A 50,085-nucleotide genomic window follows, 5' to 3' on the forward strand; every position below is an offset into this window, starting at 1 on the left:
TGGCCGCGCCAATCGCGTACCTGCTAGGCGCCATGCGATTCTTCGGGCATCAGGTGCGCCTGTGGTTGCCGCTGGCGGTGTTTTGCCTGGTGTATGGGTTATTGCAGTGGCTGGTGCAATGGCAATTCGGATCGGAAGCGCGCTACGCCATGCTGGCGGCGGCAGCGACGCTTCTCTTCTTCGCCATGACCGTCACGGTGCTCTGCGGCACGCGCACGTTCGCCAAAGACTTGCGGGCAGAAATGATCTTCTTCGCCTGCCTGATCGGCGGAATCTGTGTGCTGAACGCGTTGAAGTTCCTGAAGATCACGGAGGACGGCCTGGACGCGCTGCATATGGACAGCCGGTTCCAGATGATTTTCTACATCTACATGTCGACGCTTGCCACCATCGTGCCGCCTTCCATTGTCTGGCTGGTGTTGCGCCGGCTGACCGATAGTCTGCGCAATATGGCGGCGCGGGATCCGATGACGGATTTGCTGAATCGCCGGGGGCTGACGGAAGCGCTAACTCAATACTTCAACCGCCGGAACGCGGCGCCGGCGTATTTGCTGGTCTTGGACGTCGATCATTTCAACCGGATCAACGACAGCCGTGGTCATCAGGCGGGCGATGAGGTGATCTGCCACGTGGCGGGGCTGATTCGTGCTGGTGTGCGCCGTGGCGATTTGACCGGCCGGGTCGGAGGAGAGGAGTTTGTCGCTGTGCTGCTTGAATCGGGAGTGGCAGACGTCATGGTCCTGGCGGAGCGGCTGCGCGCCAGTATTGAGAACCAGCCGATCCACGTCACCGGCGGGGACGAGCCGCTGCGCTGCACGGTCACGATTGGCGTTTCGTCGCAGTTTTATGGCGCGGATGGGTTGGAAGAGGCGCTTCGGGAGGCGGATGTGGCGCTTTATCGAGGAAAGGCTGGGGGGCGGAATCGGGTGGAGCTGGGCGCTGATGATGGCGAAAGCGTGATAGCCAGGATCGCGTAAGCTGAGGCGAGGTTGTGAAGGCTGAAACGGCGGCTTTCGGCCAAAATCAGTCGTTCAATTTCGTGGCAAACTTTGCGATCAAATCGCTTGCCTAGGAAACATCGACCTTGCCGAACGCCCTCCGATATCTATTGCCGCCGGCCTTGCGTCGGACAGTGTCGGCGCTGGTCTTTCTGGCCACCGCCGGGTGCGGGACAAGTTACGGCGATACAACGGCCAAGGCACCGCTACGCAAGCTGAAGCCCGCTCCGACGCAGGCCTATGAGATACGGCTCACACTTGCCAATGCGTCCGATCTCTCAAGTGCAGCCGACGGCAAATCGCCGTTTACGGTGGTCGAAGGTACCGCGCAATTTGACGCCAGCAACGGCGCGCGCTGTGGGAAATCCAACGCTGTGTCGGGCCACGTGCCGACTTTGACCAGCCACGAACCATTCCGCCTTTCCCGTATATCCGCCACCGAGTACGCGGGCACTGTGTACGCCGACATGCTGCTCAATGAAGACTATTACGGGCGGGGGGTATGCCATTGGGCATTGACCGAGGCCCGCGTCGCCTTGCGAGCACGGGCGGACATTGCCGATACGCGATTTGTAGCCGGGCTGCCTGCGAAAGAAGTGCTCGCGGGCGGCACGAAGGTGCGCTATTTCTGGAAAGGGTATTACCCGCGATTCGAGGACGGGCAACATGCTGAGTATGGAAGGGACCAGTTGGATGCCGTTCCGGCGGATAAGCTCAGCGAGTTCTTCACCGTGACGCTGACGGCTAGGAAGATCGCCGGCGACGTTCAACGCAAGTGAATACAGGAAGCTTTTCATCTTGTCGTCACGACCAGGGGGGTGCACCTCTGGACAGATGAACATGCTGATGGACGATCGGAACAAAACCTACTTTTCCCGTCATTAACGGAATCCTGGGGATTTTCTAAGCGGACTAGGAGCACTGGCAAAACTGAGCGACTTCGGCATTCTCCGCGCGATGCTCAGCCAGCCGGTACAAGCCTTCTCGAACCGCCATAAAGCGCCATCTTCCCAACCCAGCAACCCAGCATCAGCAGCGCTGCATACACCACGAGCACCACCACCGCCACCACGTTGGAATCCGCGGCGCGTATCAACTGGTCCCATGTCATTGCCCGAATCGCCAGCAAGCCCAGGCCGACCCCCAGCACTTGCGCCAGCCAGAAGGCCAGCGTGCCGAGGGCGACCGCACGCCCTTGACGTGCTGCGCCGATCGGGCGTGGCAGGATTTTCAGGCATACATACGTGCACAGCGCCAGAAGCAGGGCGGGCAGGAACAGGAAGCCCAGCGCGTATTGCAGCCAGCCGACGGTGAGCGATTGCGCGTTCAGGTAGGTGCCCATGGCAATGCATACACTCAATTGCCAGCCCAAGATCATCGACCCAGCGCTCCACGCCGCATGGCGCTGTTCATACGTGGGACCACCGGCTTGATCTGCAGGCCGCGTGGTCCGCGTGGCGATGCGCACTGCGAGGTACGCGCCCACCACTTCCAAGGCGACGGCCAAGGCACTGAGCAACAGGCTCATTGTCAGAAATTTGTTGGCGGCGCTGGCGTGCTGCACGGCATACAGCACCAGCACGCTTTGCAGATAAATCATCAGGGCCGACACGGCCAGCGAGAACACCAACGTCAAGATGATGGCGATGCCGAAAAGTTTGCCCGGCGCGTCTACTCCATGCGTGTCGTGCTGCCGCAGCCAACGATGCGTGGTGCTCCATATCGTCAAGCCAACAAAAATGGACGAAGCCGCGATGTTGGCCAGGAACGGCACGAGGTATTGCGGCAGGATGAACGTTTCGCGCAGTTGCGCGGATTCGGGAAGTCCGACCAGTGTGTAGCCTTGCACCAACGCGGCGTAGGCGACGCGCACGAAGACGACTGTCAGTGCCAGGCGCCAAGCGAGAGAGTAGGGAGAGCGGGCGGTTGCGGTCATCATCGTTGTGTGGAAGTGTCGAGAGATAACAGCGGCGGAAAATAATTAGGGATCGAACATATCACGGGCCTGCAGGGCGACATGCGAGGACGATGGCGTGTATTGCGTTGCTAACTATTACTGGGAATTGCTAAGGGAAAACCCATAGGTTTGTGAACGATTCATCCAGCATTTCGCTGTGCTGCAAGTCGCGCCGGGCCGGCCAATTCGGCAGCACGATCGGCCAACCGTAAATTGCCTGACACGAAATTTCACGTTATCCACTTTCTATTACGGGTTTGCCGCGCTCGGCAATATGCGCGCGTGAATGGCGGTGATACAAAGCGAGCCACGATGCGCATGCCGGTGGGCCCGCCGCCGAGCGCGTGAATTTCCCCTCGCTGAATACGGAGTCTTGAACGTGCAATTCCACGCTAAGAGCATGAGCCAGTTAGCGCTCGGTATCGGTTCGGCGCTAGTCTGCGCAGCGATGCCGGTTTCGGCCGGGGCGGCTGAAGCCAGCGCCAGTTTGAAATGGTCCACGGATCCCAGCACGCAATGCCGCTTCGTTGCGCCGGAATCTCTGGGCGATGGACCCAAGTACTGGACGGGTTTTTGCTCCAGCGTCACTGGCGTGGCAACCGGCGTCGGCACAATTGTGGCTCGCACGGCAAATCAGGCTGGCCCCGCCTTTTATGGCGAGTTGCGCGCTGGCGTCCCGATTATCGGCGTTGTCAGTGACGGGGCCGGCTACCGCGCAGGCCTGTTTGACGGCAAGGAGATCGGCACCTCCAAGGAAGCTGAGCGAGTGGATATCGACGACAGCTTCAAGGTCGCCGAGCGTGCCGCGAAGCAGGTCAGCGCGTATTATGCGCAGCAAAAGAACACGGCATCCGCGAAGCATTATCAAGGCGTCGCCAAACAGTTTGCGAGCCAGTTGGAACGGGATTGAGTGAACGCCATGAACAGACCCACCAAAACTTTCAAGCTTGCACCGGCTGAACTCAAACCCCTGGCTACCGGCAAGGGCGGATGTATTGCCACCGACAGGATCACGGTGCAAGGCAGGCCAGTGGGCTACATGGTGCGTGAGGAACCGATGTTCCCCGAAGACAGCGGCTGGGCTTTTCAGGCCGGGGACGAGACGCAGGCTTACATGGATGATCCGTCGAATCACGGCGTTTTCGACGTGAACACCATCGCAAACCTCTCCCCCGACATCATCCCGCTCCTCGATACGCCACCGCCTGCGGCGTTTGCCCGGACGGCGGCGGGTGAACTGGTGCAGGTGCCGTATGAGGCGCCTTTGGAATAGGCGGGTCCTCGCCGCGCCAGTCGGCATCGTGATCGTCAGATCTGCAACGCCCCAAACGCGACCGCGCCCGCATGCCGTTAACTGGCATGCGGGCGCGGGTCACTGGCGGCGCGCTAGCCTCAATGCATCTGCCCGTACTTCCCGGCATTGAAGTCCTGGATCGCCTGCACGATTTCCGCTTGCGAGTTCATCACGAAGGGCCCGTAGCCAACGACCGGCTCATCGATCGGCTCACCGCTCAGGATCAGGAACACGGCGTCGTTATTCGCTTCGACCGTGATGTCCTCTCCCTCTTGCGAGAACAGCGCCAACTGCGCGTCCCGCGCGACAGCTTCGCCGTTGACCAGGACCGTACCGCGCAGCATGACGAGCATGCTGTTGCGGCCCGCCGGAATCGGGAAGGTCGCCGTCTTACCCGCCGCCAGCTTCACATCCCAGACATCCATCGGCGTGAAAGTCCGCGCTGGACCCGTCTGGCCACCGTAGCCGCCCGCGATCACGCGCAGCGAACCCGCGTCATCCGGCAACGCCACGACCGGGATGTCCGCATTGAGAATGCCCTGATAACCGGCCGGCGCCTTCTTGTCCTTGGCGGGCAGGTTGACCCAGAGCTGCACCATCTCCAGTTTTCCGCCCGTACGGGTGAAGGCGTGGGAATGGAATTCCTCGTGCAGAATGCCGGACGCCGCCGTCATCCACTGGACGTCGCCGGGGCCGATGACGCCGCCGTTGCCGGTGGAGTCGCGGTGTTCGACTTCGCCGCTGTAGACGATGGTCACGGTTTCGAAGCCGCGATGCGGGTGCTGGCCGACGCCGCGGGGCTGGCTGGCCGGGCCGAATTCGGCGGGGCCGGCGTAGTCCAGCAGCAGGAACGGGCTGGTGTCGCGGCCCTTGTCGTTGTACGAGAACATGGAGCGCACCGGAAATCCGTCGCCCACCCAGTGGGGACGGGGGCTGGCGTGCACGCCGAGGATCTTCTTCATGGTGAGGTTTCCTGTTGCGCGGCCCCTTCGGGGCCGTTCGTCATAGGCAAGAAGATAAGGGCGGAACGCGGATATCGGTAGTGCCCGTGGCTGATAAGCACTGTTCCATGCGGCGAACGATCAACTCGGGGCGGGAGGGCACGCCCGCGCCGGGCGGGTATCCTTCCGGGCATGGACAAGATCAGGGACGAAACCGCGGCGGCGCGGTGCGAGACGGTGGTGACGGGATTTGCCCCGGTCGTGGGGGAGGGTGCGCGCGTGCTGGTGCTGGGCTCCATGCCCGGCGTGGCCTCGCTGCGGCAGGTGCAGTACTACGCACATCCGCGCAACGCGTTCTGGCCCCTGGCAGCGCGGATCTTCGGGTTTGATCCGGGCCTGGCCTACGACGAGCGCTTGCGTGCGTTGCAGGCTAACGGCGTGGCGCTGTGGGATGTGTTGCAGGCCTGCGAACGGCCGGGCAGTCTGGATGCCGACATCCGGGGCGATACGCTGGTGCCGAACGATTTTCAGGGATTCCTGAACCTTCATCCGTCCATCGGGCGCATCTGCTTCAACGGTGCGAAGGCCGCGGCAATGTTCCGGCGGCATGTGCTGCCGACGTTGCAGGCGCCCGGGCTCGACATTTACGAGCTGCCCTCGACGAGTCCCGCCCACGCGGCGGCCAGTTTCGACCAGAAACTGACGGCGTGGGCGCCCGCTTTGAAGTTTTCGACGCGCTGAAACTGCAGCCCGTGGGCAGATTGCATGGCATCTGTTCCCCACCACCCCTCACGCCAAACGCGATTGCGCCGTTCCACCGCCGCCTTGACTCCGTCCCCCAATTGACAGATATCAAGGCTCTATATAACTACAGGTGATAAGTTAATTTCCGTAACACTTAAACGTTTCGGAGTTTAACGATGCACACCCCCCACAGCCCCCCGGAAACGCCGCTCCCGGGCAAACGCGGTTTCCTGAAAGGGCTCCTAGGCCTGGGCGCCGCCGCCACGGTCATTCCCATCCACGCCGACGCCGCGCCGGGTCTCAATGGCCAGCCGCCGCGCCGGCCCGGCATGGCCGGCAAGCGCTACGGCATGGTCGTCGACATGCGCAAATGCATCGGCTGCCAGTCCTGTACTGTGAGCTGTTCGCTGGAGAACGTGCCGCCCATCGGACAGTTCCGCACCACCGTCCTGCAGTACGAGGTAACCCCCGACACCGGCGGTCCCTGTTCGATGGTGATGCTGCCGCGCTTGTGCAACCACTGCGACAAGCCGCCCTGTGTGCCGGTCTGTCCGGTGCAGGCCACATTCCAGCGCGAGGACGGCATCGTGCTGGTCGATAACGCGCGCTGCGTGGGTTGCGGCTATTGCGTGCAGGCCTGTCCCTATGACGCCCGCTTCATCAATCACGAGACCCAGACTGCGGACAAATGCACGTTCTGCGAGCACCGGCTGGAAGCCGGACTGCTGCCGGCCTGCGTGGAAAGCTGCGTTGGCGGCGCGCGCGTGATCGGCGACATGAACGATCCGGACAGCGCGATATCCCGGCTGCTGGCCGAACACAAGGCCGACCTCAAGGTGCTCAAGCCCGAGATGAAGACCGATCCCCACGTCTTTTACATCGGCCTGCCCGATGCGTTCGTGCATCAGGTCGACGGCCAGGCCGGCGTGCGCCTGGCGGGCGGTCACTGACACGGAAGGGGAGACTCTCATGCGAATTTCTGAATTGCTCACGCCGGTATACGACGCTGCCTGGTTGCCCTGGGCCGTGCAGTATTTCTTTCTGATTGGCATCAGCGCGACCACCGCGCTGACCGCCGCCTTTGCGACGTTCGGGCGGGCGGATTCCGCCCCGCGCCGCTTGCTGCCGGCGGCGGTGACGGTGCTGCTGGTCAGCGCCATCGCCGCGCCGGTGTCGTTGCTGGCCGACCTGCATCAGCCCGGCCGTTTCTGGCACTTCTATGCGCACATCACGCCGTGGTCGTGGATGTGGCTGGGGGCGTTGCTGCTGCCGGTCTTCGTGACGCTGGCGCTGCTGTTCTGCGCGGCGTGGTGGTGGGGGCGGATCGGGTGGCTGCGGGTGGTGGCGGCGGCCCTGGCGCTGTCGGCGCTGTCCATCCTGGTCTACACCGGGGCCGAGGTAATGGTGCTGCGTTCGCGGCCGTTGTGGCACACCGTGTTCCTGCCGGTGAACTTTGCGCTGACCGCCTGGCTGGGCGCGTTGGGTGCAATGTTCCTGGTGGGCCGCTGGCTGCCCGGCGGATTGCGCGCGTTGCCGGTGGAGATGTTGCGCCGGCTGAGCGTGACCGCCGTCGTGATGATGGCGCTGGGCGCGGGGGCGTGGGTGCTGCTGGGCCTGCTGGGACTGGATCCGTCCTTCGAGGCGGCGCTGCGGCTGTTCGCAGGCTTTCCGATCTGGCGCCTGAGCCTGGCGGGCGCCGTGATCACGGCCTTCTGCATCGTCGGGCTGTTGCAACGGCCGGCGCGCACGCTGGCGGCGCCGCTGCCGTCGGCCGCGTTGGCGCTGACGATGCTGGGCGCGGCGTGGATCTTCCGCTGGGTGGTTTTCATGAGCGTGCAGGGGGTGCCCAAGTACGGCGCAGGACTCTACCTGTACGAGATGCCGTGGGGCAGCGACGGGCTGCTCGGCATGGTGGGCGTGCTGGGGCTGTGCGTGGCGCTGATCACCGCCGTCACCTGGGCCCTGGACATCTTCCCCGCGCGCGCACGCGCCGCGGCCGCCTGAGCGCGCCAAGACGATAAGCACATGGATAAGAAAGCAATGGACAAGCAACACGAAGATGACAAGCGCCGCGACGCTGACGATGGCCCGGACCAGCCGCGCGACGAGGCACGGCGCAAGCTGATGATGCGCGGCGGCATGGTGGCCGGCGGTATGGCAGCGTTTGCGGCGGGCTATGGCGACACGGTCGTCAAGGCGGTGAAGGGCCTGGCGCAGGGCACCGCGGGCGTGCCGACGACGCACGCCGTGCGCGGCAATTCGCTGACGCCGGAGTTTCGCATCGATCCGCTGACCGGTGCGCTGAGCGCCCAGCCGGACCAGATCGTCAGCCCGTCGAGCTGCCTGGGCTGCTGGACGCAATGCGGTGTGCGGCTGCGCGTGGACACGGCCGAGAACCGCATCCTGCGCGTGGCCGGCAACCCGTACCACCCGCTGGCCACGACGCGGCCCGCCGCGATGGACACGCCCGTGCGCGATGTCTATGCGCAACTGGGCGGCGATAGCGGGCTGGAAGGGCGCGCCACGTCGTGTGCGCGCGGTTCGGCCATGCTGGAGCAGATGGACAGCCCGTACCGGGTATTGCAGCCGATGAAGCGCGCCGGCAAGCGCGGCGACGGCAAATGGCAGACGATCAGCTTCGAGCAACTGGTGCAGGAAGTCTGTGAAGGCGGCGACCTGTTCGGCGAAGGCCACGTGGACGGCCTGCGCGCGATCTTCGACCGCGAGACGCCGCTGGACCCGGACAATCCGGAGTACGGCGCGAAGGTCAACCAGTTCCTCTTTACCGACGCGTCCAACGAAGGGCGCACGCCGCTGATCCAGCGCTTTGCCGGGCAGTCGTTTGGCACGGTCAACTTCAGCAATCACGGCTCGTACTGCGGCCAGAGCTTCCGGGTGGGCGCGGGCGCGGCGCTGGGCGACCTGAAAGGCATGCCGCATGGCAAGCCGGATTGGGACAACGCGCGCTTCGGGCTGTTCATCGGTGCGGCGCCGGCGCAGGCCGGCAATCCGTTTCAGCGCCAGGCCCGCCAATTGGCCGAGGCGCGGGTGCGGCCCGGGGAAGCCGCGTTCACCTACGTGGTGGTGTCGCCCGTGCTGCCGGCCTCGTCCAGCCTGTCGGCGGGATCGGGCAATGAATGGGTGCCGGTCAATCCGGCCAGCGACCTTGCGCTGGCGATGGGCCTGATCCGCTGGATTCTGGACAACGAACGTTTCGACGCGCGCATGCTGTCGCAACCCGGTCCGAACGCCATGAAGGCGGCGGGCGAGGCGGCGTGGACCAACGCGACGCATCTGGTGGTGGCCGAACCGGACCATCCTCGCCTGGGCGCGTTTCTGCGTGGCGCCGACATGGGCTGGGCGCGCCCGGCCGATGCGGACGAGAAATGGGAGGACGTGTATGTCGTGCGTCTGGCCGACGGCACGCTGGCGCCGCACACGACGGCGTCAGCGGCGGAACTGTTTGTGGACGACACCGTCGCCGCGCCCGGCATGGCAGGTAGCCCGGACGCGCTGCGGGTGCGGACCTCGCTGTCCCTGCTGCGCGAGGAGTCGCGCCGCAAGACCTTGGACGAGTACGCCGCCCTTTGCGGGGTGCCGGCGGCCAAGATCGCGTCGCTGGCCGAACGCTTCACCAGCCACGGCAAGCGCGCCGTGGCCGATGCGCACGGCGGCACGATGAGCGGGTCGGGCTTCTACACTGCCTACGCCATCGCCATGCTGAACACGCTGGTAGGCAACCTGAACGTCGAGGGCGGACTGGTGCTGGATGCCGGGCCATTTCCGCCTTACGGCATGGGGCCGCGCTACAACATCGCCGGCTTTGCCAACAAGGCCTCGCCCAAAGGCGTGTCGCTGTCGCGAAACCGCTTTCCGTACGAGAAGTCCAGCGAGTTCAAGCGCAAGAAGGCCGCGGGCCAGCCGGCGTATCCGGCGGCGGCGCCCTGGTATCCGGCTACCGGCGGACTCAGTTCGGAGATGCTGGCGTCGGCGCTGGCAGGCTATCCGTATCGCGCCAAGGTCTGGTTCAACCACATGAGCAACCCGGTGTACGGTATTGCCGGGTTCCGCCACGTGGCGCTGGAAAAACTGAAGGATCCGCGCATCCTGCCGCTGGCGGTGTCGATCAACCCGTTCATCAACGAGACCAACGCGCTGGCCGACTACATCGTGCCGGACACCGTCACGTACGAAAGCTGGGGCGTGTCCGCGCCGTGGGCCGACGTGGTGGCCAAGGCCTCGACCGTGCGCTGGCCTGCGGTGCAGCCGCGCGTGTCGCGTACCGCCACGAACGAGCCGGTGTGCCTGGAGACCTTCCTGATCGCGTGCGCCAAGCGCCTGGGCATGCCGGGGTTTGGCGAGGGCGCCATCTCGGACAAGGACGGCGGCAAGTACGCGCTGGACACGGCCGAGGATTTCTTCCTGCGCGGCATGGCCAACATCGCGTTTGCGGCGGGACGTCCGGTGCCGGAGGCCAGCGACGACGACATGGCGCTGACCGGCGTCGACCGCTACCGCGACCTGTTGCAGACCAAGCTCAAGCCGGGCGAATGGCGGCAGGTTGCGATGCTGATGAGCCGGGGCGGGCGCTTCGATCGGATGGACGACGCGTGGACGCAAGCCGGCGAACAGCCGCGCCGCACGCGCGTGGCCTACGCCAAGCCGCTGCACGTCTGGAGCGAGGAATTGGCGGGGTTCCGCCACGCGATGACGGGCGAGCGCTACAGCGGCTGTCCCACCTGGTATCCGACGCGCCTGGCAGACGGGCGCGATATGCGGGATGAATACCCGCGCGAGGACTGGCCCTTCCTGCTGAGCTCGTTCAAGTCCAACCTGATGAGCTCGCTGTCGATCGGCGTGAACCGTCTGCGGCAGGTGCATCCGCACAACCCCGTGTCGATCAGCCGGCAGGACGGCGAACGGCTGGGCATCCGCAACGGCGATACGGTCCGCATCGTGACGCCGGGCGGGTCGGTGACGGGGCTGGCCCTGCTGCGCGATGGGGTTCAGCCGGGGGCGGTGGGCATCGAGCATGGTTACGGGCATACCGAGCTGGGCGCGCGCGCGCATGTCGTCGACGGCAAGCCGATGCCGCACGATCCGGCGCTGGCGGCCGGGGTCAATCTGAACGATCTGGGCTTTGGGGACGCGACGCGCGGCCAGCACGCCAATGTCTGGATCGATTGGGTATCGGGCGCGGCGGTGCGGCAGGGTTTGCCGGCGCGGATCGAGCGGGTTTGAACGGGTGTGAGCCGAAAGCACTGACGGCGGAAGCGGTCAGCGCACGACGGTGTCAGCCACCAGTTCCAGCCCGTCGGCGCGCGGCTCCACGTCCGTCAGCACGCCGCTCAGGTCGCCGGCCTGGGCGGCAGCATTGCCCGAGCGGCTGACGCGGATCTCCACGCGCACCTTGCCGGCTTTGGACAGCGTGGCATCCGGCGACATGGACGTGCTGTCGTCCAGCACGAACGCCCGCGGCAGGTCCGCAACCTGCATCTTCAGGATGGCGACCGGCATGCGGGATCCCTCCATGGGGCGCGCCAGGATGAAGACGGTGTCGTTCGGCGCGACCTGGCCGCGCAGCGTGTCGGCGATGCGGGCCTGACCGGTGATGCGGGCGGGCGCGGAGGGCGTGGCGGCCGGAGCGGCGGGCGTTGCGGAAGCAGCCGGCGTCGACCCTGCCACCGCAGGCGATGCGGACGAGTTATCCGACGCAGCCGCCACCGACGCTCCCCCAGCCCCACCCGTCGCCATGGCGCGCGCCTGCGCGATATTCGTCTGGATCTGCCGTGCCGCCTCCGATTCTGCCGGCAGCAGCTTTTGCAACCGTTCCCAGTGCGTCAGCGCCTCGGCGGCGTCGCCGCGGCGCAGCGCCATCATGCCGGCCAGCGCCAACGCCTTGGGCTGATCCGGCTCGGCCTGCAGCGCCTGCGCGACGGCCGCGATGGAATCCTCGTCGGGCTGGCCCTGCCGCGCCGACAGCAGCGCGTCGGCCAGATCGGCCAGCACCACGGGCTGGCCGGGCACCAGCCGCAGCACCTCCCGATACGCGGCAATGGCGTCGTTGTAGCGGCCCAGCGTTTCGTAGGAACGACCCAGCATGTACCAGCCATCGGCATCATCGGGCGAGGCGCGCAGGCGCTGGGCCAGCGCGTTGATCGCCAGCGCCATGTCGTTGTCCGCCTCCTGCGCATGGGGTTCAGGCGTTTGCGCCATGGCGATCGTGGCCGCCGCGCGCGGATTGCCCAACTGCCCGTACAACAGCACGGCGGCCACCGGGACGGCCACCGTCAGCACGCACGCCGCGGCAATGCCGGCGCGCTGTCCGCCCAGCCGCGCGCGGGGATCACGGCGCATCGCCAGGTCCTGCAGCAGATCGCGTTGCAGCTCTTCGTCGGCGCGGGCGTGCGCTTGCGGGCTGAGCGCGCCATTAGCCAGATCGCGCCGCAGTTGCTCCCGCTGCGTCAGGTAGAAGGCGCGCACGCTGGCGTCCGATGCGGTCTCCGCGGCAGGCGTGCGGCGCAGCAGCGGCGGCACGAGGCAAAGCAGGGTGGCCAGCAGCAGGGCCAGGACGATGAGCCAGAGCGTGGTCATGAGCCGGAATCCAGGAAGCGGGCGGCGCGGACGCGTTCGTCCGCGGTCAGCGGTGCGCGCGTGCCGGCGCGCCGTTTCAGCGTGCGCACCAGCACCAGGAAGCCCACGGCCAGCAGCGCGAAGGGGCCCACCCACAGCAGCCAGGTAATCGGCTTGAAGGGCGGGTCGTAGCGCACGAAGTCGCCGTAGCGGTCTTCGAAGAAGCGCATGATTTCCGTGTCGGTCTTGCCTTCGGCAAGTTGGCCGCGGATGAGCTTGCGCATGTCCAGGGCGAGGGGCGCGTTGGATTCGGCCAGGGTCTGGTTCTGGCAGACGAGGCAGCGCAGGCCGTGCGCGAGCTTGTCGGCGCGCTGTTCCTGTTCGGGTGACAGCACGGGTGAGGGAGCCGGCGCTGCGCGAAGGGTCGCCGGGGTCAGGAATGTGACCAGCAGGCCGGTCACCAGGACGGCCAGCATGGCGACCGTTAGCAGCTTTCGGGGCAGCCGATGCCACGGCGGCAACGGACGGCGTTGCACACGCCGGGCCCTCATTGCAGCGCCTCGATGACCGGCTGCAAGCGGGTACGCCATAGCTCCGGCGTGATCAGCCCCAAATGCTTGTACCGGATGCGGCCGTCGCCGTCGATCACGAACGTCTCGGGCACGCCATACACGCCGTATTCGATGCCGACGCGCCCGTCGACGTCGCTGGCCGACGCCAGGTAGGGATTGCCATTGCGCGCCAGCCACTGCCGCGCCTCGTCGGGTTTGTCCTTGTAGTTCAGCCCATACAGCGCGATGCCATGGCGCTGCGCGGCCTCGCGCAGTACGGGCAGCTCGTCCTTGCACGGCCCGCACCAAGACGCCCACACATTCAGCAGCCAGACCTTGCCCCGCTGCGATTCCACGTCCAGTGTCTTGCCGGGTTCCAGCAGATCCGGCAGGCCGATGGCGGGCGCGGGCTTGTCGATCATGGCCGACGGCACTGCGCGCGGATCGCGCGACAGTCCCTTCGCCAGGAACACGGCCATGGCCAGGAATACGGCAAGCGGCAGCAGATAGCGCAGCATCAATAGCCCTCCCGCGCCGCGCCCGCGGTCTCGGGTAGGGCGGCGTGCGCGTCCTTGCGCGCCTGCGCCTCGCGCGCGCGGCGGTAACGTCCGTCGCCCGCGGCCAGCAGCCCGCCCAGCGCCATCAGGATGCAGCCGGTCCAGATCCACGTCATGAAGGGCTTGACCTGGATGCGCACTGTCCAGGCGTTATCGGCCACGGGTTCGCCCAACGCCACAAACAGGTCGCGGGTAAAGCCGCTGTCGATGTCAGCCTGGCTGAGCGCCATGTCCTGCACGGTGTAGTGGCGCTTTTCCGGATACAGCGTCACCACGGGTTTGCCATCCCGCACCACTTGGAAAACGGCGCGCTGCGCGGTGTAGTTGGGGCCGGTGGCCGGCCCGATGCCGGCAAACGTGAACTGGTAGCCGCCGGCTTCCTGCGTGGCGCCCACGTCGACGCGAAGCTCGCGTTTGACCTCGTAGCCGTTGGCCAGCGTGACGCCCGCGATGAAGACGCCGATACCCGCATGCGCCAGCAGCATGCCGTACCACGAGCGCGGCTGGCGGGTCAGCCGCCGCAGCAACTCGCCGTCGCCATCGGTCAGGCGCTGCCAGGCATGCGCCCCGGCGCTGGCGACCGACCAGGCGGCCAGCCACAGGCCCAGCACGATCATCGGGGAACCAAAGCGCGAAGCGCCGGGCATCGCCAGCGGCACAAGCACCGCCGTCAGCACGCTGACCGCAAAGGCCACGCGCAGGCGCTTGCCCAGGTCGGGAAGCTCTGCCTGCTTCCAGCGGGCGACCGGCCCTACGCCCATCAGGAAAATCGCAGGCGTCATCAGCGGCACGAACACGGCTTCGAAGTAGGGCGGGCCGATGGAGATCTTGCCCCACTCCAGCACGTCCAGCACCACCGGATACAACGTGCCCAGCAGCACGGAACCCGCCGCGACCGTCAGCACGACGTTGTTGGACAGCAGCAGCGATTCGCGCGACAGCAGCGAAAAGCCGCCGCCCAGCCCGACCGTGGGCGCGCGCCAGGCGTACAGGGCGAGCGAACCACCCACTATCACCGTCATGAAGGCAAGGATGTACAAGCCGCGCCCGGGATCCACGGCGAAGGCGTGGACCGAGGTCAGCACGCCCGAGCGGACCAGGAATGTGCCCAGGATGCTGAGCGAAAAGGTGCAGATGGCCAGCAGCACCGTCCAGCTGCGGAAGGCGCCGCGCCGCTCGGTGACGATCAGCGAATGAATCAGCGCGGTGCCTGCCAGCCACGGCATGAAGGAGGCGTTCTCGACCGGATCCCAGAACCACCAGCCGCCCCAGCCCAGCACGTAGTACGCCCATGCGCTGCCCAGCAGGATGCCGATGGTCAGGAACGTCCACGCGGCCAGCGTCCACGGCCGCACCCAGCGCGCCCACATCGCGTCCAGCTCGCCCGACAGCAACGCCGCGATGGCAAAGGCGAACGCCACCGAAAAGCCGACGTAACCCATGTACAGCATGGGCGGATGCACGATCATGCCTGGGTCCTGCAACAGCGGGTTCAGGTCGCGGCCGGCCATCGCGGCCGGAATCAGGCGCTCAAAGGGATTGGACAGGAACAGCATGAACAGCAGCAGGCCGACGCTGATCCAGCCCATCACCGCCAGCACGCGGCCCACGAAAGCCAAAGGCAGCCGCTTGCTGCACAGCGCCACCGCCAGCGTCCACGCCGTCAGCAGGAGCTGCCACAGCAGCAGCGACCCTTCATGCCCGCCCCAGACGGCCGCGAAACGGTAGCCGGCCGGCAGGTCGGCGTGGGAATTCGCGGCCACGTACAGGACCGAAAAGTCGTTGTGCACGAAGGCCCACGCCAGGCAGGCGAAGGCGAGCGTCGTCAGACCGAATTGCCCGATGGCCGCAGGCCGCGCCACGCGCAGTCCCGCCTGCCAGCCAGTGGCTGCGCCGATGAGCGGCAGGACGCCCTGCGCCAGCGCCATCAGCAGCGCAAGGATGAGGGCGAAGAGGCCGATTTCCGGGATCATTGCGCTTCTGCCTGCAGGGTGGCGGGGGCTCGTTGCTCCGCCTTCTTGATCGCGTCGGCGGCTTCGGGCGGCATGTAGTTTTCGTCGTGCTTGGCCAACACTTCGGTGGCGCGGAACACGCCGTCCGCGCCCATCTTGCCGGCCACCACCACGCCCTTGCCCTCGCGGAACAGGTCCGGCAGCAAGCCCTGATAGGTGACGGGCACGGCGTGGGCGGTGTCGGTCACGGCAAAGCGCAGCGTCAGGCCGTCGGCCTCCCGTTGCAGCGAGCCTTGTTCGACCAGGCCCCCGACGCGATAGCTGCCGCTGGCGGGCGCCTCGTGCGCGATGACCTGCGTCGGGCTGAAGAAGAACACCAGATTCGATTGCAGGGCGTTGAGCACCAGCGCGGTGGCCAGGCCCAGCAGGGCAAGGCCGCCCACGATGGCGAACGCGCGGCGTTTGCGCGGGCTCATCGGCGCGTCCTTCCTGCGTGACGCGCGGAACTGGCAACATCCTCCTGCCGCTGGCCGCTTCGACGCGCGCGCCGCCACAGCGCCAGCACTTCCCACGCCATCACCGCGAACGTGACGCCGTAGGCGCCCAGGATGTACGGTCCATGGCCTTGTAGCGAAAAGAGGGTGTCCCAGCTCATGGCGCCTCCGTCCGGGCGCCGCTTGCCGATGCGCCCGGCTGTCCGCCGTCCATCTGTCCGGCGATCTTCTGAATGGCGCCCGGCTCGCGCGTTGCAATGATCCCGCGCACGCGCGCCAGCGCGACCGCTGCGCTGTACAGCCAGAACGCCGCCACCATCAGCAGCATCGCGGTCACCATGATGCGCGCCATGCTCGGGGCGGTTGTCAGATTGATCGACGCGCCCTGATGAAGCGTGCTCCACCACTGCACCGAGAAATAGATGATCGGCACATTGACCACGCCCGCCAGCAGCAGGATCGCGCCGCCCCGGTCCGCGCGCTGCGTATCGTCGGTGGCGGCCTGCAGCGCCATGAAGCCCAGGTACAGGAACAGCAGGATCAGCTCGGACGTGAGCCGCGCGTCCCAGACCCACCACGTGCCCCACGTCGGCTTGCCCCACAGCGCGCCCGTCCACAGCGTCAGGAACGTGAAGATTGCGCCGGTGGGCGCCAGCGCGCGCATCATCATGAACGACAGGCGGGTGTTGAAGATGAGCCCCAGCGCCGCATAGCCCGCCATCACCAGGTACAGGAACATCGACATCCAGGCCGCGGCCACGTGGATGAACAGGATGCGATAGACCTCGCCCTGCTGGCTGTCGACAGGCGCGACCACCAGCCCGGTATACAGCCCGGCCGCCGCCAGCAGCGCGGCGCCCACGGCAAAAAACGGAATCATGCGCCCGGCCAGCGGGTAGAACAGCGCCGGCGACGCGTAGCGCATCCAGCTGGATCGCGCGGGGGCGGCGCGAGGGGAGTCGAAGGTGGAGGGATTGTGCATGGATACCTCAGTCCAGCGCCACGCGCAGCGCCGCCGACGCGCTCCAGGGGCAAAGCAGGATCGCCAGGCACAGGCCGGCGCCCAGCAGCGAAAGCTGCGGCCCCGCGCCCAGGCCGGCATGCGTGGCCGACACGGCGCCCGCGCCGAAGATCAGCACCGGCACGTACAGCGGCAGCACCACCAGCGGCAGCAGTGCGCCGCCGCGCAGGCCCAGCGTCAGCGCCGCGCCCAGGCCGCCCACCAACGCCAGCGTCGGCGTGCCCAGCAGCAGGGACAGCACCAGGATGCCGATGGCGTGCGGCGACAGGCCAAACTGCAGCGCCAGCACCGGGCTGGCAAGAATCAGCGGCACGCAGGTGCTGAACCAGTGCGCGCCCAGCTTCACGCCCACCAGCAGCGGCAGCGGATGCGGCGACACCAGCAGTTGCTCCAGCGCGCCGTTGTCGTAGTCCTGCGCGAAGGGACGATGCAGGCTCAGCAAAATGCCAAGCAGGGCGCAAACCCACAAGACCCCCGGCCCGATCGCCAGCAGCAGCACGGGATCGGGACCCACCGCCAGCGGAAACAGCGAACCCGTGACGATGAAGAACAGCGTCGCGCCCAGCGTGTCCGCCGGTCGACGCCAGGCCAGCCGGACTTCACGCAATGCCAACTGAGACAGCGTTGCCAGCATCCGCGTAGTCATCCATGTTCAGGGTTTGTGTGTGATGGGCAGGCGTGCCGGGCGCGCGGTGCGAGGCGACGACAGCGGCGCCGCCCGCGGCCAGATGCGCGCGAAGCGCCTGCGCCAGGTGTTCCAGGCTGGCCGCGTCCAGGCCCGCGTCGGGCTCGTCCAGCAGCCACAGCGGCTTGGCGCCCAGCACCAGGGCGGCCAGCGCCAGCCGGCGGCCCTGGCCCTGCGACAGGCGCGCGGCGGGCGTGTGCAGGCAGGCGCCCAGGCGCCAGTCGTCAAGGCAGGCGGCGATCGCGTCGTCGCGCCGCGGCGTGCCGGCCACGTGCAGGCTGCACCGCAGGTTCTCCAGCGCGGTCAGGTCGCCCGACAGGCCGTTGCCATGCCCCAGATACGCCGTGCGCGCAAAGTGCGCCGACGGATCACGGCGGATGTCGCCAGCCGGGTCGAAGATGCCGCCGTCCAAAGGACGCAGCAGGCCGGCCAGCATGCGCAAGAGGCTGGTCTTGCCGCTGCCGTTGGCGCCTTGCACGTTCAATAGCTGCCCAGCGTGCAGATCAAAATCCAGCGCGCCGGGGCCGCCGCGCCGGCTGACCAGTCCGCGCGCGCTCAGCACCGGCAGCGGCGCGTCAGCGGGCCGCATTGGCCACCTCGTTGGACGCCCTGGCCGGCGGCGTCGCTTCGGAGGTCTGGCCAGGCGGAATGTGCGGCAGCGTATGGGCGATGCCCTTGTGGCAGTCGATGCAGGTCTTGGACCGGTCCGCGAGATAGGTCGAGTGCATGTTCTGCGCCCGCACGCTCTGGCGGGTGAAGTCCATGTATTCGTAGTTGTGGCAGTTGCGGCATTCCAGCGAGTCGTTCGCCTTGAAGCGCGCCCATTCGTGCTGCGCCAGTTCCAGCCGCTTGTCGACGAACTTCTCGCGCGTGTCGATGGTGCCGAAGATCTTGCCCCAGACCTCCTTGGACGCCTGCATCTTGCGGGCGATCTTGTCGGTCCAGTTGTGCGGAACGTGGCAGTCCGAGCACAGCGCCCGCACGCCGGAACGATTGGTGAAGTGGATCGTGCCCTTCAGCTCCGAGTACACGTTGTCGCGCATTTCATGGCAGCCGGTGCAGAACTTCTCGGTGTTCGTCAGTTCCATGGCGGTGTTGAACGCGCCCCAGAACAGGATGCCGCCGATGAACCCGCCCACCGTCAGAAAGCCCAGGCTGAAGTGCACGCTGGGCCGGCGGATGATGTTCCAGTAACGCTTGATGAGCTTGACCATGACGGGCTCCTGTCCCTTACTTCTTGTCGGGCGCCGGAGCAGAGAGGCGCTTGAGGATCACGTCGATGTCCTGGAAATTGTTCGGGACCAGCGGCTTGGCCTCCGTTTGCGGCACGTGGCATTGCAGACAGAAGTACCGGCGCGGGGACACTTCGGCCAGCACGTTGCTGTCGCGGTCCATGTAGTGCGTCACGCTCAGCGGCACCGCCTGCGTCTGCTCGGTGTTCACGCGGGCGTGACAGGCCAGGCAGCGGTTGAAGTTCTTGTCGATCTGGTAGCCGTCGATCTTGTGCGGAATGGTGGGCGGCTGCATCGAGTACGTGCGCATCCGCCGCACGTCGCGGTTCTCGACCGGGGGCATCAGCGGCGGCGTGGCCGACTCGGTCAGGGGCGTCGGGCCCCGCATGGGATCGATCATCGGATCGGTCGGCGCGGCCCAGGCGTTGGCGCCGATCAGAAAGACCAGGGCGATCGAAGTGGCGCGAATGTTCATGAGCGTCTCCGTCGGGCCGTCAAGCCTTGGTGATCTTGACCGCGCACTTCTTGAAGTCGGTCTGGAACGAGATCGGATCGGTGGCGTCGAGCGTGACCTTGTTGATCAGTTGGCCGGCATCGAACCAGGGCACGAACACCAGGCCGCGCGGCGGCTTGTTGCGTCCGCGCGTTTCCAGCCGGGTCTGCATCTTGCCGCGCCGCGACGCAATCTCCACCAGTACGCCGCGCCGCAGGCCCATGGCCTGCGCGTCGTCCGGGTGCATGAAGCACACCGCATCGGGAAAGGCTCGGTATAGCTCCGGCACGCGCCGCGTCATCGACCCCGAATGCCAATGCTCCAGCACGCGGCCGGTCGACAGCCAGAAGGGGTATTCCTCGTCCGGCACCTCGGGGGGCGGCTCATAGGGCAGGGCATAGATGTTGGCCTTGCCGTCGGGGTTGCCATAGAAGTTGAAGCCGGAGCCCACCTTCACGTACGGATCCGCCTTTTCGCGATAGCGCCAGCGCGTCTCGACCCCGTCCACCACGGGCCAGCGCAGGCCGCGCACCTGGTGATAGGTGTCAAACGGCGCCAGGTCGTGGCCATGGCCGCGGCCGAATTCCGCATATTCCTCGAACAGGCCCTTCTGCACGTAGAAGCCGAACGCCTTGGCCTCGTCGTTGGCGTATTCCGGATCCAGTTCCGTGTTCGGAAACTTGTTGACCTTGCCGTTTTCGTACAGCACCTGAAAGAGCGTCTTGCCCCGAAGTTCGGGCTTTTTGGCCAGCAGGTCCGCGGGCCAGACTTCGTCGGTCGTGAAGCGCTTGGAAAACTCCATCAGTTGCCACAGGTCCGACCGCGCGCCGCTGGGCGCGTTGACCAGCTGGTGCCAGAACTGGGTGCGGCGCTCGGCGTTGCCGTAGGCGCCTTCCTTTTCGACCCACATCGCTGTAGGCAGCACCAGATCGGCCGAGATCGTGGTGACCGTCGGGTAGGCGTCGGACACCACGATGAAGTTCGCCGGATTGCGGTAGCCGGGATACCCTTCGTTCAACATGTTGGCCGCGGCCTGCATGTTGTTGTTGACCATCACCCAGTAGGCGTTGATGGTGCCGTCCTTCAGCATCCGGTTCTGCAAGACCGCGTGCGCGCCCACCTTTTCAGGGATGGTGCCGTCGGGCAGCCCCCAGACCTCTTCGGCGCGCGCCCGGTGCTTCGGGTTGGTCACGACCAGGTCCGCGGGCAGGCGATGCGAGAACGTGCCTACTTCGCGCGCGGTGCCGCAGGCGGACGGCTGGCCCGTCAACGAGAACGGGCTGTTGCCCGGCGTGGAAATCTTGCCCGTCAGCAAATGGATGTTGTAGACCAGATTATTCGCCCACACGCCGCGCGTGTGCTGGTTGAACCCCATGGTCCAGAACGACATGACACGGATCTTCGGATCGGCGTACAGCTCGGCCAGCGCTTCCAGATTCCGCTTGGGCACGCCGGTCAGCTTGGCGGTGTAGTCCAGGTCGTACTTGGAGACGAACTTCGCGTATTCGTCGTAAGTGATCGGGCGCGAGCCGCCGGCGTTGTTGGCGTTCTTGGCGGCCTTTTGCAGCGGGTGCTCGGGACGCAGACCGTAGCCGATGTCGGTGTTGCCTTCCAGGAACCGCGTGTGTTCGTCGACGAATTCCCGGTTGACGCGCTTGGTCTTGATGATGTGGTTGGCGATGTAGTTCAGGATCGCCAGGTCGGTCTGCGGCGTGAAGGTCAAAGAGATGTCGGCCAGTTCATACGACCGGTTCTCGAACGTGGACAGCACCACCACCTTGGTATTGGGCTTGCTCAACCGCCTGTCGGTCACCCGCGTCCACAGGATGGGGTGCATTTCCGCCATGTTCGCGCCCCACAGCACGAAGGCGTCGGCGTTTTCGATGTCGTCGTAGCAGCCCATGGGCTCGTCGGCGCCAAAGGTGCGGATGAAGCCTACCGCCGCCGACGCCATGCAGTGGCGCGCGTTCGGATCGAGGTTGTTGGTGCGAAACCCCGCCTTCATCAGCTTGAGCGCCGCGTAGCCTTCCCAGATCGTCCACTGGCCCGAGCCGAACATGCCGACGGCTTCCGGGCCCTTGTCCTTGAGCACGCGCTTGAACTGTTCGGCCATGACGTCGAACGCCTGGTCCCACGACACCGGCGCCAGCTCGCCATCCTTGGCGTACTTGCCGTCCTTCATGCGCAGCAGCGGCGTCGTCAGCCGATCGTTGCCGTACATGATCTTGGACAGGAAATAGCCCTTGACGCAGTTCAGGCCGCGGTTGACCTCGGCGTTGAAGTCGCCGTGCGTCGCCACGACCTGGTTGTCCTTCACCGCGACGTTCACGCCGCAGCCGGTCCCGCAGAACCTACAGGGCGCCTTGGACCACTTCAGCTTGGCGGCTTCCGAATCCGTCACGATGTTCTGCGTGTAGCCCACGATGGGGATGCCGGCTACCGTGGCGGCAGCGGCGGCGGCAGATTGCTTGATGAACTCTCTACGAGCCATGGACATCGTCAATCTCCTCATTCATCGCGGCAAGCGTGTCGGAATGCTGATAGACCAGCGCCGACGCCAGCACGCCGTCCAGCCGCTGGATCTGCGCTATCTGCGCAAGCATGTCTTCGGTAGAGGGGGCTTCCAGGGTGACGACCAGCTTGCCGGTCTCGGAAGCGCCGTGGATTTCCGCGCCGCCGATCGCGAGGATCGCGCCGCGCACGCCCGCCAGCCGGCGCGGGGCGGCATGCACCACCATGCTCGCGATGTGCAGCTCGGGCGCCGCGCTACAGGGCGCGGAGGCGGGCTGATGGGGGGGAATGGGGGGGCGGAGGCTTTGCATCAGCTTCCCGGGGGGCCTGCGAACATCTGGTAGATCCAGACCGCAAAACCGTACCCGGCCACGATGATCACTGCCAACACCGGGGCCATGACTGCCGTCAGGAATAGGAAACTTCGCAGTTCCTGGGCTTTTGTGTAGCCATCGGATTCGTCTTGCACACACCACCTCGCAGCAGAAACTTGTGGGGGTATTGCGTTAAACGTACAGATGCGAAAGTTTGTAGCAGATACGCTTGCGCGGCGTCAATGTTGCAACACAGCGAAATAATGTCGGAGAGATTACAGAGCCGGGGAAAGGGGGCGCGTGCGATCACCGGCAGGGGGCGATCGAAAGCGGGGTATCCGGCGGCCCCCAGTCGATTGTGCGGATAAGCTGACAACGGTTAAATCCGCAGCCAGTTGACCGGCAGCCGGAATAACCGGTTGCGGATTAGCCGGCTGCGATTTGCTTGCACCGCGTCAATCGTTAGCGCATCAACCGATCGCGCCGTAGATACACCGCGCGTCCGCCGCCGTCGCCAGCGGCCGGCCCAGCGCCCGCGCGCCTTGCGCGGCCTGGGCGACCAGCGCCGCGTTGTCCGGCGCCACCGACCCGTCGCGCAGCTTCAGATTGTTTTCAAACCCGACTCGCATATGGCCTCCAAAGGCCGCCGCGGTCGTAACGCAGGCGTTTTCCTCGGGACCGAAGGCGCAGATCGCCCAGGGCAACGAATGGTCGTAAGCGGCCAGGAACGGCAGCAGGTCGTAGGCCGACGACGTCTGTCCCGCGCTGTAGCGGCCCAGCACGAACAGCACCGACCATGCGCCCGGCGGCACCAGTCCGCGCGCGCGCAGCGACAGCCAGCGGCGCACGTCGGCGTCGTCGTACAGGATGATCTGCGTCATGACGCGTCGGTCGGCCAGCCACGCCAGGAAGGCGGCCAGCTCCGATTCCGGAATGCCGGGCACGGCGATTTCGCGCAGGCCGATGGAGACGGCTTCGGGCTGCAATTCGCGCACCATCGCAATCTGCTCGGCGGCCTGATAGACGCCCGCCGCCTCGCTCGTCACCTGCACCAGCAGTTCGTCGCCGACGGCGCGCTGCACCGCCGCGAGCGCGTCGCGATAGGCCTGCGCATCCAGCAGATGGCTGCCGTCGGGCTTTCGGACGTGCATGTGCATCATCGCGGCGCCGGCGTCCAGGCATGCCCGGGCCTCGGCGGCCAGCGCGTCTGCGGTCAGCGGCACGGCGGGGTGGTCGGCAGCCTTCTTGTACGCGCCGTTGGGCGCGACGGTGATGATGACGGGCGAGTCGGCCAACGCGGCGCGGGGGAGGGCCGGAGCGGTGGCTGATGCAGAGGTGGCCATGGTAGCGGGTGCGCAAGCAGGCACGGAGTGGGTTGCAGGCGAATTCAAGGCTTGATCTCCGGCAGTTCGGGAGCGATCAGGTCCAGGCCGGCGCGCAGCAGCCGGTCGTAACGGGCGCGCTCTGCGGTAATAGTCTCGGGCGTCCAGGCATAAAAACCTTCGCCTGCCTTCATGCCATGCCGGCCGTCCGCGGCGCGTTCGGTCAGACAGCGCGCCGGATGGTCGGCGTTGCAGAACGTGGGATACATGGTTGCGCCGGCCGCCGCGTGCACGTCGATGCCCGCGTGATCGCGCTGCATCACGGGACCCGCCGCCAGGAACCGGAAACCAAATCCGAACCGCACGGCGGCGTCCACGTCCTCGGGCGACGCGATGCCGCGGTCGATGAGGTCGAAGGCTTCGCGCGACAGCGCGTGCTGCAGGCGGTTCGCCAGAAAGCCCGGCAGATCCTGCTTCACCTTGACCGGCACGCTGCCGCAGCGCCGCATGAAGTCGATCAGCGAATCCGCGCAGGCCTCGTCGCTGGCTTCGCCCAGCACCACTTCCACGAGCGGCACGAGGTGCGCCGGCATGAAGAAGTGCAGGCCCAGCATGCGGCCGCGCGTGTCCAGCCCCTGGCTGATCGCGCTGATCGGGAAGCTGGAACTGTTGCTGGCCAGAATGGCATCGGGCCGCGTGCGCCGCGCCAGGTCCGCAAAGAGCGCCTGCTTGATGTCCAGGCGCTCGGGAATGCACTCGATCACCAGATCCACCGTGGACCAGTCCACCTCGTCCAGCGACGGCGCGGTGGCCAGCAGGGCGGCGTTTGACTCGCGCCCGATGGTCTTCAGGTTTTCCGCCACGCGCGCCGGCAGACCGGCCGCGCGCTCGGCATTCGATTCGATCACCGTCGTGCGGCACGCCGCGCGCGTCAACACGACGGCGACATCCGCACCCATCGTGCCGCCGCCCACCACCACCGCATGCGCCGCGCCCGGATTGGGCAGCGCGTTCGTGTCTTTCTGCATGCTGTTCTCCTGATTCTGAAATCACGCTTGGGCGCGAGTGTAGAGAAGGGCGGTTGATTGATGAATCAGAATTTTTGAATAGAATGATCGGTCAATCAGATCAATAGGCCGGGGACAAAACATGCAGATCAACCTGTCGATGCGGGATATCGACACCACGCTGGTGCTGGGCCGAACGCTCAACTTCCGCCAGGCCGCGGGGCAGCTGCATCTGTCGCAATCCGCGCTGTCCACCCAGATCCAGCGCATCGAGGACGCGCTCGGCGTGCGCCTGTTCGACCGCACCACGCGCACGGTGCGGCTGACGGCGGCGGGCGAGGTCTTCCTGCAACAGGCCGCGACCCTGCAGGCGGCATTCCGCGATGCCATCGCCGCGGTCGGCAGCATCTCCAGCGCGGAACAGGGGCAGGTGTCGGTGGCGGCGTTGCCATCGCTGGCAGCACGGCTGCTGCCGCGCGTGCTGATGACGTACCGCCAGGCGCACCCAAATGTGGCGCTCAAGGTTCGCGACACGCTCTCCGGTCCGGCCTTCGACCTGGTGCGCGCGGGCGAGGTGGACTTTGCGCTGACCGCCGCCGACCCGCAGCACGCCGACCTGCACTATGTGCCGCTGATGTCCGACAGCTTCATCTTGCTGATTCCGGAGGCACATCCGCTGGCGCGGGCCAAAGGGCCGCTGCGCTGGGCCGACACGGCTGGAGCGGAACATGTATCCATGGTGCATCCAAGCAGCGTGCGCCAATACACGGAATGGGCCTTTCTGCAGAACCGCATCCGCTTCGCACCCGCATTCGAGGCCGAGCACCTGACCACCATCGTGGCGATGGTCGAATGCGGGTTTGGCGTCGCGGCGTTGCCGGAAATCGCCGCAGGCGCGGTGGCGCAGACCGGCATCGTGCAGCGGCGGCTGACAGCGCCGGTGGCCGAGCGCTCGATTGGGTTGGTGACGGCCCGCCACCGCAGCTTGTCGCCGGCTGCGGTGGCGCTGGTGCAGACGTTGAGGGAATACGTGGCGGCGCAGCCGCGGCAATAAAAAAGCCGGCCTCATGGCTGAGGCCGGCTCTGCGGCATGAAGGCGATTCGCGGCGTCGGCCGTGAACCGCTGCAGGCCCGTTGGATCAAAAGTCAATCTGCGCCGACAACAAGAACGTACGCGGCGCAGCAACCGTCGCGTACGAGCCGCTGGCCAGCCAGAAGTCCTTGTTGAACAGGTTCTCGATGTTTGCGCGGAACACCACGGAGCGGCCCAGGATCTCGGTGTTGTAGCGCGCGCCGATGTCGTAGCGCGTCCACGAGGGCAGGGTCAGCGTGTTGGCCGCGTTGAAGTACATCGACGACGTGTGGATCACGCGGGCGTTCAGGCTCAGGCCGCGGACCCACGGCGTGTCCCAGTCCACCCCCAGGTTGAAGGTGTTCTTCGGCACGCCGTTGGCGTCGTTGCCGTCGTTCACGCCGCCTGCGGTCTGCTTGAGCGTGGCGTCGTAGAACGTGGCGCTGGCCATCATGCGCAGGCCCGGCATGGCTTCGCCGAAGGCGGCCAGTTCCAGGCCGCGATTGCGTTGTTCGCCGTCGAAACTGTAGATGCGCGTGTCGGGATCGGTCATCGAGTTCGGGCGCGTGATCTGGAACACCGAGGCGCTGGTGATGATCTTGCCCCAGTCGACCTTGACGCCCGCTTCATACTGCTTGGACTTGTACGGTGCGAAGACCTGGCCGGCGTTGGCGGCGGTGGCCGGCGCGATGCCGCCGCGCGTCAGGCCGGACGTGAAGTTGCCGTACAGCGAGACGTTGGAGATCGGCTTGAACACGATGCCTGCGACCGGCGAGATCGCGCTTTCGTCGTAGGAGCCAGTGCGCGCGCCGGTGGTGGCCGAGTAGTTGTCGAGCACGACGCGCTGGTTGCGCATGCCGCCGGTGATCAGCAGGGTGTCGCCGGCGAAGGACAGGGTGTCGGTCAGCGTGTAGCTGGTCAGCTCGGTCTTGGATGCCTTTTGCGGCGCGCCGCGGTCGGCGGTGACGGGCGGTAGCGGGGCGGGCCGGAAGATGCTGGACGGCACGCCAGGACCGGAGGAGGTGACGTAGGCGTTGCCGGACTCCTGGTCCAGGCGCGTGGCCGACAGGTTCACGGTGTGGCCGATGCCCCAGGTATCGAAGCGGGCGCGCAGACCGATGTCGCCCGTCCACGTGCGCGAGTACGAATCGTAATAGGCGTTGGACACCGTGAAATTGCCCTGCGCGTCTGCGGGACCCGACGGGAAGGTCTGCTCGGCAGTGCCGTAGCGGTAGCCGGTGGCGCCGTAGACCATCAGGTGGTCATTGATGTCGTACTCGAGGCGGGTGGCCACGGTCGAATCGTTCAGCGTGAGCTCGGTGCCGGGGTAGAAATTGCGATGGCCCGAGGGCGGGGAGGGCAGCGAAGTCACATTCGACTGAAAGCCGATCTGCGGACGGAAGTTGTCGATGTTCTCGTGCTGGGTGTAGGCGTCCAGCGACCAGCGCAGCTTGGTGCCGCGGTAGTCCAGCGCCAACGCGCCCACGCCTTGTTCCTGCCTGCCGTCGTCGATGTTGGTGTCGCCGTTGCTGTAGACGCCGTTGACGCGGATGCCCCATTCGTTGTTGTCGCCAAAGCGCCGGCCCATGTCGAGCTGGCCGCCCAGTTGCGATTTGCTTTGGTAGGTGGTGGTCAGGCGAGTCAGGGGCTCGTCGCCGGCGCGCTTGGTGACGATGTTGATGCCGCCCCCGATGCTGCCGTTGGGGCCGATGCCGTTCATCAGCGTGCCGGGGCCTTTCAGGACTTCGACGCGCTCCATCATGGCGGCGGGCATGCGGCTGGCGGATGCCAGGCCGTAAAGGCCGTTCAGGCCGACGTCGCCGGCAGCCACGGAGTAGCCGCGGATCTGGAACTCGTCGGAAAAGCCGCCGCTGGAGGTGGTGGTGCGCACCGAGGATTCGCTGATGACGATGTCGGCCAGCGTGCGCGCCTGCTGGTTCTCGATCATCTGCGCGGTGTAGTTGGTGGTGCTGAACGGCACGTCCATGACGTCGCCCGTGCCCAGCACGCCCAGGCCGCCGCCGCGCGCCACCTGACCTCCCGCGAACGGCGCGGGCAGGTGGGGGTCGGCGGCGGAAGCGGTCACCGTCACGGCGGGCAGGTTGGTGGTGGCGATGCCCGCGTTGGCGGGGCGGTCCAGGACGTAGCTGCCGTTCGACTGCGGCAGCACGCGGATGCCGGTGCCGGCCAGCAGGGCGTCCAGACCGCCCCGCACGCCGTAGGTGCCGCGCAGCCCGTTGCTTTGCAGGCCGACCGTCACTTCGGGCCGGAACGACAGCACGATGCCGGCTTCGCGTCCGTAGCGGCCCAGCGCGTCCTCCAGCGTTCCCGCGGGGATGTCGAAGCTGCGGGTGGCGGCGGCCTGCGCGTGGGCGGCGGTGGGGATGGCCAGCGCGGGCGCCGCGAGCAGCGTGGCGGTGGCGATGCGGCCCGCCAGGCGCGCCGTGGCCGCGCGTCGCAGGAAACGGGAGGACTGGCGCTTGGGCGCCCGGACGTGATTCATGAACTGGCCTTTCAGAGAGGTGAGGTTGCTGTGTGCTCACCTGCCTTGACCCGCCAGATCGCAAAACGGATCAACTATTTTGTAACGGCGGTGCGGGACGTGCCGGGCCGGGGCCGGCGATGAGGTGCAGCCGGCGTCCGCGCCAGAGCCGCGTCTCGGTTTCGACGCGGACATCCAGCGTGGCGCTGAGCGCGGCCAGCACCTTGTCCACGTTGCTGACAGGAAACGAGCCTGACAGCCGGAGGTCCGAGACGGCGGGGTCGCAGCTGATCGTGTCGCGGCTATACCGTCCCAGCTCGGCGACGAAGTCGGCCAGTCGCATGCCGCGGGCCACGATGAACCCGTCCTTCCAGGCGATCTGGTTTTCCTCTGCGGTGGCGGGCTGCGCGATGCCCCGCGCGGAGTAGTTGGCGCGCAATCCCGCCTGCAATGTCAAGCCGTGCTCGGCATCGTCACGCGGCCGGATCTGGACAGCGCCTTGGAAAACGCTGACTTCCGTCGAGCCATCCAGCAGCCGTACGGCGTACTCGGTGCCGAGCGCGCGCGCGGTGCCGTGGGCGGTTTCAACGCAGAACGGCCGGTTCGGCGTACCCGATTCGTGGGCCGTCGCGATCAGGATCTCGCCCGCGATGAGCGTCACGCGCCGGCGGTCGGTGGTGTAGTGCACGTCGATGGCGCTGTCCGTGTTCAACACCAGGCGGGTGCCGTCCGGCAGCGTAACGTTGCGGCGTTCGCCAATGGCGGTGCGATGGTCCGACGTCCAGCTGCGCCACGGCGTGATCTGCCCCACGCCCCACGCCGCGCCGCTCGCGATGGCCAGCGCGCTCATGGTTTTCAAGGCGCGGCGGCGCTGGGCGGAAGCAGGTGCGGCCAGCGCTGCCTTCGCGATGGCTGCGTTGGCGGGTCCGGCCAGCGGCCGCAGCGTGCCCTGCACGGATTCAATGCGCAGCCACGCGCGCTCGTGGTCCGGGTGCGCAGCGCGCCAGGAGGCCCATTCGCGCACCGTTTCCGGCGCGACGGGTTCGTCTTGCAGTTCCACCAGCCATTCCAGCGCGCGCTGCGCGACGGCGGGCGGCAGGGTGGCGGCGTCGCGCGTGTTTCCGTACCAGGACGAGGCGGACATGCGCCGGCTCATCCCGTGAAGGAAAGATCGGCAAAGCAGCAGCGCTGCAAGGCCTTGACGAGGTAGCGCTTGACGGTGGGGATCGAGATTCCCAACGCGTCGGCCACCTGGGCGTGGGTGTGACCTTCAAGCTGCGACAACAGAAAGGCCTGCCGCACGAGGGCGGGCAGGCCGTCCAGCAGGCGGTCCAGCTCCAGCAAGGTTTCCAGCACGATGGCCCGGTCTTCGGGCGACCAGTGCACCGCTTGCGGCGCCTGGGCCAGCGCGTCCAGGTACGCGCGTTCGAGCTTTTCGCGGCGCCAATGGTTGGACACCAGATGCTGCGCCACGGTGGTCAGAAACGCGCGCGGTTCCGTGAGCGTGGCGGGAATGCGTTCGCTGCTCAGGAGGCGGATGAAGGTGTCGTGCGCCAGGTCTTCGGCCTGATCTGCATTGCCCAGGCGGCGTCGCAACCAGCCCCTCAGCCAGGAGTGATGATCGCTATAAAGTGTTTCGATGGAGGAGGGGAAGGCGCATCCCGGCGTACTCAAGATCCAACCTTTTGGTCTAGCCGCCGGCGCCTCGCAGTGGGAGGCGGGACAACTGCACATGCGAATTTCTGGAAATAGTAATTGTTATTATTACCGATTCCAGGCACGGCTTGTCAAATTGTTGCCGAGCGCGCACGGCCGGGCGTTGCCCGGAAACGTCAGACGTAAGTGGCGAGGCGGGGCGGTCGGATGTGAGCGTTTGGACGGCGAGCCGTTACACGCGAGCGGTTAGACCGACGCGGAAGGCGCCAGATAGGTGCCCTGCGTCTGCGCATACGCCTGTTGCGACGCCAGATAGGCATCACGCGACGGAATCAGGTGATCACGGCACACCACCATCAGCGCGTCGCGGTCGCCGTCGCGCAGCGCCTGGATCATCGTCCAGTGTTCCTGGCGCGCGCGTTCGCGGTGCCCGGCCGTCACCAGCGAGCCGAAGCGGATCGGGTGGGTGCGGCGCGCGTATTCCTCGATGGCCTGTCCCAGCACCGCGTTGTCCAAGAGCCCAACGAATTCACGATGAAAGCGCTGGTTGCTGCGGAACACGCGGCGCGCGTCGCCGGCCGCGACAGCCGCATCGTGTTCGCGCTGCACCGCCACCAGCGCGGCCAGCCGCGCCTCGGACACGGGCAGCGGCATCTGGCGGGCGGCGTGCACTTCCAGCACTTCACGCAAGGCATAGAGCTCCATCACCTCGCGCACGGAAAACGCGCGCACCACCGCGCCGATGTTGCGCTTTTTCTCGACCACGCCCAGCAGTTCCAGGTCGACCAGCACCTGGCGCACCGCGTGCCGCTTCATGCCGAAGCGCGCCATCAGCTCGTCCTCGGTCAGGCGTTCGCGCGGATGCAGCCGGCCGAAGACGATGTCTTCTTCCAGCGTGGCCACCGCTGCCTGGACGGCGTCGGGGGCGGGTTCCTGCAAGGCGGCGGGCGTGATGGCGTTCATGGCAAAAGGCGGGGTTACTTCTTGGGGACCGTGTCGTTCGTGACACCGGCGCGCAGGAAGTCGAAGTCGACGCCCTGATCGGCCTGCGTCACCGACTGCAGGAACAGCTTGCGGTAGCCGCGGTCGGCGGTGGGGCGCGTGATGGGATTGGCGGCGGTGCGGCGCGCAAGCTCGGCGTCATCGACCAGCAGCGCGATCTCGCGCCGGGCCACCGACAGGCGGATGCGGTCACCGTTCTGCACATAGGCCAGCGGACCGCCGATGGCGGATTCGGGCGTGACGTGCAGCACGATGGTGCCGGCCGCGGTGCCGCTCATGCGGCCGTCCGAGATCCGGACCATGTCCTTGACGCCTGCGCGCGCCAGCTTCTTGGGAATGGGCATGTAGCCGGCTTCGGGCATGCCGGGCGCGCCGGTGGGGCCGATGCGCTTGAGCACCAGGATGTCGTCGGCGGTCACGTCCAGCGCGTCGTCGTCTATGCGGCGCGCCATGTCTTCGGCGTCCTCGAACACGACGGCGCGGCCTTCGTGCTCCATCAGCTTGGGATTGGCGGCCGATTGCTTGATGATGGCGCCGCCGGGCGCGAGGTTGCCGCGCAGCACCGCCAAGCCGCCCACCGGATAGATGGGGGCGGCGGCCGTGCGGATGACGTCCTGCTTGAAGGGCGGCGGGGCGTCGTCCAGTTCTTCGCCGAGCGTGCGGCCGGACACGGTGAGGACGTCCAGATGCAGGAACGGGCGCAGCTCGCGCAGCAGCGCGGGCATGCCGCCCGCGTCGTGGAAGTCTTCCATATAGTGCTGGCCCGACGGCTTCAGGTCGACCAGCACGGGCGTCTCGCGGCTGATGCGGTCCAGGCCGGCCAGGTCGATGTTGATGCCCAGACGGCCGGCGATGGCGGTCAGGTGGACGATGCCGTTGGTCGACCCGCCGATGGCGAGCAGCACGCGCAGCGCGTTTTCGATGGACTTGCCGTTCAGGATGCGGTCCGGGGTCAGGCGCGAGGCCGCCATGGCGACGGCCGTGGCGCCGGTGTGTTCAGCCACGCGGACGCGGTCTGCGGTGACGGCCGGGGCGGACGCGCCGCCCGACACCATCATGCCCAGCGCCTCGGTAATGCAGGCCATGGTGCTGGCCGTGCCCATGACGGAACAGGTGCCGACACTGGCAACCAGCTGGTTGTTCACGTCGGCGATCTCGACGGCGTCGATCTCTTCGGCGCGGTAGCGGCCCCAGTAGCGGCGGCAGTCGGTGCAGGCGCCCACGCGTTCGCCGCGGTGCGAGCCGGTCAGCATCGACCCGGTGACGAGCTGGATGGCGGGCACGCCGGCCGAGGCGGCGCCCATCAGTTGTGCGGGCACGGTCTTGTCGCAGCCGCCGATCAGCACGACGGCGTCCATCGGCTGCGCGCGGATCATTTCCTCGGTGTCCATCGACATGAGGTTGCGCAGGTACATGCTGGTGGGCTGCGAGAAGCTCTCGTGCACCGAGATGGTGGGGAAGTCCATGGGCAAGCCGCCGGCCAGCATGACGCCGCGCTTGACGGCCTCGATGAGTTGCGGCGCGTTGCCGTGGCAGGGGTTGTAGCTGCTGCCGGTGTTGACGATACCGATGATGGGACGCGCCAGCGCATCGTCCGACAGGCCCGCGCCCTTGATGAAGGCCTTGCGCAGGAACAGCGAAAAGCCAATGTCGCCGTAGTTGGTCAGCCCGCGGGCGACGCCGCGCGCGGTGGCGCTGTCGCTGTCAAAAGGGCCCTTGCCGGGCTTGCCGCCCTTGGTGTCGTCCGTCATTTTCAGTCCCGATAATATTATTGATAATCCTGCGGCGACATCATATCCAGCCCGTTGCCGGGCCTGCAAGCGGTTTATGGCAGTAGCTTAATTGATCTGCTTTAGAGATCAGTCGATAGAAAAATACCGATTCTTCAATCAAGGGTGGCCCCCTACACTGGCGCCGTTGACGAACCGGGCGTCCGTTCATTCCTATACCCATCCCGGCTGGAGAGACCACATGTCAGACCTGCGTCTGCGGCCGCGCCGCGCCGTGCTGTTTTCCCTGCTGGCGCTGTGCGCCGGCGTTTCCGCCCCGGCATTCTCGGCCGACGCCTATCCCGACAAGCCGATCCGCATGATCGTGCCTTACCCGCCCGGCGGCGCCACCGACGTGATCGGCCGCGTGCTTGCGCAGGAACTGACGGGCGCGCTGGGCCAGACCGTGGTGGTGGAAAACCGCGCGGGCGCAGCCGGCAACATCGGTGCGGACCAGGTGGCCAAGGCGCAACCCGACGGCTACACGCTGCTGATGGGCGCGCTGACCAGCCACTCCATCAACGCCGCGCTCTACCGCGGCCGCGTCACGTACGACGTGGAAAAGAGCTTCGCGCCCGTCGCCATCGTGGGCACGGTGCCCCTGGTGTTCGTGGTGAACCCGTCGGTGCCGGCCAAGACGCTGCCCGAGTTCATCGCACTGGCCAAGTCCAAGCCCGGCTACATGACCATGGCATCCGCCGGCAACGGCTCGCCCCAGCATCTGGCCGGCGAAATGTTCAAGCGCACCGCCGGCGCGGACATCCTGCACGTGCCCTACAAGGGCAGCGGCCCGGCGATGACCGACCTGATGGGCGGCCAGGTGCTCAGCATGATCGAAACGGTGCCTGCCGCGCAGGGCAACATCAAGGCGGGCAAGCTGCGCGCGCTGGCGGTGACCTCGCCGCAACGCGTCGATGCGCTGCCCGACGTGCCTACCGCCGCCGAAGCCGGCCTGAAGGACTTCGAGGTCAGCTCGATGTTCGGCATCGTGGCCCCGGCCAACACGCCCGCACCGGTCATTGATCGCCTGAATGCCGAGCTCAAGAAGATCCTGGCCAAGCCCGAGGTCAAGGCGTCGCTCTTGAACCAGGGCGCGATTGCGACGTGGACGTCGCCTGCTGACGCCAGCGCGCGTGTGTCGGCTGAAGTCGCGCGCTGGACCAAGGTGATCGACGAGGCGGGCGTGAAGGGCGAGTAAGCCGCTTCGGACGGCGCGCCGCGCCTCATTGCTCCCTACGCCGGAAATTCGCCACGGATTTCCGGCGTTCTCATTTTTGCGGCTTCTGAAAGGAACCGAAATAATCGCTTCCGCCGCCTTGTGCGCTGCGCTGGGAAAGACGCTGTATTTCAGAGAATTGCACTGGCGCTGCGAACGGCTACGCAATAAACCGCAATAAAGCGGTTTTGGGTCCCGACAAGGTGGTTGACCCCAAATTCAGTAGCCCGTAATGTGTTTCGCGGGCCTTAGGACGGCGGGGGGATACCAATGACTGAGAACCAGGACGAAAAATCGATCCTGCACACGCATTTCGGTACGCATAGCCCATATTGGCGTTTGTCCGCCGATAGCGATGCGATTGAACTCGCCGCAGTCAAAGGCGCGACCAATATCGCCATGGCCCTGCGCCCGGAGCAGGCCGACGCTGTGCGCAGCCTGACCGGCATCACGTCCAGCGTACGCATCGACATCATGCTGTATGGCGATCTGCTGCACCTGCATCTGGTCGGCCGCAAGATCAATCCCAACGAATGGGCCGGCACCGCATCGGCCCATACCGATACCGATTCCGTCGCCAAGGACCTCGTAGAAGGCCTGTCGTTTGCGGAAACCGTTGTGTCCGAAGCCAATTCGGTCATTGCCATCGTGGACCAGAACGGGCGCGTGCAGCGCTTCAACAAACTCTGCGAGGAATACACGGGCAAGCGTGAGCAGGACATCGTGGGCCGCAGCGTCTTCGACATGTTCATGACGCGCGAAGAGGCCATCGCGTCGCGCCGCAACATCGCCGAGTTCTACAAGCGGGGCCAGTCGTACGAGGTCGAGCGCACGATCAACACCGTCAAGGGTCCGCGCCTGTTCCTGTTCCGCAACAAGTTCGTCACCAGCGGCAGCGGTGAAAAACGCGTCTATCTGATCTGCTCGGGCACGGACATCACCGAAGAACGCCAGGCGCAGGAGCGCCTGCGCGTGCTCGCCAACACCGACATGCTGACCAACCTGCCCAACCGCCACGCGATCACGTCGCGGCTGAAGGCGGCGCTGGCGGCGGGCCGGGATGGCCGGGGCGGCGTGCTGTTCCTGGACCTGGACAACTTCAAGCGCATCAATGACCACTACGGCCACGGCTTCGGCGACCGGCTGCTGAAGGCGGTGTCGGTCGCGATCTCGAATTGCCTGTCCGAAGGCCAGACGCTGGCCCGCCTGGGCGGCGACGAATTCATCGTGCTGCAGGAAGAGGCGCAGGCCTGGCAACTGGAGGCCACCGCGCAGCGCATCATCGAACGGCTGCGCGAACCCTTCCGCCAGGGTCTCATCGAGGTCTACACCAGCTGCTCCATCGGCATTGCGATGTACCCCGACCATGGGGCCGACCTGGACAGCGTGGTGCGCAGCGCTGATATTGCCATGTACGTCGCCAAGGAAGCGGGGCGCCATACGTATCGCGTGTTCCAGAGCGAGATGGACCGCCGCAACGCGGACTACGTGTGGCTGGACACGAACCTTCGCAAGGCGCTGGCCGAGAACCACCTGATGCTGTACTACCAGCCCAAGCTGGTGGGCCGCACGGGCGAGGTCGACGGCGTGGAAGCGCTGGTGCGCTGGCGTTCGCCGGAGCGCGGCATGGTGGGTCCGGACACCTTCATTCCCTATGCCGAGGAATCGGGGCTCATCTCGCCGCTGGGCGTCTGGGTGATGCGCGAAGCCGCCCGGCAGGCGGCAGCCTGGAAGCGCGAGGGCCTGAACCTGCGCATCGCGATCAACATGTCGGCCCGCCAGCTTGACGACAAGGGCGTGGTCAGCGAATTCATGCGAGCCATCACCGACGCGGACCTCAGCCCCTGCCTGGTCGACATCGAACTCACTGAAAGCTGCCTGATCGACGATGAAGACGCCGCCATCGAACTCATCAAGCAGTTCCGGCAACTGGGGGCGCGTGTGCACCTTGACGATTTCGGCACGGGTTATTCGTCGTTGTCGCAGCTGGCGCGGATTCCGCTGGACGCAATCAAGCTTGACGCCAGCTTCGTGCGGGGCGTCAACGAAAATCCGGTGTCGCAGGCGCTCGCGCGCGCCATCGTTGCCGTGGCGCGCACGCTCGAGCTCCAGGTGATTGCCGAGGGCGTGGAGACCCAGGAAGAAACAGTCTTCCTGGACACCCTGGGCGTGGACGCCAAGCAGGGCTATCTGTACGCCAAGCCCATGCCCGCGGCGGAGCTCACCGCCTGGCTGGCGCAGCGCCGCCGGCTGCATCTCATTGCGTGACGCAACCGGCGGCGCGCCGCCGGATCAGTGCATGGTGGCCACTTCGGTGGCCTCCGAATTGCTCGCCGTGCGGCGGTTCTGCGCCATCACCAGCCGCTCCATGTAGGCGCGGTCCTTCGGATCGATGGAGAAGGCGGCTTCGACCCAATCCTCGGTAATGTCCATCAGCTCGGCGCGCGGCAGAGCCAGCACGCGCTGGCGCGCGCGCAGCATGGCGCGCATGCCATTGAGCTTGGGCCGCATCACGTCGATGAAGGTGCGCGTGGCCTTGAAGGCCTCGCCCGGCTCGAACAGCACGTCCACCAGGCCACGGCCGTGGTACCACTCGGCCGTGTGCGATTCGCCGGTGCTGATCAGCTCCTCGGCCAGCTTCATGCCCGAGCGGCGCGCGACCAGCGAATAGCCGCCCATGCCGGGGAAAAGGTTGAATGCCATCTCAGGGAAGCCCATGCGCGCATTGTTTTGCGCGAGCACGAAGTGGTGGGCCAGCGCCGCCTCGAAGCCGCCGCCCAGCGCGGTGCCTTCGATCATGGCCAGCGAGATGGCGCCGGTGTCAAAACCGCGCGTGGCGGCGTGCACGCAATCGACGCATGCACGGGCATAGGCCCGCAGCGCCTCGCGCTTGCCGGTGCGGATGGCCTCGGCAAAATAGTTCAGGTCGCCGCCGACGTTGTAGATCTGCGGCACCAGCGAGCCGGTGACCCAGAAGTCGATGGGCAGGCCGGAGTCCTTGGCGGCGCGCGCCAGGGTCATGATCTCGTCGATGAGTTCATGGTTAAAGCACGGGCGCGGTTGCGCGCGCAGCATCATCCACATGACACGGCGACCTTCCTCGTAATACGCGGAGATCTGCTTCAGATTGCCTGCGGCGGTAAAGGGGTGGCAGTCCGGATGAATGAGTTGATTCATTGCTTTCGTCCAATCGATCAAGGTGAGTCGGAGTACTGCCGGGTCAGGCTAAACCACGGCTTAAGGACTCCGTCTCATGCAAACCTCGTCCAACTGGCCAGACTTTTCCGTAAATCAAAGTCCGGAGCGCGCAAACTGAAAATTTGAAAACCGGTGAAATTGCCTCGGCCCATCGGGCGAGGCGCACATGGGTAATACGGATGAGGACATCAGCAAATATGCGGCATTCCAAGCCGCGGCATTCGCGTCTGTCCACGTGGCCGCGTTCATGCGTAGGGATGAGGGTGGGCCATCGCGCCAACGCCGGGCCGCGTCGAAAGCCGTGCGTGTGCACCCCTGCGCGTGCGACTGGCGGAGGCGATTTGGTGGGCGTACTGTGGCTCGCACCTCAACCGTGGCCTAACCCGAAGGGGGAGCAACATGAACGTTTTTGAACGCATCTCGCTCGTTTGCCTGGCCGGACTGGTCTCGGCCTGCGCGTCTTCTACACCCGGCCGTCAAAGCAAGGAAACCGTGGAACGGGTGCCCGTCTCGGTGCAGACGGACACTGGCGTTGTTGTAGGAGCGCTGGTCGTGACCGTGTATGCGCCCGCAGCGCCGGGCAAACACCCCCTCCTGATCATCAACCATGGCCGGGGCGCAACCGCCGAGGAACGGGCCAAGATGAGCCGCACCCCGTATCCGCAGGCGGTCAGGTACTTTACTGATGCCGGCTTCGTCGTGGCGGTGCCGCTGCGGCTGGGCTATGGAGAAACGGCCGGCCCCGATCTGGAGGACAGCGGTCCTTGCGGGGATCGCCAGTTCACACCGATGTTCAATCGGGCCGCCAGCCAGATCGGACAGGTCGTGAAGGCGCTTCAGCAGCGCCCCGACGTGGACGCTTCCAACGTCGTGCTGGTTGGTCAGTCGATCGGCGGGGGCACCGTCATCGCGCTGGCTGCGCAGAATCCGCCCGGGGTCAGGACCGCCATCAATTTCTCTGGCGGCGCGGGCGGGGACGCGAAGTCTCCGGGTAACCCCTGCGGGCCAGACCGGCTGCAGCAGACGTTCGCGTCTTATGGGCAGACGACGCGCCTGCCCACGCTCTGGATCTATTCGGAGAATGATCTCTTCTGGGGGGCCGACTGGCCCAAGCGCTGGGTGGACGCCTACAACGCGGCGGGCGGTCACGCGACTTTTGTGCCGATGGGACCCGATGGCAACAACGGCCATCTGCTGTTTCCGCGCTCGCCGCAGAAGTGGCAGCCGGTGGTGGCGGAGTTCCTGCGGGCGCAGGGCTACGCCATGCCGAAGTAGGCGGGCCGCTCAGGCCACGCCGCCATTGGCGCGCACGATCTGCCCGTTTACCCACCCACTGTCGGGTCCCGCCAGAAACGAAACGATGCCCGCGATGTCATCCGGTTGGCCCAGGCGTTCCAGCGGCGGCATCTTGGCGTAGTGCTCGATCAATTCGGGGCTCTTGCCCTTGAAGAACAACTCCGTGGCGACAGGGCCGGGGGCGACGGCGTTTACCCTGATCTGGCGTCCGCGCAGTTCCTTGGCGAAGACCTGCGTCAGGCTTTCGACGGCGGCCTTGCTGGCGATGTAGACCGAGTAGCCGGGGAGGTTGAGCGCGACGGTGGTGCTGGACACGTTGACGATGCTGCCGCCATCGGCCAGACGTGCGGCGGCCTCGCGCAGGGTGTTGAAGGTGCCGCGGGTGTTGATGTCGAACGTCCGGTCGTACAGGTCGTCGCTGGTTTCCGCCAGCGGCTGCACCTGCAGCACGCCAGCGCTGTTGACCAGCACATCGATCCGGCCGAACTCGGCCTGGATGGCATCGAACATCGCGCGCACGTCATCGGGCTTGGCAACGTCGGCGCGTACGGCCAAGGCGCGTCCGCCGGCTTGGCGGACTTCGCCGGCCAAGGCGTCAGCTTCTGCCGCGCTCGAGGCGTAATTGATGGCGACGGCAAAGCCGTCGTCTGCCAGGCGGCGCACGATGGCGGCGCCGATGCCGCGCGATCCGCCAGTGACGAGGGCAACGCGCTGGGAAGCTTGGTCATTCATTGGTCTGCTCCTTGGATGGGTTGGTGAGACGTATGATCGACTATTCCGATCCAAAGATAATTACGCCTGCTTTGCTAAGATAATTTCATTTGCTTTAACAATAGGCGGGGCAGGGCATGGATCGTTTCCAGGAAATGCAGGTGTTCGTGCGCATCGCCGAACGAGGCAGTTTCACCAAGGCGTCGGACGACCTGCGCATCCCGCGCGCCACGGTCACCAACCTGATCAAGCGCATGGAGGCCCGATTGGGCGCGCGGTTGCTTGACCGCACCACGCGGCAGGTCCGGCTGACGCACGACGGGGAGGCCCACTACCAGCGCTGCGTGCGGCTTCTGGCCGACCTGGAGGAGGCCGACGGCGCTTTCCTGGACACGGCGCCCAAGGGGCTGTTGCGGGTGAACGCGCAGGGCACGCTGGCCCGGTTCTTCGTGATGCCCGGCCTGCCGGATTTCCTGCAACGCTATCCCGACATCGCCTTGCATCTGGGCGAAGACGACCGGCTGGTGGATCTGGTGCGCGAAGGCGTCGACTGCGTGCTACGCGCCGGCGTGCCGCAGGACTCGACGCTGGCCGGGCGGACGATCGCCCAGATGCCGCAGGTGACGGTCGCCAGCCCTGCCTATCTGTCGCGCCACGGCGTGCCGGACAGCGTGCAGGTGCTGGAACACCACGTAGCCGTGGATTACGTGTCCAGCGTGACGGGCCGCGCCGTGCCGCTGGATTTTCGGGTGGACGGGCGCATCGTCCAGGTGCGCCCGCGTGCCGTCGTCAGCGTGAGCGGGGCCGAACTCTACACCAGTGCGGCGCTCGCGGGCCTGGGATTGGTGCAGGTCCCGCGCTACCGCGTGGAGCGCGAGCTGGCGGCGGGGCACCTGAAGATCGTGCTGCCCCACGCGCCGCCCGCGCCCATGCCGGTTTCCGTGCTGACGCCGCAGAACCGGCAGGTGCCGGCGCGGGTGCGCGTGTTCACGCAGTGGCTGGCGGGCGTGTTCGCCGCCGCCTTCGATCAGACGATGCCGGTCAGGTAGAAGACGCCGATCACCAGGAACACCGACAGCGTCGATATCAGCGTGATGGCGAAGATGTCGCCATAGGATTGGCGGTGCGTAAGACCCGTGACGGCCAGCAGCGTGATGACCGCGCCGTTGTGCGGCAGCGTGTCCATGCCGCCGCTCGCCATCGCGGCGACCCGGTGCAGCACCTCCATGGGGATGCCCGCCGCCAGCGCGCCGTCGATGAAGGTCTGCGACATTGCGGCCAGCGCGATGCTCATGCCGCCCGAGGCCGAGCCCGTGATGCCGGCCAGCGTCGTTACCGCGACGGCTTCGCCCACCAGCGGATCGGGAATGGCCTTCAAGGCCTGCGCGACCAGCAGAAAGCCCGGCAGCGCGGCAATGACGCCGCCAAATCCGTATTCGGCCGCGGTGTTCATCGACGCCAGCAGCGCGCCCGACACGGCGCTCTTGCTGCCTTCGGCAAAGTGCGACTTGATGGCGCGGAACGAGAACAGCAGGATGGTGACGATGCCCGCGATCAGCGCGCCCATCACGGCCCACAGCGCCACCTGCTCCTCGGCGTTGACGGGCAGGGGTTTGGCCAGGCCGGGCAGGTCGACTTCGGAACCGGCCGGATACCAGCCCGGGATCCAGCGCGTCAGCAGGAAGTTCATGACGCCAACCACCACCAGCGGCAACAGCGCGATCAACGGATGATGATTGCGCTCACCGGTAGGCGCCGCGGGTTCGTTGCGCAGGTCCGTGCCGTAGGTCTCGCCAGCCGCGGCCGCGCGCTTGCGGCGCCATTCCAGGTAGGCGATGCCGGCGGTCAGCGTGAACGCGGCGCCGATGAGACCGAGCCAGGGCGCGGCCCAGGTCGTGGTCTCGAAGAACGTGGTGGGGATGATGTTCTGGATCTGCGGCGTGCCGGGCAGTGCCGTCATGGTGAAGGTGAAGGCGCCCAGCGCAATCGCGCCGGGCATCAGGCGCTTGGGGATGCCGCCCTGGCGGAACATCTCGGCGGCAAACGGGTAGACCGCGAACACCACCACGAACAGCGATACGCCGCCGTACGTCAGCACCGCACACACCAGCACGATGGCCACGATGGCGCGCTCGGCGCCGATCAGCCGCAGCACCGCCTGCACGATGGCGCGTGAAAAGCCCGACAGTTCGATGAGCTTGCCGAACACGGCGCCCAAGAGGAACACGGGGAAATAGAGCTTGGCAAAACCGGCCATGCGCTCCATGAAGATGCCCGAGAACACGGGCGCCAGCGCTGACGCGTCTGTCAGAAGCACCGCGCCCATGGCTGCGATGGGCGCGCACAGGATGACGCTATAACCTCGATACGCCGCCAGCATCAGAAACGCCAGCGCCGCCACCACGATGAACAATCCGGTCATTCGGTACTCCAGGAATGAAGAGACAAGGGGTGTGGGGCTACACCTTAACGTATCGGGCGTTTAGCGCGCTGCCATCAGATCTGCCGCCTTGTGCGCCAGCTCCGCCACGCCGAAGCTCGTGGCCAGCGCGTGGGCATCAAGGTCAGCCAGGGACACCCAGCGCGCATCGCGGGCATCGTCCCCCGCTACCGGCTCACCGGACACCCAGCGGCACAGCACGGCGATCAGGATGAAGTGGCGGCCCAGGGCGCCGGTGTCGTCGCGGTCGAAGACGTCGACGGCGTCAAAGACGTGCAGCGGCTCGGCAGTGACGCCGGTCTCTTCCAGCAATTCGCGCGCGGCCGCGTCAGCCAGCCGTTCGCCCGCGTCGATCTTGCCGCCCGGAAACGCCCAGCGGTCCTGATCGGGCGGGTTGGCGCGGCGCACCAGCAGCACGTGGCCGTCGCGCACGACGGCGGCGATGGTGGCAGCGATGGGGCGCGGGGCGGGGGTGGTCATGCGGATCTCCAGCGGCAGTCAGACGTCCGGCAAGGATACGCCCCGTCCGTTCATACCTCTTCGATGCGTCGCTTGGGCGCGAACGGCGTGCCCAGATCGAGCAGTGCGTAGATGCGTTCGGTGATGCGCTGGCGCCGCGTCGGCCTGCCCATGCGCCACCGCATGTCCAGCCATAAAAGCGGGAGTGCAAAGCAAAGCCATACCAGCAGGAACATCCCAAGAATGAACAGCGAAAGTTCCGGAAAATCGCCCTGAAAAGCTTCGGCGTCGATGAACCAGGTCAGGCCAATGAGGAACAGCCAGACCGCAAGCATCAACCCGCCGATGGCCTTGAGCAGCGGCGCGCGCTGGTTCATGCCGACGCCGACCGGCGTGTCCCTGCCGGGAAAGGCGCGGAATCGCAGATGACACATATAGGTGCGCCCGTCCTCAAGGTTGCGCAGGGCATACACCGCGTGCGGCTCGTCTGGCGCCGGTTGGGCATTGACGGCCATCTCGACGTAGTCGTCCTGCGCCAGGAACGGCTGCCAGCTTCCCAGTGATTCATCGACCGTCATCAGGAACTGCCGGCCCTGAACCGAAAAGCGATAGTGGCCGTAAGTCGGGCCCTTATGCACATGCCGCGTTTCATGCGTGATGCCGTCCAGCTGCCCGCGGATCAGGAGGAGAGGCGGATCGCCCTCCTGCGTCAGCGCAGCCGGTTCCTGCTGAAGCGGTGAGGGGGCTGGCGCAGCGTTCATGGCCGCTGGGCGCTTCGCGGGATCGAACAGAGCCTCGCTGGCAAGGATGCGCGGCCGCTCGCGGCGGATGTGCCAGAGGGCGTGCAAGGCGCTCGCGGCAAGCACCAGCGCCATCAGCGCGATCACCAGCGCGAACACCATCATGAACATGCGCGGCAACGTCGAGATCCCGGCCAGCCACGCCGCGCCCAGGGCGGCCACGCCCACGGCGCTGCAGATGGCGGCCTCGCGTCCGCTGCGCCGTTGGGCGGTCTGGTAGGTGAGCGGCGCAATGGGTTCGCCTTGCGCGGGCACGGCCCAGCAAAAGCGGTTCAGGCCATGCTCGGCTTCCAGCACGCCAATGCGCACGGCAGTGCCTTTATTGTGGAAGGCGCGCAGCAGGGCGATGTGCGAGGGGTCCAGCGCGGAACCCCAGATCGTCTCCGCACCGACCCGCAGGAAGACATCGTTTCGCCGCACCGGCGTTGCGACCCGGATCTGGTCGATGGTTCCCTCGATGATGCGGGCTGCGCGTTGCGGCATGTCGGAGCGGCGAAAGGCAAAGCGGCAAGGATAACGCGCCGGGCGTGCTCGGCGGCGGGCGACCCCGCGGCGGGCGTCTCCCGCCGCCGATGCCATCCGCCGCAGCTCCCGCCGAGGACGCCCCGCCGTACTACTTCTTGACCAGCGGGCAGGTCGACCGCGACAGCGGCATGAAGGCCTGATCGCCCGGCAGCGTGGCCACCAGTTTGTAGTAGTCCCACGGCCGCTTGGATTCCGACGGCTTCTTGACCTCGAACAGGTACATGTCGTGCACCATGCGGCCATCTTCGCGGATGCGGCCGTTGGTGGCGAAGAAGTCGTTGATGGGCGTGGCCTTCATCTGCTTCATCACCGCCGTGGGTTCGTCCGTGCCCGCCGCCTGCACCGCTTTCAGATAGTGCATGACCGACGAATACGTGCCCGCCTGGCTCATGTTGGGCATCTTCTTGAGCTTGTCGTAATAGCGCTGCGACCACGCGCGGGTCTGGTCGTTCATGTCCCAGTAGAAGGCTTCGGTCAGCGTCAGGCCGGCGGCCGCGTCCAGGCCGATGGCGTGGATGTCGTTGATGTAGAGCAGCAGGCCCGCCATCTTCTGCCCGCCCTTGGTCAGCCCGAACTCGCTGGCCGCCTTGATGGCGTTGACGGTGTCGCCGCCCGCGTTGGCCAGGCCCACGATCTGCGCCTTGCTGGCCTGCGCCTGCAGCAGATAAGAGGCGAAGTCGCTGGAGCCGAGCGGGTGGCGCGAGGCGCCCAGCACCGTGCCGCCATTGGCCTTCACGACGTCGGTGGCCGACGCCTGCAGCGTGTGGCCGAACGCGTAGTCCGCCGTCAGGAAGTACCAGCTCTTGCCGCCTTGCTCCACGGTGGCGCGTGCGGTGGTGTTGGCGAGCGACCAGGTGTCGTAGGTGTAGTGGACGGAATAGGGAGAGCACAGGTCGTTGGTGATGCGCTCGGTGCCCGGCCCGCTGAAGACGACAATCTTTTTCTTTTCACGCGCCACTTCCAGCACGGCCAGCGCGGGCGCGGAGCCGGCGACGTCCATGATGGCGTCGACCTTCTGGACGTCGTACCACTCGCGCGCCTTGGCGGCGGCGATGTCGGCCTTGTTCTGGTGGTCCACCACCAGCAGGTCCACCTTCTTGCCCAGCACGGTGCCGCCGAAGTCGGCAATCGCCATCTCGGCGGCGGTGGCGCTGCCCTTGCCGGTCACGTCGGCATAGACGCCGCTCATGTCCAGGATCAGGCCCAGCCGCACCACGTCGTCGGAGAGGGCGGGGGCGGGCGTCTGTGCCTGTGCGCTGGCGGCGGCAAGCGCGGCCGCGGCAAAGGCGGTCGTGGCGAACAAGCGAACAATCGTGCTGCGGCACTGCATTGAAATCCGGGTCCTGTCGGCATGTCTCATGGTTGTCTCCCTGTATGCCGGATTCTTTTCGGATATGGCGGGCGCGCATGTAGGTTTTGTTTGCTGCTGCACCCAGTGTGTTCGGACGGCGGCGGTCGTTGATGGGGGGCGGTTTTCTCCTGAGGCAGGTTGGGTGAAACGCTCAGCGGCTGGTGAGCAGGTCGAACTCCATCCGCACCTTGCGGAATGGAAACTCCAGCCGCGCGAAATACACCACGCGGCCGTCGATGCAGGCATAGCGGCGCAGCTCGGCCACCGGGGAAGACACGGGTATCTGCAGCGACTCGGCGGATTCCTGCCCCGCTTCGATCACATTCAGGACCTGGCGGGCTTCAGAGATGCGCGCGCCGTAAAACTGGTCCAGCACCGGGGCGACAGTGCTTCTCTGGATGCGGGCGCGGTGCTTACGGAAGAGGCCGCTGTCCAGAAAGACCTCGCTGTAGCAGAAGGGGCCGGCATCCGTCGTATGAATGCGCCGCAGGTACTGGAAGCTGCCGCTGCGGTCGGCGCCGCACGGCATGCCCAGCGTGTCGGGCAGCGGCGAGTCGGCGCTGGACTCCACCAGCGACACCGTGCCGAGCTGGTTGCTCAGCTCGACCGTTTCGGCCCAGGTCTTGGGAATGAGCAGTGTGGGCGTTTCGGGCAGTTCGGCGTTGACGAAGGTGCCGGAGCCGCGCGAGCGCCGGATCAGGCCGTCTTCTTCCAGCAGGCCGAACGCCTGGCGGATGGTCGCGCGCGAGATGCCGTAGGTCTCCATCAGCGATTCCAACGGCGGGATCTGCTGTCCGGGCCGCCACGTCCGGTTCTGGATGTGGCTGCGGAACAGCGCGGCGGCCTGCAGGTAAAGCGGCTGGGGACTGCGCGAAAAAAGCTTGCGGGCGGGCATGGCGGGATGAAGGGCTATGAAGCGGAAGCCGAGAGCATAGCGTCCGCCATCTCGCGCAGCCGGTGCTTCTGGATCTTGACCGAGTTGGCGCTCTCCACTGACGGGAAGGCGTCCAGCACGGTAAAGCCCGCCGGCGCCTTGAAACCCGCCATGGCCGCCTTGCACGCCGCGGTCCAACCGGCCGGGTCCGCCTGCGCGCCTTCCTGCAGCAGCACGAAGGCGTACGGCACGATCTTGCCGTTGCGCGTCGCGCCCACCACCTGGCAGGCCCGCACGCCGGGCAGGGTCTCGACGACCTGTTCGATCTCCACCGGATTGACCAGGAAGCCGGACAGCCGCAGCGAGTCGCCCATCCGGGTCTGGAACACGAACTGGCGGTCGGTCAGCGTGTAGCCCAGGTCGCCGGTCTTGAAGTAGCCGTCATCCGTCACGGCCGCGCGGGTCGCGTCCGGGTTGTCCAGGTAGCCCTGCATCAGGCTGGGCGACAGGATTTCGATTTCGCCGGACTGGCCGTGCGGCAGCACTTGGCCGGACTCGGGATCGCGGGCGCGCACACGGGCGTTGGGGTAGATGAGCGTGCCGCCGGGCTGGTGGCGGGCCGACACGTCGCCGTCGGCGGGGTCGCGGGGCTGGCCGGCCACCAGCGCAATCAGTTCGCTGGAACCATACAGGCCCGTGAGCGGCACGCCAGCCACGCGGGCCAGGTCCAGCATGTTGTCCAGCGCGGGGGTGAAGCTGGCGAAGCCGAATAGCTGCACGGACGCAAACGCGCCGGGCGCGGCGGCGTGCATCATGCCGACCAGCGCCTCGTTGTTGGCGTAGGTATGGGTGACGGCGTGCCGGGCGATGGCCTGCGCGGATTGGGCCGCGTCGAACACAGGGGCGCAGACGACGGGCACGCCGCGCGCCAGGGCGCCGGCCAATGTCGCAAAACCGAATGCGCCGCAGAACGGCGCGCTGGCCAGCACGCAGGCCCGGTCGTCGTAGCCGAACGCCCGCGCCACCATCGCGCCGTGGCGCAACAAGGTCTTTTGATCGTGCAGCACGAACTTGGGTTTGGACGTGGTGCCGGATGTGGTGAAGCACAACACGCCGGCATTGGCTTGCGCGACGGGTGCGGGGTCGGCGCAGGCCAGCAGCGCGTCGTACCGGTGCACCGGTTTGCCGTGAAGCGATGCCGGAGGAAGTTCGTCGGGTCCGGCCAGCGCGACCGCGCCCTGCAACTGATCCACATCCACTGGCGCGACGCCATCCAGGATGCCCTGGAAGTCGATGCCTTTGAAGTCGGGCCAGTACACCAGCCAGTCGGCGCGGCCGCGGCCCAGGATGTCGGCCACTTCGACCGAGCGGAAGCGCGTGTTGACGGCCAGCACCAGCGCGCCCAGATGGGCGCACGCAAGAAAGGATTCGACCCAGGCCGCGCAGTTGGGCAGCCAGACGGCGACGCGGTGCCCGGGCTGCACGCCGATGCGGGCCAGGCCCGCCGCCAGCGCGAGGCTGCGCGTGCGCAGGTCCGCGAAACTGAGCGGCTGATCACGATCGATGAGCGCAACGGCATCGGGTTGCCGGGCGGCCAGCGCGTCCAGATGGTCGGAGAAGGTCGAGTACGGCAGGGGCATGGCTTACACCGTGGCGATAGGCGTCACAGGCGAGCCGACCGCGCCGGGCATGCGCAGGGGCGGCGCGGTCAACAGGAACCGGCTGCGGCCGTTTGCATGGAGCCAGTCGGCCAGGTCCTTCAGGTACCACAGCTCGGCCAGCGGTACGCCCAGCTTGAAGAGGCAATGGTGGTGCAGCGGCAGGATGGAATGGCCGGGGCCGGATGTGCGCGCCGGATACGATTCGACGGCGTAGTTGTCGGCGCAGATGGCGGCGATGCCGGAATGCGTGATCCAATCCAGCAGCGCGGGGTCGGCGCCGTCCAACACCGCGCCCGTCTGCTCCAGTTTGTGCGGATCGGGGTGGCCGTTCATGGCCACGACGGCTTCCGCGAAACCGGTGCGCAGCACCAGCATGTCGCCGGGCTCGGGCTGGGCGTCCTGCTCGCGCATGGCGGCTTGAAGCTGCGCATGGCCGACGATCGTGCGGCCCGGGCCAAAGGCACGCGCCAAGTCCACCAGCACGCCGCGGCCCTGCATGCCTTTTTCGGCATAGCGGCTGACGCTGAGCTTGCGCGCATACGAGCCGCCCGGCGGGCAGCAAGCGGCTTCCGAGTTGTCGGGATCGGCGCCGCCAAACACGTCCACGCCGGCGGCGTAACCGTTGTAATAGACGCGGCGCGCCTGGCCGTCGCCCTGGATGTCGAACATGGCGCCCACGTGGCACAGGCCGTCCCATTGCGTCGAATACTGCATTGACAGCGTGACCTGATCGTCCGACAGCACGTCGATGGCTTCGGGCTGTACCTGCGACATCGCAAAGTTCAGATAGGGTGTGCCTTCGCGGAAGGTGGGCTTTAGCGTGGGCGCGTGGCGGCGCGGATTGAGCACGTTGCCGCCGGGCAGATCCAGCGGCAGCGACAGGCAGAAGACCTTGCCGGCACGGACTTCGCGCACCGCCTGCAGCACCTTTTCTTCGGTCAGCAGGTTCAGGCGGCCCAGTTCGTCATCCGGGCCGAAGTCGCCCCAGGTGGAACCTTCGGGGCGTTGCGTCCAGCGTTTCATCTGCTTGTCTCCTGTCGGTTTTTCATGTTCTTATGAATATAGTACGTATTTACGTACTTTAAAAAGAAATCCGCAATCAGCGGGTTCGTTAGGAGACGAGACCATGACGCAATTGCAGCATCCGCGCGCCGGATGGCGCATCGCCCTTGCCGCGCTGGCCGTTCTGGCGCTGCCTGCGGTCCACGCCGCGGGCTATCCCGAGCACCCTGTGACCGTCGTCGTACCGTATCCGCCGGGCGGCGGCGCGGACCTCTTTGGCCGCGCCATCGCCAACGCATTGCAGCCGGGCCTGAAGCAGACGGTGCTGGTCGAGAACAAGCCGGGCGCGGGCGGCAATATCGGTATGGCTTACGTCGCCCGGGCGAAGGCGGACGGCTACACGCTGGGGCTGGGCACGATCGGCACGCAGACGATCAACCAGTTTCTCTACAGCAACATGCCGTTCGATCCCGAGCGCGACCTGGTGCCGATCGCGCTGGTGTCCACGACGCCCAACGTGATCGCGGTCAGCGCGAAGTCGCCGTACAAGACGGTGGCGGACGTGATCAAGGCGGCCAAGCAGTCGACGGACAAGAAGCTGACCTATGCGTCACCGGGCATCGGTTCGTCGGTGCACCTGACGGGGGCGTACTTCGAGGCCATGGCCGGGGTGACGATGCTGCACGTGCCGTTCAAGGGCACGTCAGCGTCGCTGCCGGCGGTGGCGGGCGGGCAGGTGGACCTTCTGTTCGACAATCTGCCGGGCGCGCTGGCGCAGATCAAGGACGGGAATCTGGTGCGCGGGGTTGCGGTGACTTCTGCGGCGCGTGATCCGTCGGTGCCAGACTTGCCGACGGTTGCCGAGTCCGGATTGCCTGGGTTTGACGTGACGGCGTGGTTTGCGTTGTATGCGCCGCGCAATACCCCCGCGCCGGTAGTTGAACAACTGATTGCCGCCGCCCGCAGCGGCTTGGCGACGCCGGCCATCGCCGCCAACTTCGCCACGATGGGCGCGAAGCCGGGCACGCTGTTCGGCAAGGATCTGGCCGCGTTCGAATCCGCCGAACGCAAGAAGTGGGGCGGACTCATCAAGGATCAGGGAATCAAGGCGCAATGAATTCACCCATCGCTCTCGTGACCGGCGCAAGCCGGGGAATCGGCCGCGCCATCGTGGCGCGGCTGATTGAAGACGGCTTTCAGGTCGTCAATTTCAGCCGTACGTCGCCCGAGACACTGTTGCCGGGCGAGACCTTCCGCTCGGTAGACCTGTGCGACGCGGCGGCGACTATTGCTGCGGGTCGTGAGTTGGCGGCGCAGGAACCGGTGCTGCATCTGGTCAACAACGCGGGGATGATCCAGGTTGCGAACATCGAGGACATTACGCAGGAGGAACTGGCGCGGACGATGGCGTTGAATCTGACTGCGCCGATTCTGCTGATGCAGGCGCTATTGCCGGGGATGCGGCAGGCGAAGTATGGGCGTGTCGTGAATATCGGCAGCCGGGCGGCGCTGGGCAAGGGCGGGCGGTCGGTGTATGGGGCGTCCAAGGCGGGGCTGGCGGGGATGACGCGGACCTGGGCTTTGGAGCTGGCGGGCGATGGCATTACGGTGAACACCGTGGCGCCTGGGCCGGTTGCTACCGAGCTGTTCAATCAGTCCAATCCGCCAGGGGCACCTAAGACGCTGGCGCTGGAGGCGGCGATTCCCGTGGGGCGGGTTGGGCGGCCGGATGAGGTGGCGCATACCGTGGCTATGTTTCTGGACCCGCGGGCGGGGTTTGTGACTGGGCAGGTGCTTTATGTTTGCGGGGGGATGTCTGTGGGGTTAGCTTGAGTGCCGTTGCTGGCCATCGTCGGCGTTCTTGAGACGCCCGGCGCGGCGTGAGCCTGGGGCGGGCGGGGCTCCGATTGCGGTCCGGAGCCTTC

The 50,085-nt window shown here is 66.5% G+C and carries 47 protein-coding genes (1 of these 47 running past the window's edge); 15 read left to right on the forward strand and 32 right to left on the reverse strand.

The window, feature by feature from the left end; translation table 11 throughout:
• Together B2W22_RS27585 and B2W22_RS27590 are read left to right on the forward strand one after the other, a co-directional pair.
• Positions 1-977, forward strand: partial view of a GGDEF domain-containing protein gene (locus tag B2W22_RS27585; RefSeq protein WP_349679478.1) — the 3' portion only. Its footprint begins 112 nt before the window's first position; 977 of the gene's 1,089 nt are visible here — the last part of the coding sequence; its start codon lies off the left edge, out of view; it ends in the stop codon at positions 975-977.
• 107 nt (positions 978-1,084) lie between these two features.
• Positions 1,085-1,777, forward strand: coding sequence for a hypothetical protein (locus B2W22_RS27590; protein WP_286940361.1), 693 nt, complete (start codon positions 1,085-1,087; stop codon positions 1,775-1,777).
• Positions 1,778-1,959: 182 nt separating this feature from the next.
• Here B2W22_RS27590 and B2W22_RS27595 read toward each other — a convergent pair whose 3' ends face one another.
• A complete protein-coding gene (locus B2W22_RS27595; RefSeq protein ID WP_286940362.1) occupies positions 1,960-2,937 on the reverse strand; it encodes a hypothetical protein in 978 nt (325 codons plus the stop codon).
• 391 nt (positions 2,938-3,328) lie between these two features.
• Between B2W22_RS27595 and B2W22_RS27600 the strand changes: the two genes are divergently transcribed.
• Both B2W22_RS27600 and B2W22_RS27605 read left to right on the forward strand, forming a co-directional pair.
• On the forward strand, positions 3,329-3,865 hold the full coding sequence (locus tag B2W22_RS27600; protein WP_191577310.1) for a hypothetical protein: 537 nt from the start codon (positions 3,329-3,331) through the stop codon (positions 3,863-3,865).
• A gap of 9 nt (positions 3,866-3,874) precedes the next feature.
• Positions 3,875-4,228, forward strand: a complete 354-nt coding sequence (locus B2W22_RS27605) for a DUF2185 domain-containing protein (protein ID WP_175185093.1) — start codon at positions 3,875-3,877, stop codon at positions 4,226-4,228.
• Positions 4,229-4,347: 119 nt separating this feature from the next.
• On the opposite strand, the gene B2W22_RS27610 is transcribed toward B2W22_RS27605, so the two are convergent.
• On the reverse strand, positions 4,348-5,211 hold the full coding sequence (locus B2W22_RS27610; RefSeq protein ID WP_286940363.1) for a pirin family protein: 864 nt from the start codon (positions 5,209-5,211) through the stop codon (positions 4,348-4,350).
• A 171-nt stretch (positions 5,212-5,382) separates the two neighbouring features.
• On the opposite strand from B2W22_RS27610, the gene B2W22_RS27615 reads away from it, so the two are divergent.
• The 4 genes from B2W22_RS27615 to B2W22_RS27630 all read left to right on the forward strand — a co-directional run bounded on the left by B2W22_RS27615 (position 5,383) and on the right by B2W22_RS27630 (position 11,175).
• On the forward strand, positions 5,383-5,931 hold the full coding sequence (locus B2W22_RS27615; RefSeq protein ID WP_286940365.1) for a DNA-deoxyinosine glycosylase: 549 nt from the start codon (positions 5,383-5,385) through the stop codon (positions 5,929-5,931).
• Between the two features lie 179 nt (positions 5,932-6,110).
• The gene (dsrO, locus tag B2W22_RS27620; RefSeq protein WP_286940366.1) at positions 6,111-6,884 is read left to right on the forward strand and encodes a sulfate reduction electron transfer complex DsrMKJOP subunit DsrO; all 774 of its coding nucleotides are present in this window, start codon (positions 6,111-6,113) and stop codon (positions 6,882-6,884) included.
• A 19-nt stretch (positions 6,885-6,903) separates the two neighbouring features.
• Complete coding sequence (gene nrfD, locus B2W22_RS27625) at positions 6,904-7,938, forward strand: NrfD/PsrC family molybdoenzyme membrane anchor subunit (RefSeq protein WP_286940367.1); 1,035 nt, start codon at positions 6,904-6,906, stop codon at positions 7,936-7,938.
• Between the two features lie 36 nt (positions 7,939-7,974).
• Entirely contained in the window at positions 7,975-11,175 is a 3,201-nt protein-coding gene (locus B2W22_RS27630) for a tetrathionate reductase subunit A (protein ID WP_286940395.1), read from the forward strand.
• 36 nt (positions 11,176-11,211) lie between these two features.
• On the opposite strand, the gene ccmI is transcribed toward B2W22_RS27630, so the two are convergent.
• The 16 genes from ccmI to B2W22_RS27710 form a co-directional block, all read right to left on the reverse strand.
• Positions 11,212-12,528 carry a c-type cytochrome biogenesis protein CcmI gene (gene ccmI / locus B2W22_RS27635; RefSeq protein WP_286940369.1) on the reverse strand — a complete coding sequence of 439 codons (1,317 nt, stop codon included), beginning with the start codon at positions 12,526-12,528 and terminating at the stop codon, positions 11,212-11,214.
• Entirely contained in the window at positions 12,525-12,983 is a 459-nt protein-coding gene (locus B2W22_RS27640) for a cytochrome c-type biogenesis protein (RefSeq protein WP_175138573.1), read from the reverse strand. The genes ccmI and B2W22_RS27640 overlap by 4 nt, the downstream gene beginning before the upstream one ends.
• 71 nt (positions 12,984-13,054) lie before the next feature.
• The gene (locus tag B2W22_RS27645; RefSeq protein ID WP_175124117.1) at positions 13,055-13,576 is read right to left on the reverse strand and encodes a DsbE family thiol:disulfide interchange protein; all 522 of its coding nucleotides are present in this window, start codon (positions 13,574-13,576) and stop codon (positions 13,055-13,057) included.
• Positions 13,576-15,588 (reverse strand): heme lyase CcmF/NrfE family subunit, encoded by a 2,013-nt coding sequence (locus B2W22_RS27650; protein ID WP_286940372.1) that lies wholly within the window; start codon positions 15,586-15,588, stop codon positions 13,576-13,578. Before B2W22_RS27650 ends, B2W22_RS27645 begins: the two co-directional genes overlap by 1 nt.
• On the reverse strand, positions 15,585-16,043 hold the full coding sequence (gene ccmE / locus B2W22_RS27655) for a cytochrome c maturation protein CcmE (protein ID WP_286940374.1): 459 nt from the start codon (positions 16,041-16,043) through the stop codon (positions 15,585-15,587). Before ccmE ends, B2W22_RS27650 begins: the two co-directional genes overlap by 4 nt.
• Entirely contained in the window at positions 16,040-16,222 is a 183-nt protein-coding gene (gene ccmD / locus B2W22_RS27660; RefSeq protein WP_279973297.1) for a heme exporter protein CcmD, read from the reverse strand. Before ccmD ends, ccmE begins: the two co-directional genes overlap by 4 nt.
• Positions 16,219-17,043 (reverse strand): heme ABC transporter permease CcmC, encoded by an 825-nt coding sequence (gene ccmC, locus B2W22_RS27665; RefSeq protein ID WP_286940377.1) that lies wholly within the window; start codon positions 17,041-17,043, stop codon positions 16,219-16,221. Before ccmC ends, ccmD begins: the two co-directional genes overlap by 4 nt.
• A 7-nt stretch (positions 17,044-17,050) precedes the next feature.
• Positions 17,051-17,716: a heme exporter protein CcmB gene (ccmB, locus tag B2W22_RS27670; RefSeq protein ID WP_105238346.1), complete on the reverse strand. Its 666-nt coding sequence runs from the start codon at positions 17,714-17,716 to the stop codon at positions 17,051-17,053.
• Positions 17,682-18,356, reverse strand: a complete 675-nt coding sequence (gene ccmA, locus B2W22_RS27675) for a heme ABC exporter ATP-binding protein CcmA (protein ID WP_286940379.1) — start codon at positions 18,354-18,356, stop codon at positions 17,682-17,684. The genes ccmB and ccmA overlap by 35 nt, the downstream gene beginning before the upstream one ends.
• Complete coding sequence (locus B2W22_RS27680; RefSeq protein ID WP_056569895.1) at positions 18,343-18,981, reverse strand: cytochrome c3 family protein; 639 nt, start codon at positions 18,979-18,981, stop codon at positions 18,343-18,345. Before B2W22_RS27680 ends, ccmA begins: the two co-directional genes overlap by 14 nt.
• A gap of 16 nt (positions 18,982-18,997) precedes the next feature.
• A complete protein-coding gene (locus tag B2W22_RS27685) occupies positions 18,998-19,474 on the reverse strand; it encodes a nitrate reductase cytochrome c-type subunit (RefSeq protein ID WP_056569896.1) in 477 nt (158 codons plus the stop codon).
• 19 nt (positions 19,475-19,493) lie between these two features.
• Complete coding sequence (gene napA / locus B2W22_RS27690; protein ID WP_218343435.1) at positions 19,494-21,989, reverse strand: periplasmic nitrate reductase subunit alpha; 2,496 nt, start codon at positions 21,987-21,989, stop codon at positions 19,494-19,496.
• Entirely contained in the window at positions 21,973-22,314 is a 342-nt protein-coding gene (locus B2W22_RS27695; protein ID WP_286940382.1) for a chaperone NapD, read from the reverse strand. Before B2W22_RS27695 ends, napA begins: the two co-directional genes overlap by 17 nt.
• Positions 22,314-22,472, reverse strand: coding sequence for a periplasmic nitrate reductase, NapE protein (gene napE, locus B2W22_RS27700; RefSeq protein WP_056569899.1), 159 nt, complete (start codon positions 22,470-22,472; stop codon positions 22,314-22,316). Before napE ends, B2W22_RS27695 begins: the two co-directional genes overlap by 1 nt.
• Before the next feature lie 315 nt (positions 22,473-22,787).
• Positions 22,788-23,660 carry a 3-keto-5-aminohexanoate cleavage protein gene (locus B2W22_RS27705; RefSeq protein WP_286940384.1) on the reverse strand — a complete coding sequence of 291 codons (873 nt, stop codon included), beginning with the start codon at positions 23,658-23,660 and terminating at the stop codon, positions 22,788-22,790.
• Between the two features lie 44 nt (positions 23,661-23,704).
• Positions 23,705-24,667: a 3-hydroxyacyl-CoA dehydrogenase family protein gene (locus B2W22_RS27710; protein ID WP_175124126.1), complete on the reverse strand. Its 963-nt coding sequence runs from the start codon at positions 24,665-24,667 to the stop codon at positions 23,705-23,707.
• Positions 24,668-24,788: 121 nt separating this feature from the next.
• Between B2W22_RS27710 and B2W22_RS27715 the strand changes: the two genes are divergently transcribed.
• Positions 24,789-25,700 carry a LysR family transcriptional regulator gene (locus tag B2W22_RS27715; RefSeq protein ID WP_175124127.1) on the forward strand — a complete coding sequence of 304 codons (912 nt, stop codon included), beginning with the start codon at positions 24,789-24,791 and terminating at the stop codon, positions 25,698-25,700.
• An 85-nt stretch (positions 25,701-25,785) separates the two neighbouring features.
• Here B2W22_RS27715 and B2W22_RS27720 read toward each other — a convergent pair whose 3' ends face one another.
• The 5 genes from B2W22_RS27720 to B2W22_RS27740 all read right to left on the reverse strand — a co-directional run bounded on the left by B2W22_RS27720 (position 25,786) and on the right by B2W22_RS27740 (position 32,609).
• Positions 25,786-28,221, reverse strand: a complete 2,436-nt coding sequence (locus tag B2W22_RS27720) for a TonB-dependent receptor (protein ID WP_175124128.1) — start codon at positions 28,219-28,221, stop codon at positions 25,786-25,788.
• 70 nt (positions 28,222-28,291) lie between these two features.
• Positions 28,292-29,344, reverse strand: coding sequence for a FecR family protein (locus B2W22_RS27725; RefSeq protein WP_175124129.1), 1,053 nt, complete (start codon positions 29,342-29,344; stop codon positions 28,292-28,294).
• Positions 29,345-29,352: 8 nt separating this feature from the next.
• Positions 29,353-29,874: a sigma-70 family RNA polymerase sigma factor gene (locus tag B2W22_RS27730; protein WP_175124130.1), complete on the reverse strand. Its 522-nt coding sequence runs from the start codon at positions 29,872-29,874 to the stop codon at positions 29,353-29,355.
• A gap of 228 nt (positions 29,875-30,102) precedes the next feature.
• Positions 30,103-30,819 carry a GntR family transcriptional regulator gene (locus B2W22_RS27735; RefSeq protein ID WP_286940387.1) on the reverse strand — a complete coding sequence of 239 codons (717 nt, stop codon included), beginning with the start codon at positions 30,817-30,819 and terminating at the stop codon, positions 30,103-30,105.
• Between the two features lie 14 nt (positions 30,820-30,833).
• Complete coding sequence (locus tag B2W22_RS27740; protein ID WP_286940388.1) at positions 30,834-32,609, reverse strand: IlvD/Edd family dehydratase; 1,776 nt, start codon at positions 32,607-32,609, stop codon at positions 30,834-30,836.
• A 220-nt stretch (positions 32,610-32,829) separates the two neighbouring features.
• Here B2W22_RS27740 and B2W22_RS27745 point away from each other — a divergent pair, with 220 nt between their 5' ends.
• Together B2W22_RS27745 and pdeR are read left to right on the forward strand one after the other, a co-directional pair.
• Positions 32,830-33,825 carry a Bug family tripartite tricarboxylate transporter substrate binding protein gene (locus B2W22_RS27745; protein ID WP_175124133.1) on the forward strand — a complete coding sequence of 332 codons (996 nt, stop codon included), beginning with the start codon at positions 32,830-32,832 and terminating at the stop codon, positions 33,823-33,825.
• Between the two features lie 288 nt (positions 33,826-34,113).
• Complete coding sequence (gene pdeR, locus B2W22_RS27750) at positions 34,114-36,111, forward strand: cyclic di-GMP phosphodiesterase (protein WP_175138451.1); 1,998 nt, start codon at positions 34,114-34,116, stop codon at positions 36,109-36,111.
• A 24-nt stretch (positions 36,112-36,135) separates the two neighbouring features.
• Here the strand turns inward: pdeR and B2W22_RS27755 are convergent, their stop codons facing one another.
• Complete coding sequence (locus B2W22_RS27755; protein ID WP_286940389.1) at positions 36,136-37,020, reverse strand: crotonase/enoyl-CoA hydratase family protein; 885 nt, start codon at positions 37,018-37,020, stop codon at positions 36,136-36,138.
• Between the two features lie 420 nt (positions 37,021-37,440).
• Between B2W22_RS27755 and B2W22_RS27760 the strand changes: the two genes are divergently transcribed.
• Positions 37,441-38,316 (forward strand): dienelactone hydrolase family protein, encoded by an 876-nt coding sequence (locus B2W22_RS27760; protein ID WP_286940390.1) that lies wholly within the window; start codon positions 37,441-37,443, stop codon positions 38,314-38,316.
• A gap of 9 nt (positions 38,317-38,325) precedes the next feature.
• Here the strand turns inward: B2W22_RS27760 and B2W22_RS27765 are convergent, their stop codons facing one another.
• Positions 38,326-39,069 carry an SDR family oxidoreductase gene (locus B2W22_RS27765; protein ID WP_175124137.1) on the reverse strand — a complete coding sequence of 248 codons (744 nt, stop codon included), beginning with the start codon at positions 39,067-39,069 and terminating at the stop codon, positions 38,326-38,328.
• 116 nt (positions 39,070-39,185) lie between these two features.
• Between B2W22_RS27765 and B2W22_RS27770 the strand changes: the two genes are divergently transcribed.
• Entirely contained in the window at positions 39,186-40,097 is a 912-nt protein-coding gene (locus tag B2W22_RS27770; protein WP_175124138.1) for a LysR family transcriptional regulator, read from the forward strand.
• Here the strand turns inward: B2W22_RS27770 and B2W22_RS27775 are convergent.
• The 7 genes from B2W22_RS27775 to B2W22_RS27805 form a co-directional block, all read right to left on the reverse strand.
• Positions 40,076-41,470, reverse strand: a complete 1,395-nt coding sequence (locus tag B2W22_RS27775) for a GntP family permease (protein ID WP_175124139.1) — start codon at positions 41,468-41,470, stop codon at positions 40,076-40,078. The genes B2W22_RS27770 and B2W22_RS27775 overlap by 22 nt on opposite strands.
• 60 nt (positions 41,471-41,530) lie before the next feature.
• Complete coding sequence (locus B2W22_RS27780; protein ID WP_175124140.1) at positions 41,531-41,968, reverse strand: NUDIX hydrolase; 438 nt, start codon at positions 41,966-41,968, stop codon at positions 41,531-41,533.
• Positions 41,969-42,018: 50 nt separating this feature from the next.
• A complete protein-coding gene (locus tag B2W22_RS27785) occupies positions 42,019-43,230 on the reverse strand; it encodes a hypothetical protein (protein WP_286940391.1) in 1,212 nt (403 codons plus the stop codon).
• Between the two features lie 130 nt (positions 43,231-43,360).
• The gene (locus B2W22_RS27790; RefSeq protein ID WP_286940397.1) at positions 43,361-44,602 is read right to left on the reverse strand and encodes an ABC transporter substrate-binding protein; all 1,242 of its coding nucleotides are present in this window, start codon (positions 44,600-44,602) and stop codon (positions 43,361-43,363) included.
• Between the two features lie 172 nt (positions 44,603-44,774).
• Positions 44,775-45,518: a GntR family transcriptional regulator gene (locus B2W22_RS27795; protein ID WP_218343450.1), complete on the reverse strand. Its 744-nt coding sequence runs from the start codon at positions 45,516-45,518 to the stop codon at positions 44,775-44,777.
• 14 nt (positions 45,519-45,532) lie between these two features.
• On the reverse strand, positions 45,533-47,137 hold the full coding sequence (locus B2W22_RS27800) for an AMP-binding protein (RefSeq protein ID WP_175124142.1): 1,605 nt from the start codon (positions 47,135-47,137) through the stop codon (positions 45,533-45,535).
• Positions 47,138-47,140: 3 nt separating this feature from the next.
• Positions 47,141-48,181, reverse strand: coding sequence for a cyclase family protein (locus B2W22_RS27805; protein ID WP_175124143.1), 1,041 nt, complete (start codon positions 48,179-48,181; stop codon positions 47,141-47,143).
• 103 nt (positions 48,182-48,284) lie between these two features.
• Between B2W22_RS27805 and B2W22_RS27810 the strand changes: the two genes are divergently transcribed.
• Both B2W22_RS27810 and B2W22_RS27815 read left to right on the forward strand, forming a co-directional pair.
• Complete coding sequence (locus B2W22_RS27810) at positions 48,285-49,277, forward strand: Bug family tripartite tricarboxylate transporter substrate binding protein (RefSeq protein WP_175124144.1); 993 nt, start codon at positions 48,285-48,287, stop codon at positions 49,275-49,277.
• Entirely contained in the window at positions 49,274-49,993 is a 720-nt protein-coding gene (locus B2W22_RS27815) for an SDR family oxidoreductase (RefSeq protein ID WP_175124145.1), read from the forward strand. The genes B2W22_RS27810 and B2W22_RS27815 overlap by 4 nt, the downstream gene beginning before the upstream one ends.
• Positions 49,994-50,085 lie beyond the last annotated feature (92 nt).

This window comes from Achromobacter sp. UBA4530 (assembly GCF_002388205.1).
In the GTDB taxonomy this organism is placed as follows: domain Bacteria; phylum Pseudomonadota; class Gammaproteobacteria; order Burkholderiales; family Burkholderiaceae_B; genus Achromobacter; species Achromobacter animicus.

What these genes read in the sequence shown, in the direction of transcription:
- B2W22_RS27705 (WP_286940384.1), bottom strand. Translation starts at nt 23,660, where the DNA reads ATGGCCACCTCTGCATCAGCCACCGCTCCGGCCCTCCCCCGCGCCGCG.
- B2W22_RS27645 (WP_175124117.1), bottom strand. Translation starts at nt 13,576, where the DNA reads ATGCTGCGCTATCTGCTGCCGCTTGCCGTATTCCTGGCCATGGCCGTG.
- B2W22_RS27795 (WP_218343450.1), bottom strand. Translation starts at nt 45,518, where the DNA reads ATGCCCGCCCGCAAGCTTTTTTCGCGCAGTCCCCAGCCGCTTTACCTG.
- B2W22_RS27805 (WP_175124143.1), bottom strand. Translation starts at nt 48,181, where the DNA reads ATGAAACGCTGGACGCAACGCCCCGAAGGTTCCACCTGGGGCGACTTC.
- B2W22_RS27735 (WP_286940387.1), bottom strand. Translation starts at nt 30,819, where the DNA reads ATGAACGCCATCACGCCCGCCGCCTTGCAGGAACCCGCCCCCGACGCC.
- B2W22_RS27650 (WP_286940372.1), bottom strand. Translation starts at nt 15,588, where the DNA reads ATGATCCCGGAAATCGGCCTCTTCGCCCTCATCCTTGCGCTGCTGATG.
- dsrO (WP_286940366.1), top strand. Translation starts at nt 6,111, where the DNA reads ATGCACACCCCCCACAGCCCCCCGGAAACGCCGCTCCCGGGCAAACGC.
- B2W22_RS27785 (WP_286940391.1), bottom strand. Translation starts at nt 43,230, where the DNA reads ATGCCGCAACGCGCAGCCCGCATCATCGAGGGAACCATCGACCAGATC.
- ccmA (WP_286940379.1), bottom strand. Translation starts at nt 18,356, where the DNA reads ATGCGGCCCGCTGACGCGCCGCTGCCGGTGCTGAGCGCGCGCGGACTG.
- B2W22_RS27725 (WP_175124129.1), bottom strand. Translation starts at nt 29,344, where the DNA reads ATGTCCGCCTCGTCCTGGTACGGAAACACGCGCGACGCCGCCACCCTG.
- ccmC (WP_286940377.1), bottom strand. Translation starts at nt 17,043, where the DNA reads ATGCACAATCCCTCCACCTTCGACTCCCCTCGCGCCGCCCCCGCGCGA.
- B2W22_RS27775 (WP_175124139.1), bottom strand. Translation starts at nt 41,470, where the DNA reads ATGACCGGATTGTTCATCGTGGTGGCGGCGCTGGCGTTTCTGATGCTG.
- ccmD (WP_279973297.1), bottom strand. Translation starts at nt 16,222, where the DNA reads ATGAGCTGGGACACCCTCTTTTCGCTACAAGGCCATGGACCGTACATC.
- B2W22_RS27640 (WP_175138573.1), bottom strand. Translation starts at nt 12,983, where the DNA reads ATGCTGGCCGTCCTGGTGACCGGCCTGCTGGTCACATTCCTGACCCCG.
- B2W22_RS27760 (WP_286940390.1), top strand. Translation starts at nt 37,441, where the DNA reads ATGAACGTTTTTGAACGCATCTCGCTCGTTTGCCTGGCCGGACTGGTC.
- B2W22_RS27615 (WP_286940365.1), top strand. Translation starts at nt 5,383, where the DNA reads ATGGACAAGATCAGGGACGAAACCGCGGCGGCGCGGTGCGAGACGGTG.
- B2W22_RS27745 (WP_175124133.1), top strand. Translation starts at nt 32,830, where the DNA reads ATGTCAGACCTGCGTCTGCGGCCGCGCCGCGCCGTGCTGTTTTCCCTG.
- B2W22_RS27790 (WP_286940397.1), bottom strand. Translation starts at nt 44,602, where the DNA reads ATGCAGTGCCGCAGCACGATTGTTCGCTTGTTCGCCACGACCGCCTTT.
- ccmI (WP_286940369.1), bottom strand. Translation starts at nt 12,528, where the DNA reads ATGACCACGCTCTGGCTCATCGTCCTGGCCCTGCTGCTGGCCACCCTG.
- B2W22_RS27610 (WP_286940363.1), bottom strand. Translation starts at nt 5,211, where the DNA reads ATGAAGAAGATCCTCGGCGTGCACGCCAGCCCCCGTCCCCACTGGGTG.
- B2W22_RS27810 (WP_175124144.1), top strand. Translation starts at nt 48,285, where the DNA reads ATGACGCAATTGCAGCATCCGCGCGCCGGATGGCGCATCGCCCTTGCC.
- B2W22_RS27605 (WP_175185093.1), top strand. Translation starts at nt 3,875, where the DNA reads ATGAACAGACCCACCAAAACTTTCAAGCTTGCACCGGCTGAACTCAAA.
- B2W22_RS27595 (WP_286940362.1), bottom strand. Translation starts at nt 2,937, where the DNA reads ATGATGACCGCAACCGCCCGCTCTCCCTACTCTCTCGCTTGGCGCCTG.
- B2W22_RS27800 (WP_175124142.1), bottom strand. Translation starts at nt 47,137, where the DNA reads ATGCCCCTGCCGTACTCGACCTTCTCCGACCATCTGGACGCGCTGGCC.
- B2W22_RS27755 (WP_286940389.1), bottom strand. Translation starts at nt 37,020, where the DNA reads ATGAATCAACTCATTCATCCGGACTGCCACCCCTTTACCGCCGCAGGC.
- B2W22_RS27710 (WP_175124126.1), bottom strand. Translation starts at nt 24,667, where the DNA reads ATGCAGAAAGACACGAACGCGCTGCCCAATCCGGGCGCGGCGCATGCG.
- B2W22_RS27740 (WP_286940388.1), bottom strand. Translation starts at nt 32,609, where the DNA reads ATGACGGACGACACCAAGGGCGGCAAGCCCGGCAAGGGCCCTTTTGAC.
- B2W22_RS27770 (WP_175124138.1), top strand. Translation starts at nt 39,186, where the DNA reads ATGGATCGTTTCCAGGAAATGCAGGTGTTCGTGCGCATCGCCGAACGA.
- nrfD (WP_286940367.1), top strand. Translation starts at nt 6,904, where the DNA reads ATGCGAATTTCTGAATTGCTCACGCCGGTATACGACGCTGCCTGGTTG.
- B2W22_RS27765 (WP_175124137.1), bottom strand. Translation starts at nt 39,069, where the DNA reads ATGAATGACCAAGCTTCCCAGCGCGTTGCCCTCGTCACTGGCGGATCG.
- B2W22_RS27695 (WP_286940382.1), bottom strand. Translation starts at nt 22,314, where the DNA reads ATGCAAAGCCTCCGCCCCCCCATTCCCCCCCATCAGCCCGCCTCCGCG.
- B2W22_RS27715 (WP_175124127.1), top strand. Translation starts at nt 24,789, where the DNA reads ATGCAGATCAACCTGTCGATGCGGGATATCGACACCACGCTGGTGCTG.
- B2W22_RS27780 (WP_175124140.1), bottom strand. Translation starts at nt 41,968, where the DNA reads ATGACCACCCCCGCCCCGCGCCCCATCGCTGCCACCATCGCCGCCGTC.
- napA (WP_218343435.1), bottom strand. Translation starts at nt 21,989, where the DNA reads ATGTCCATGGCTCGTAGAGAGTTCATCAAGCAATCTGCCGCCGCCGCT.
- B2W22_RS27680 (WP_056569895.1), bottom strand. Translation starts at nt 18,981, where the DNA reads ATGGTCAAGCTCATCAAGCGTTACTGGAACATCATCCGCCGGCCCAGC.
- ccmE (WP_286940374.1), bottom strand. Translation starts at nt 16,043, where the DNA reads ATGAGCCCGCGCAAACGCCGCGCGTTCGCCATCGTGGGCGGCCTTGCC.
- pdeR (WP_175138451.1), top strand. Translation starts at nt 34,114, where the DNA reads ATGACTGAGAACCAGGACGAAAAATCGATCCTGCACACGCATTTCGGT.
- B2W22_RS27720 (WP_175124128.1), bottom strand. Translation starts at nt 28,221, where the DNA reads ATGAATCACGTCCGGGCGCCCAAGCGCCAGTCCTCCCGTTTCCTGCGA.
- ccmB (WP_105238346.1), bottom strand. Translation starts at nt 17,716, where the DNA reads ATGCTGGCAACGCTGTCTCAGTTGGCATTGCGTGAAGTCCGGCTGGCC.
- B2W22_RS27630 (WP_286940395.1), top strand. Translation starts at nt 7,975, where the DNA reads ATGGACAAGCAACACGAAGATGACAAGCGCCGCGACGCTGACGATGGC.
- B2W22_RS27685 (WP_056569896.1), bottom strand. Translation starts at nt 19,474, where the DNA reads ATGAACATTCGCGCCACTTCGATCGCCCTGGTCTTTCTGATCGGCGCC.
- B2W22_RS27815 (WP_175124145.1), top strand. Translation starts at nt 49,274, where the DNA reads ATGAATTCACCCATCGCTCTCGTGACCGGCGCAAGCCGGGGAATCGGC.